Raw genomic sequence first — 57,671 nt, forward strand, 5'->3', positions numbered from 1 at the left:
AACTGCCCCATCGCAATAAATTTATCCTGTCTTTGGGTTTCAAGTTCCTGTCCCGTAAATTTAGAGAAGGCCTTGATGTTCTGTAAGATTGAATTTTTAAGATTAAGATAGGTGGTTTCCGGATCGTAATGAGCACCACCAAGCGGTTCTTCAATAATACCGTCAATGAATTTTTCTCTTAAAGCATCTTTCGGAGTCAGGTTCAATGCATTGGCAGCATCTTCTTTATGATCCCAGTTTCTCCATAGGATGGATGAGCAACTTTCCGGTGCAATTACCGTATACCATGTATTTTCTAACATATATACTTTATTTCCTACACCAATTCCTAAAGCCCCACCACTTGCTCCTTCACCAATGATGTAAGTAAAGATCGGAGTTTTAAGCTGAACCATTTCGAAAATGTTTCTTGCAATAGCTTCTCCCTGTCCTCTTTCTTCAGCCTCTAATCCCGGATAAGCTCCCGGTGTATCTACCAAAGTGATCACGGGAATATTGAATTTTTCAGCAAGCTTCATTAATCTTAAAGCTTTTCTGTATCCTTCAGGATTCGGCATTCCGAATCTTCTGTGCTGTCTTTCTTTGGTTGTTCTCCCTTTTTGAGTTCCTATAATCATTACTTTCTGACCGTCAAGAGTGGCTAAACCACCGATCATTGCCGGGTCATCAGCAAAATTTCTGTCTCCGTGAAGTTCCAGGAAGCTGCCTTTATCTACCATTCCGTTGATGTAGTCCAACGTATAAGGACGGTCTGGATGACGAGATAATTGTACTCTTTGCCAAGGGGTAAGATTTCCATAGATCTCTTTTTTCTTTTCTACAATCTTATCCTCTATCTGGCTGCATGCTAATTTTACATCAACACCACTTTCTTCTCCTACTAAAGAACATGTCTGGTATTGATCCATTAATTCTTTGATAGGAAGTTCGAAACTTAAATATTCCATTTCTTGAAGTAAATTAAATCTTTCAAATTTATGAAAAATTAATGAAAACTTATTTAAAATTATTTATAGCATTATGTATTCTCACTATACTTTCTTCTTTTCCAATGATTTCCAGAATATCCGGAACATCCGGTCCTTTAAGCTCACCCACTAAGGATAAACGGAGAGGCATCATTACTTTACCCATTCCTAATCCTTTATTCTCTGCAAAATCATGAACCGTTTGCTTCAATGCTTCTGCCTGGAAATCTGCTGTTTCCAATGTGGATGCAAGTTCACCTAAAATTGCAGCGGTTTCTTCACTCCATGCTTTTTTAGCTGCTTTTTCATCATAAGATGTTGGAGCTTCAAAGAAAAATTTCCCGTTTTCGTAAATATCTTTCGGGAAAGTAGCTCTTTCTTTCATTAAATGAATGACTCTTAAAAGCTTTTCATCGGAAGCGTTAGATAAGTCAAGATCTGAATTTTTCAGAATCTGAAGCAATTCTTCATCCGATTTCATCTGAATATACTGATGGTTGAACCATTCTGATTTCTCTTTACTAAATCTTGCGCCGGCTTTATGAACTTTATGAAGATCGAATTCTCTGGCCATTTCGTCAAGGGAAAGAATTTCTTTATCATCTGCTGGAGACCATCCCAATAGAGCAACCATATTGATGAAAGCTTCCGGAAGATATCCGTTTTCTCTGTATCCTTTGGAAACGATTCCTGTTGCAGGATCTTTGAAATCTAACGGGAATACCGGGAATCCGAATTTGTCTCCGTCTCTTTTGCTTAATTTTCCTTTGCCTTCCGGTTTCAGGATCAAAGAAAGATGAGCGAACTGTGGAGCTTCCCAGCCCATAGCTTCATATAATAATGTATGTAATCCTAAAGATGGCAGCCATTCTTCACCACGGATGACGTGGGAGATTTCCATTTCATGGTCATCAATGATATTGGCAAAATGGTAAGTCGGCATTCCGTCATTTTTAACTAGAACTTTATCATCTAAAGTATTGGTATTTACGGAAAATTTTCCACGAATGATGTCTTCAAGGTTTAAAGTCCTGTCAACAGGCATTTTAAATCTTACCACATACGGAGTTTTTTCATCCAGTAACTTCTGAACTTCTTCTTCAGAAAGGGCAAGACTATTTCTTAAACGGTTTCTGGATTTATTATCATAAGAAAAAACATCGCCTTTTGCTTCATATTCTGCACGGATGGCATCCAGTTCCTCAGGAGTATCAAATGCAAGATAAGCATAATCCGTTTTTAGGATCTGCTCTGTATATCTGTCATAGATGTCTCTTCTTTCAGATTGTCTGTAAGGAGCATATTTTCCTCCTTTTGTAGGGCTTTCATCTGGAATAATGCCGCACCATTCCAAGGCTTCTTCGATATATTCTTCAGCTCCTTCCACATACCTTGCTGTATCTGTATCTTCAATTCTCAATACAAAGTCACCACCCTGGTTTTTAGCAAAAAGATAATCATATAATGCGGTTCTTACGCCTCCCAAATGTAAAGGTCCCGTAGGACTTGGAGCAAAACGTACTCTTACTTTCTCCATTGTAAATAAAATTTTGGTGCAAATTTACTTAAAAATATCAGGTTTTTCATGATGTTTTGGCACCGTATTATTGGCTTTTTTGATCTTAATCTTTACTTTTGTGTCCATTAGAACAAACCCACACTCTGTTGGAAACAGGAAACACCACTTCGTAAGAAGATAAATATGACAGATAATAATAAGGCTTTACTGGCAGGATTGAAAAAAGATCTCAGAATATATTACGTATTGGCGTTATTTATATTCCTGCTGGTGTTTGACTATGACCAGTATTGGTATATATTCAAATCATATATAACTTTTAATTCCTGGTCGGTGTATGGTGATCTCCGTCTTCTTTTAAAAGGGACAGATTTGTATAGTGTGGGAAAAGATCCGTTCAAAGAACATTATGAGCCTCCGTATAATTATCCTTCATTTTGGAGATTCTTTTCCTATATCAAAGGTTTTGATGCTGCTCATTACAAAGTCATAGGCTCTCTGCTTGTTTTCTTTACGCAAAGTATGTTTTTATGGGCAACAGGAAGCTGGGATCCTAAAAAAGCTTTTTATTATATACTCTTATTGCTTTCACCGGTATCGCTTTTAATTTTTGAGAGGGGGAATAACGACCTGGTTATATTTTTACTCCTACTATTTCCGGTTCTGGTTTTTCCTAAAAGTAAAATAGTATATATTCTATTTTTTTTGCTTGCTTTTATGTTAAAGCTTTACCCGATAGGAGCGGGGTTGTTGCTTCTTTATCTATATAGAGAAATCAATTTCAAAAGCGTTGCCGTGTTAGCAGGAGTTGGAGCTGTTATACTGTGCTATATCGGACTGAATTACGAGGAGATTATCATGATTCGTGAAAGAACCCCGATATCTGTTTCTGAGTTTAGCTTTGGTTTTCAGGTCCCGTTAGAAAACATTATGTCTCACAACCGCAAAATGTATAAAGTAGAAGAAGTATATTGGACGGGATATATTGTGTTGTGGATTTCCATTATTTTTCTGCTGTTTAAGGTATTTAAAAATAAATGGAATCAAGCTGACCTGATGAATATTAAAAGTCAGGAGATACACCTCTTCTTAATTGGGGGCGGAGTTTTCCTATTCAGCTTTTTCCTGTCTGTCAGTTGGGAATACAGATTGTTTTTTCTGGTATTATGCGTACCTGCAATGATTAGCTGGATGAAGAGCGATCAGTTTGGAGCAAAATACCTGATTATTGTTTTACCCATCATTTTATGGAATCAGACTTTCAGAAAAGTTGCTGAATCCGTTTTTTCAGGAAACTCTAATGCCGTTTTTATTATCAACCAGCTATTGATCGCTTCTGTGGCTGTGGTTTTAATGGTTTATATTATTCTGATACTGAAAAAATCGTTGAAGCTGATCAAATAATCAGCTTATTTTGATTTGAAAAATGATTTAAGTCTTGTTAATAAATCCCTTTTTAAGATGTTTCCTGAAAGCCCATCTACTTTCCAAGTATTTTTGTGGAGGGTATAATTTTTAAAAAGCATTTCATTTTTATACAATAGGGCACTTCTTTTTTTCAGTTCCTTTTCATTAAGACTTACCGTATTATTTAAGGATGATTTTCTACGATAGTGATTCTGATGCAAGACAATTTCATTATCGATGATCTCAATCTGCATCTTCTTCAGTTTTATCCTGTGCAGGAATTCATTATCATCATAAGCCACTCCTTCCGCATAAGCCGGATCAAATCCTCCCAGATCAAACAAATCTTCTCTGGTAATGGCACAGCAAAAATGATAAGCAACCGGCCTTATAACAGAATGATTATACCAGCTATTGCTTCCGTCCTGCGTATTTTCCACATTGTTTTCCTGAATAAGCTTTTCCATTTTTTCAGGATGGCTGATGTATCCGTCGATATTATCGGTAGGTTCTTCATCCAAGGAATAGCATCCGAAACTCAGATACTTATTGTTAACAAGGTTTTCGCTTGTATATTTTAGAATGTTGCCAAAATGCAGGCATTCAGGGTTTTGTAATATGATTAAATCTCCTTTGGAAGCTTTAAAACCCACATTAAAAGGAATACATGAGTTTTTGTACCACTTGTTCTTTTTTTTCAGACGGATTATTTTTAAGAACGGAAATTCACCAACAAGATCTTCCAGTCTTTCTTCCTCATTGCTTGCATCATCTACAGCGATCAATTCAAGATCAAAATCATGATCTTTCAATTGCCGTTGAATGCTTTCAAGAGTTTTGATAAATAATGCTTTACGGTTGTAATAAGCGGTTACTATTGAGATTTTCATGAATTACAGTTATTAAAATTGGCGATAGATTTCGTTGAACTTTTTGGGTTTAAAAAGCTTATAGGTCAGCTTTCTATACCAAACATTATAATATTTTTTTTTGTATAGGTTCCTATTAAGGATCATGTAGCTGATGTTGCTGAAATCAAACCCGTGCTTCTCATATAGCGGATAATGCTTTTGATAGATAAGAAGTCTGTTCTGTGCTATTTTCTCTTCCTGTTGAGTGCTTACATTGGTAAGAGAGTTATCATGATGTCTGATTCTGTAAAAAAATAAATACTCAGGAATTCTGTATACTTTACCTCCATTTTCTATGATTGAAATCCATAGATCCCAGTCTTCAAAATACGTTAAGTTTTCGTCGAAACCATTGGCTTTGATAAAGTCTTCTTTATAGAGTAACGCGGAAATAGGAATGCAATTGGCAAAAAGAAAATCTTTGATTTCAAAATCGGGTAAAAACCATTCTGTGTTTTCTTTTTCAAAATATTGGCCTTTGGTGTAGCAAACCCTTATTTCAGGATTGGAAGTTAATACACTATATGTTTTTTCCAGGAATTCAGGAGCAATTTTATCATCACAATCCACAAACAGGATGTATTGGCCTTGTGCAATTTCAACTCCTTTATTTCTTGCCACTGATTGGCCTTTATTTTCCTGATGGTATACAATAAGATCAGGATATTTATTTGCTTTTAGGTGGTCCAGGAACTCTTCCGGCGATCCGTCATTAATTACAATAACCTCAATATTCTTGAAGGTTTGACCATATATACTGTCAAGACATTCTTCAATATAGTCTTCCCCTTTATAATACGGTACAATTACAGAAACCAAATCGCTCATAGTGTTTATATATCAGTTGAGGTTATTTAATAATCTCTTTAATCCAGCTGCTAAAACTATATTGTTGTATAATTTCTTCAGGTAACGGATGATAAGGAGTTTTTAAAAACTGCTCAATATTTTTATAATTATCATTTTCTACGACAAATATATTGTCAGAATGGTAAAAGTCATAATTTTTTACCATAATATTATCTGTAATCACTTTTTTACCATAATACATTCCTTCAAAAAAACGGATAGATAGTCCGTCATGCAGCGGGTCAACAAAGTCTAAAAGGACATCGGAGTTTTTGACCCGCTCAAGATTTTCCTTAAATGTGATCCTGTCTGAAATATATTTGATCTTAGGATTTTTTCGTTCAGGTTCCTGAAAATATTGAATAAAAATATTGAGGTCAACCGGAAAAGCGGAAACCTCTTCAATGAATTTGTCAATCTTTTCCTCACGGCTTTTCCAGTATAGCCCAACAAAATAAAGTACGGGTTTTTTTGTGTTGTATTCTTTATGATAAGGCGGAAGGTGATCGAAATAAAAATTGGTAATGGAATGTATATTGTGCTCTGACTCTACCTTTTCAAAACAAAAGAAGGTATCAAAAAGCCCAAAATAGTTTTTAATTTCCGGAAATTTTTCAATACCGTCCCACTGATAGGCGATCAGTTTTTTGGTTCTCTTTTTTAGATTCTGAACAAAAGGAATAGGGAAATTATCAGGACGAATTACTAAAATATAATCCAGTTCTCCTTCAATTTCGGAAAGATTTTTATTGAGCTCATCAAGTTGGTGTTTATTGATGAGGCTTTGTTTGTATCCCTTGTTTCGGAGAATATTTTTAATGAAAAAATTCTGAATGTTTTCAGCACCTTTATATCTGAACCGGCAAACCTTATCTGTGATCAGATAGGTCTCAAAGCCCACTTTCTCCAGATTATCTAAAAATAACCGGGGAAAATCCGAATAATCGGGCATTACTAAAAGAAACCTTTCTTTTTTCACTGTTTTACTTATTAAAAAGACTGAATATTACAATTTTATAATGTTTTCTAAGGCTGTTTACCGGATTATTGAAATATTCTTTTCTGATAGTATCCGCATCCTTTAAACTTACATTATTCAAAAACCTGAAATATTTTTTTTCAATATTTTTCAGGTCAATATTATCTTTAAATTCAGGATTCACCTCTCTGAACGTTTTTTCCATTTGTTGAAGCGCTTCAGGGGAATAATTGCCGTGATGTTTGAAATTCCCGATGATGATTTTCTTCAGATATGCAAGATAATAAGCGGTAATGCTTCGTTCAGGATATTTCAGATAATACTTTTCATAGATGGTTTTGATCACGCTCAGATAACCCAAAAGGTTTTTATCACTGTTTTTCTTTGTGATAGATTGTGCATTATCTACCGTATAATGATAAGTTACCTCGGGCATGAAGATCACATTTTTAGCATTAAACATGGTTTCAAAGAACCACAGCTCATCTTCATGATAAATTCCGCTTAAAAATTTCAAATTATTTTTTCTCAGGAATTCTGTTCTGTATAATTTATTCTGAGCAATCGGGCTTAAACCTTCCGTAATATTTTTGAGCAGAACTTCTGAATGAGCATTCTCAAACTGTTGTTGTTCTTTTGGATGTGGGAGAAAAGAAACAATTTTTTTCTCTTCCCATGCAAAAGTGGCGGTTTTTCCAATGATAATATCTTCCTTCCCGGTGTAGGCGGAAACCAGAGATTCTATAGCATGTGAAGGAAGCAGGTCATCACTATCACAAAAGTAGATGAAATCACCGGTCGCTTTTTCCAGACCAAAATTTCTCGTGTCGGAAAGACCCTTGTTTTCTTGGCTGTAAATATGGAATCGCGGATCTGTAAAGCTGTTGACGATCTCTAAAGTATTATCCGTACTTCCATCATTAATAATAATGCATTCAATGCTGGAATAGGTTTGATTTTGAATGCTTTCAAGCACCTCTTTCACATAATGAGAGGCATTGTAACACGGGACGATAATGCTTACTAAAAAATGAGAGGTATTCATAAGGTTAAATATCTTTAAGTGTAGCGCTTACTTCTTCTATGGAAAATGGCTTTAAACTGTCGATAGAATGTTGGCTTAATGTATTCCAAAGTGTTTCGTCATTGTTAAGGCGTATAATAGCTTCGGCAAAAGCATCTTTATCATTGGCAATCAGAACGTTTTTATCATTTGTTAATTGCATTCCTTCTGCTCCGATATCCGTAGTAATAACGGGTAAAAAATATTCGAAAGCCTGTCCGATCTTTCCTTTTACTCCGGCTCCAAACCTCAATGGCGCAACCATCATTTTTGAAGTCTTGAAAAGCTCTTCAATACTTTCTACAAATCCTAAAAATTTAAATTTCGGGAATTGTTTGAGATCTAGCTTATCTGCAACATTGCCAATAACGCTCACTTCCAGTCCCGGATTGGTTTTCCAGACAATAGGCATAATGTTTTCGTAGAGATATCTTACAGCATCAATATTAGGCTCGTGAATGGAACCGATGAAAATGATTCCTTTACTTTCATGGAACGGCTTCCTTTCCGAAATATCAATTTTCGGGTAGTGGATATTGGAAATCGTAATAATTTTATTGCGGTCTGCATATTGGCTCATCACTTCCTTTTCCTTATCCGAGATGGCAATGATATAGTTGAGCTGAGGTGCTACAACAGTTTCCAGATAGAAGAAATGCTTATATTTTTTCTTCAGTGAAATTCTTGAAGGCTCTATTTCAATGGCTCTTTTATATCGTAAAAAATGAATATCCACCATGTCATACATAAACTTGGTGTCAGGCAATATATTCTTCAGTTTCTTATAAAATAAATTCAGGGCAAGAGGGCCGTTAAACCACACATAATCAATAGTTTTTAATATTGGTAAAAGCTCATAAACAGTTTTATACCTGTTATTTTCCACAAATACAATCACACCATGGCTCTGATAAAACTTCACGTAGGAATCATCTTCAAAAACATGAGGAGCAAAAAGGATACAGTTATATCCCAGTTGCTTATAAATCAAAATGATTTCTTTCAATCTGTTCGATCCGGAATCTTTATCATGCGTAGGAAAATCCCTTGAAACAAATACAATTGTTTTTCGGGAAGGATCCCATAACTCTACATTCACAACATCCTGGGTTTGCAGAACTTTGAGCTTTTCTTTCCTTTTAAAATATTTCTTTATCTTTTTTAAAATTCCCATCGTTTAGTTGTTATGTAATTCGAAAACCTTGTCTGTCCAGTTGTCGAGAGTGTATTTGTGATAAATATTATCAGGAACCTTTTCATAAGGTTGCAGGAAAAAATCTTTACTGATGTTGCTTAAATCTTTATCCAGAACCAAAATATTATTGGGATTGTAGAAATCGTAGTTTTTAATTTCCTGGTTATCTGTAACGATTTTCTTTTCCATGGCCATTGCTTCAAAAACCCTGAAGCTAAGACCGGTTTGCCCGCTTCTCATAAGGTCTAGCAATGCTCTTGTGTTTTTGTACATCTCAGCAACAGTCGCAGTAGGAATTGGTTTTCTCCTTAGAACCGTGAAGTTTTTAAGACTGTTTTTTCCTGTTTTTATCTGCTCTTTCCATGCCTTTTTCCCCACAATCACAAAACCATAGGCAATGCCTTTTTCCTGTAATATTTTGGCTAAAGGTAATAATATCTTATTTCTTCCTTTATCAAAAGAAGTAATATAGTATAAGTCCATTACAGGATGTTGTTTTTCCTGTGGAATATATTCTAAATAATTATAGTTGGTCAGTCTTTCGAAGCCATGTTTTTTAATGTCCTTATCGTCGAAGGAGAAGACTTTATCAAAAAGATGGAGCTTATCTTCCACAGGAAACCGTTCAAGATTATCATAAAGATAAGTGATCATCCTATCTGTATAAGCTTTTATTTTTTCCAGCGTGGAAAGATCGAAAGTATCCGGATTTAGAACCAGAATCTGATCCTGATGTCCCATTGTTGCCAAAGAATCCAGTACATATTGCTGTCGTTTTTCTTTTTTAAGATTTTTCTTTAAAAAGACCTTGCTGAACGCATTAACCACTTTTTCCGTAAAATTGGCATGTGTTATGGCACCGATTTTAATATGATATGCATGAACACCTTTACGGCGTAAAACGTCTACAATATGTTGATCATAGCCCCAGAAGTCAAAACTGATGACACAAATTTTCATCCAAATTCTTTTTGTTCGTTCTTTAGAGATTCATATGTTTCAAAAGCACTCAAAGATTGCAAGTAAGAGAGCTGAAAGCCTTCTTTGCCGTCTAAAATTCCCAATCGCATAATATACGCTTTAAAAAATTTGTAAGCCGTTTTGAAATATTGAGTTGAAGCACTGTACTTTTTCCCTTTGGATGCCAGCTCTAGTCCTTTCAACTTTCCGTAATGGAGCATTTTTTTCTTATAAGATCCATAATCCGTCACGGAAAAATGAAGAAGCTTATGTTTTAGCTCTCCGATTGTTCCATCTACCTGTAATGTTTCGTGAACTTTTCTCTCAGCAATATATCGGGCTGTTGATTTCCTGAAAAGCCTGAAGTTCTTATCCGTCTGTGTCCCTGAAAAATGGATGGGCTTGCCGGCAAAAAAGAATTTGCGGTAAAAATAATAAGCGTCTTTTTTATCGGGTTTGTTTAATTCTTCGATGATTTCTTTTTTCAGCTGTGGAGTGATTCTTTCATCACCATCTAAAAACAATACCCAGTCATTGGTAGCATAATCCAGTGCCAGATTTCTTTGAGAAGTAAAATCCTCAAATGTGTGCTGAACTACCTTTACTTTGGGAAAAGACCGGGCTATTTCTAATGTTTTATCGGTGCTGAATGAGTCAACAATGATGATTTCATCACAAAAGTCAAAACATTCGAGTACTTCCCGAATGTTTTTTTCTTCGTTATAGGTTATGATTAAGCCGCTTACTTTCTCAGTGAGTTGAGGCATATTTACTTTTTGAAATCAGCAATGGTTTTTTCTATAATCCTTACACAGTCTATTAATTGTTCTTCGGTGATCACCAAAGGAGGTGCAAGTCTTATGATATTTCCATGAGTAGGTTTGGCAAGCAATCCGTTTTCTTTTAATTGTAAACAAAGATTCCATGCGGTAGAACTTTCGGGAGTGTCATTTATCAAAATGGCATTCAATAAACCTTTACCTCTTACTTTGGTAATAAGGTCGGTTCTTTCAATCACTTTTTCAATTTCAGTTCTGAATAGTTGACCCAATTGTTCAGCTCTTTCAGATAGATTTTCTTCAGAAACCACATCCAAAGCTGCCATGGCAACCGCACAAGCCAATGGATTTCCTCCGAATGTAGAACCGTGTTGCCCGGGTTTAATCACATGCATGATCTGATTGTTCGCTAAAACAGCAGAAACAGGATACATCCCGCCTGAAAGCGCTTTTCCTAAAATCAGAATGTCAGGTTGTACGTCTTCATGGTGACACGCAATCAGTTTTCCGGTTCTTGCAATTCCGGTCTGCACTTCATCTGCAATGAAAAGGACATTATGCTTTTTACATAATTCTGAGGCGGCTTTAAGGAAACCTTCATTTGGAACATATACTCCGGCTTCTCCTTGGATAGGCTCAACAAGAAATGCTGCAATATTCTGGGCGTCTTTTGTTAAGACGTCTTCTAAGGCGGCAAGATCATTATAAGGAATTTTGATAAATCCGGGAGTAAAAGGCCCGTAATTGTTATTGGCATCCGGGTCATTCGAGAAAGAAACAATAGTAGTCGTTCTTCCATGAAAGTTATTTTCACAAACAATGATCTTCGCTGCATTTTCTGCAATTCCTTTTACTTCATAGCTCCATTTTCTGGCTAACTTTACCGCCGTTTCCACAGCTTCCGCACCGGAATTCATGGGCAAGACTTTATCAAAACCGAAAAGAGAAGTGATTTTCTGTTCGTACTCTCCTAATTTTGAATTGTAAAACGCTCTTGATGTTAAAGCTAATTTTTGAGCCTGACTAACCAGTGCTTCTACAATTTTAGGGTGAGAATGTCCTTGGTTAACAGCGGAATAAGCAGAAAGGAAATCATAATATTTCTTGCCTTCCACATCCCATACAAAAACACCTTCTCCACGGTCAAGAACTACCGGAAGGGGATGATAATTATGTGCTCCATGCTGGTCTTCAAGGTCAATAAAATATTGTGAATTTTTTGCTGTTTCTACTGTTGACATATATTCTTAGGTTTTTCACAAAGTTAATCATTTATTTTAAAGTTAAGAAGAGGCATAACTCTGTACTATTTAATCCGCCCAATATTCTTTTGTGAGAGAATGTCCTGCTTTTTTGAATGCATTTTGCAGGGCTTCGCCCAGTTCTTCATTGTTTTTTTCACTGGACATATAGAGATAAAACAGATTGCCTTTTGTGATTTGTTCTTTTGGGTCTGCTTCTGAATTAATGACTGTAGTAACCACGGAGTTTTCTTCTGCCTCTAAAATAATCTGTATGTCTTTGCCTATTTTCCGGAGCTTATCAAGCGGTACTTCCTGCCTGATGAATTGGGTGCCGGTAACATAAGGACTTTGTATTTTGATTTCAAAGGCCAGCTTTTTCTCATTATCAATAGAAAATTCTTTAATGATGCTGATCGTATCACCGTTAAAAAGTCGTGACTTAAACTGGTTTTTTATTTCCTTTTCTAGTTCCCGGTTTAATATATTAAGTATTTTCTTTTCCTGTGCGAAATGTAAATTCCAGGTTCCAAACATTAGAAGTAATAATACAATCGGTTTCATGGCTGGGAGGTTTAGTTTTTATAAAGATATATTTCAAACGTATTTCCGGATAACTTTAGTTTATAGCATGGTTATTTTATGAAAAATTTAAATTTTCGACCATAAAGTTTTTGTGTGCAATTGTGATTGAGATAAAATAAAAACCGCCTCTGAAAGAGGCAGTTTTCATAATATGTTGATCATTTTAATGATCGTATTTTTTATCCATTACGAAGCTTTCCATGAATTTCGTAGTGTAGTTTCCTGAAAGATAATCTTCATTATCCATCAGTTGTCTATGGAAAGGAATTGTAGTTTTTACTCCTTCAATATAGAACTCTTCCAATGCACGTCTCATTTTTGCGATAGCTTCTTCACGAGTTTGAGCTGTCGTGATAAGTTTAGCAATCATTGAGTCGTAGTTAGAAGGAATGGTATATCCAGAATAAACGTGAGTATCTACTCTGATTCCGTGTCCGCCAGGAATATTCAATCCTGTGATTTTCCCCGGAGACGGTCTGAAATCATTATAAGGGTCCTCAGCGTTGATTCTACACTCGATAGAATGTAACTTCGGGTAATAATTGATGCCTGAAATTGGAGTTCCTGCGGCAAGAAGGATTTGTTCTCTGATCAGGTCATAATCTATTACCTGTTCAGTAATAGGGTGCTCTACCTGGATTCTTGTATTCATCTCCATGAAATAGAAATTTCTATGTTTGTCTACTAAGAATTCGATAGTTCCTACTCCCTCGTAACCGATAAATTCAGCTGCCTTTACAGCCGCTTCACCCATTTTTTCACGAAGCTCATCCGTCATGAATGGGGAAGGAGTTTCTTCGGTTAACTTCTGGTTTCTTCTTTGTACTGAACAGTCTCTTTCAGAAAGGTGGCAAGCTTTACCAAACTGGTCTCCTGCAACCTGGATTTCAATATGTCTTGGCTCTTCGATCAGTTTTTCCATATACATACCTCCGTTTCCGAAGGCAGCAACAGCTTCCTGAATAGCAGATTCCCAGTGGTCTTTAAGGTCTTCAGCTTTCCAAACGGCTCTCATTCCTTTTCCACCACCACCTGCAGTAGCTTTGATCATTACCGGATAACCGATTTCTTCAGCTGTTTTAGCAGCCACTTCGTAAGATTCGATCAAACCGTCAGAACCTGGTACACATGGAACACCTGCTGCTTTCATAGTAGCTTTGGCATTCGCTTTATCTCCCATTTTCTCAATTTGCTCAGGAGTAGCCCCAATAAACTTAATGTTGTTTTTCTGGCAGATTCTTGAAAAGTTGGCATTTTCAGATAAGAATCCGTAACCCGGGTGAATGGCATCAGCGTTGGTAATCTCAGCTGCAGCAATAATGTTAGGGATTTTAAGGTATGAGTCCTTGCTCATAGCCGGACCAATACATACCGCTTCATCAGCAAATCTTACGTGAAGACTGTCTTTATCAGCAGTAGAATATACCGCTACGGTTTTGATCCCCATTTCTTTGCAAGTACGAAGAATACGCATTGCAATTTCGCCACGATTGGCTATTAATATTTTTTTGAACATCTCTCCGAAATTTTAAATTTTAAATTTTGAATTTTAAATTATTTTAAACGAAAGAACTTCATCTAAAATTTATAATCTATCATTTAAAATTCCTTAAGATGGATCTACTAAGAATAAAGGTTGATCATATTCTACAGGAGTAGCATCATCTACTAAGATCTTAACGATTTTTCCGCTGATCTCAGACTCGATCTGGTTGAACAACTTCATCGCTTCGATAACACAAACTACCTTACCGGCAGAAACTTCATCCCCCACATTTACAAATACATCCTTGTCAGGAGACGGTTTTCTATAGAAAGTACCGATCATTGGAGACTTAATAGCCACATATTTGCTGTCATCAGAAACCGCTTCAACTTTTTCTGCAGCAGCAGGAGATGCAACAGGAGCAGCTTGCGCCGGAGCTGCAACTTGCTGAGGAGCAGTGTGATAAACCGCTGGTTGTGCATACGCTACCTCACTTCCGGCTAATGGAGTTTTAATAGTGATTTCGAAATCTTTTGTTTTGTATTTTACCTCTGATACTTCAGCTTTAGACACAAACTTGATAAGATTTTGTATGTCTTTAATGTCCATAAATTTGATATTTGATTTTGAGCCAAAGATACCAAAAAATAACAAAAAGTAACAAAAAACCACTCAATTTTATCAAAATTGAGTGGTTTTTGTATCAAAATAAGGTTTTTTAAAGAAAAATACCTCTTAGTTTTCTTCAGTAGTTTCAACTGTTTTTTCCAATACTACCTTACCTCTGTAGTATAGTTTTCCTTCATGCCAGTGAGCTCTGTGATAAAGGTGTAATTCACCAGTTGTTGCATCTTTAGCTAATTGAGGAACTACTGCTTTGTAGTGAGTTCTTCTCTTATCTCTTCTTGTAGACGACTGTCTTCTCTTTGGATGTGCCATTTTGTAATAACTTTTTTAATTTGATGAGCGATGAGATTCATCATCTCATCATATTAATTATTTTAATTTTTATCTTTTAACTTTTTTAATGCGTCCCATCTCGGATCGCTTTCGTGTTCCTCTTCTTCAATTTCCTCGATATCTTTCGGGCTGAATTGCTCAAGGATTTTCAAATCTTCCTCACTTACGTTAGGCGATAACTTTTTCATAGGAATGGAAAGTACCACGTTTTCATAAATCAGCTGCGCTATATTGAACGCATAGTCTCCGGTTGGAATGGTAATCACATCTTCATCGCTATCGTCATACTCTTCTCCAAACTTCACCAAAACCTTGATTTGATTTTCAATAGGATGATCGAATTCATCGTTGGTGATATCACAAACTAATTCTACCGTCCCATGTATTCCAATCTCAAATTCTAAAAAAGTAGTATGTTTATCAAGTAAAACATCCACTGTAATTTTAGGATTTGTAAATTCCTGATCAGTATCAAATAATTGAAAGAACGTTTTATCTATCTCAAATTTGAACTTATGCTTGCCGTTTTTTAATCCGGAAAAGCTTATGTCATAGTTTCTTAACTTGTCCATAAAATGAGTGTGCAAAAATATGCATTTTTTTTATAATTACAAATAAAATTTCTAACAAATTATATAAAAATTATATAAGACTTATCTAAAAGTTTTATCCTTCCATGTCTTCGGGAAGATCTTCATCTATTCCGTTGTCCGCTACCATTTTCCTTGGCTGTAGGCGATTACTCATCAGGTCATTGTATTCGCTTCTGTTTTTGAAAATTTTAATAGCCGTAAAAATAGCTTCCGTAAAACTTTGCTCATCTGCAATATTTTTTCCGGCGATATCATAGGCAACGCCATGATCGGGTGATGTTCTGATGTAAGGCATTCCTGCAGTATAGTTTACACCTTCTTCATAAGCAAGGGTTTTGAACGGAGCCAGTCCCTGATCATGATACATGGCTAAAACAGCATCAAAATTCTTGTATTTGTTCGGCTGGAAATAGCTGTCAGCCGGGAAAGGTCCGAAAGCCAGAATGCCATTGTCAGAAAGCTCTTGAATAGCAGGTCCGATAATTTCGATTTCCTCATTCCCGATAACACCTCCGTCTCCTGAATGCGGGTTAAGTCCCAAAACGGCAATTTTAGGTTTCTGGATACAGAAATCTTCAATCAATGTCTGGTTTAAAGCCCTGATCTGCTTCTTTATTTTTTCTTTAGAAATGTTTTCAGCTACTTTAGAAATAGGAATGTGATGGGTTGAAACTGCCACTTTTAATCCTTCGGAAACTAAAAACATCAAGCCTTTTTTATCGAATTTTTTTTCAAAATATCCTGTATGGCCTGCGTGCTTGAATCCCATTTTCATCATTTCGTCTTTGTTGATCGGAGCTGTAACCAAAACGTCTATATCTCCTTTCATTAAAGCTTCAGTGGCCGCCTCCAGAGAATCAATCGCCATTTTGGTAGATTCCTCCGTGGGGGTTCCCAACTCTACATTCACATTGTCTTTTACAAGATTTATCATATTCAGTTTTCCTCCCTGAGCCTGTGAAACTTCATTGATGTAATTAAAGTTCAGGTTCAGTTTGAAGATGTTTTTCTGAAAGGTAAATAATTTACCTGAGCCAAAAATTACCGGCGTGAAAAAATCTGTAATGGTTTTATCTTTCAGAGATTTCATGATGATTTCCGGACCTATTCCGTTAAAATCACCTATTGAAATTCCTACTCGTACTTTATGGTGTTTTGGGCTCATTTTGATTATCTTTGAAGATTAGAATTTTACAAATTTAGCAAAAAATAATATGTTCACAGGAATTATTGAAGCAGTAGGTGTTATTGAGAAGATAGAAGAAAAAGGAAGTAATATCGATTTTACCCTGACCTGTCCTTTTACCAATGAGTTGAAAATTGATCAAAGTCTGGCGCATAACGGGTGTTGCTTAACGGTTGTTGAAATTAAAGGAGACCAGTATGTGGTTACCGCCATCAATGAAACCCTGGAAAAAACCAACCTTGGAAAATGGGAGACGGGTACTGTGGTAAATCTTGAACGCTGTATGAAAATGGACGGACGGCTGGACGGGCATATTGTTCAGGGACACGTTGATACAACCGGTGAAGTGGTAGGCATTGAAAATAAAGACGGGAGCTATTATATTACCATTGGATATGAAGCTGGCGGAAACTTTGTTACCGTTCCGCAAGGCTCAATTACGGTGAATGGAATTAGCCTGACGGTGGCTCATAGTGAACAATTTCAGTTTTCAGTGGCCATTATTCCATATACTTGGGAATTTACGAATATGCAGCATTTGAAAACAGGAGATAAGGTAAATCTGGAATTTGATATTATTGGTAAGTATATTGCTAGGTTAATTAATAAACAGAATGTCATTTAACAAGTATAAAGGGTATAGTTTGCGAAACCGGGTGTTTTTCGGTTTCTTATTCGTGTGTCTCTTAAGTGTTGCTGCTTCCTCATTAGTTCCCTACTATGTTTTAAGAAATAATTCCTTTGAACAGAGTAAGATAGATATGCAGGTGAAGACCAATGCGGTCATAAGATTTCTGGATTACGCAGTCAGTCGTTCGCTTATCGATACCAAAGATTTACCGGATGTATTGGGGAATAAAATTTATGAAATAGCAGATATTAATCAGCATGATATCATTATCTATGACCTGAAAGGAAACTACCTGCTGTCTAATAAGGAGAGGGGTTTAATAGATCAGAAGAAAGTACCCATTAATATTGTTAATAAAATTCTTTCTACAGATGCAAGGGTGGATATAAAAGGGTATGATAAAACCAAAGATGCTACCCTCACCTCATCCTATATGATTTTGAAGAATAATGCTTTAGAGCCTATTGCCATAGTTTATATTCCATTATATCATGATGAGTCTGCCTATTTTGATGTCCTTCATAAATACGTTAAATATATACTTTTAGTAGACATTTTTCTAATCCTTTTCAGTATCTGGATAAGTTGGATAACCTCCAATAATCTGGCAAAAACGATTACAAAATTCTCGGATATGATTACAAGGATTACCTTGTTTGAAAATGAGCTTAGGCCTATCAGATATTATAAAAATGATGAATTGAATGCTCTGGCGAGAGCTTATAACAGGATGATCCTGCAAATTCAGGATCAAAAGGAAAGGTTGCGCTTCAAAGCCTCTGAAGAAGCGTGGCGGGAAATGGCCAAGCAGGTTGCCCATGAAGTCAAGAATCCTCTTACCCCCATGAAGCTTACTATTCAGAATTTCGAAAGAAAATTTGATCCGGAAGATCCTAATATAAGAGAAAGAGTAAAACAGATGAGCAAGACCATGGTGGATCAGATCGACCTTATCGCTACCGTAGCTTCTGCTTTCTCGGAATTTGCCAAGCTTCCTGAAAAAAATAATGAGGTTATTAATTTAAATGCCGAAGTGGAAGATATTCTGCGTGTTTTCAACGATGAAAGTATTTTCCTTCATGCTAATAAAAATAATATCATGGTCAATATGGACAGGATTTACCTTTCCAGGATCATTACGAATCTTGTGACCAATGCCAAACAGGCAGAGAGTGATGAAAGAAAACTGATCATCAATGTGGATGTGGAGCAGCATCAGAGGAGAGTGATGATCTCTGTTCAGGATAACGGAATTGGTATCCCTGAAAATATGTATGAAAGAATTTTCGAGCCTAACTTTACTTCTAAAAACAGTGGGATGGGACTTGGATTATCTATGGTAAGAAAAATGGTTGAAGATTACAAAGGTGAAATTTCCTTGAAATCTGAAGTGGGTAAGGGGTCTACTTTCACCATTACACTCCCTACTAATTTATAGTGAAGCCTTTCAAGTTTAAACAATTCGAAATTCAGCAGTCGAAAGACGTTTTCCGGGTGGGAACGGATGGCGTTCTCCTTGGTTCTTTGGCTGGTGTAGAAAATGCTTCAACGGTTCTGGAAATTGGAACCGGAACCGGGCTGATTTCATTAATGTTAGCTCAAAGGAATCCACATGCTGAATTCCTGGGGATTGATATTAATGAATGGGCTGTAAAGCTTACGAAAAGCAATTTTGAGAATTCCGTTTTCAATTCAAGGCTGAACAATATGCTTCAGGATTTTAAAACTTTTGAAACGACAGAAAAATTTGACCTGATTGTTTCCAATCCTCCCTATTTCGAAGAATCAGGTTCGGATAAAGATAAAGTGGCGCGGCAAACCGTTGAATTGAACTTTAAGCAGTTAATTTCAAAATCATCAGAACTGCTTTCTGAAAGAGGCATTTTATCAGTCATCATTCCTGTTGAGGTTGGAGATGATTTCATTGGAATTGCTGTGGGGCATCAGCTGTTTTTAAACCGGAGGATCAATGTCAAAGGTATTGCCGGCTCAAAAATAAAAAGACTCATTCTTGAATTTTCTGTGCATGAACAACCCGTTGAGGAATCTGAATTGATCATAGAAAAAAGTCCGAGACAATACTCGGACCAATATATTGAACTCACTAAAGAGTTTCATGTTTTTGGTAAATCATTACTCAAATAATTCTGCTGTATCCAATACGGAAACTTTTCCGTCTTCACATCTTATCGCTTCTCCGGGGAAATTCTGGATCATATGGTAGTCGTGAGTGGCCATAACTACGGCTGCTCCGTTTTCCTTGGCTACCTGTTTTAGTAATGTCATAATTTCATTGGAGGTTTCGGGATCAAGGTTCCCTGTAGGCTCATCTGCCAAAATAAGATCAGGGTGATTTAATAAAGCCCTTGCAATAGCTATACGTTGTTGTTCCCCTCCTGAAAGTTCATGAGGCATTTTATGCTTTTTGCTTTTCATGTTTACGCTTTCAAGAACTTCGTTGATGCGCTCGTCCATCTTAGGCTTGTCGCTCCATCCCGTTGCTTCAAGAACAAACTTTAAGTTTTTCTCTACCGTCCTGTCTGAAAGCAATTGGAAATCCTGGAAAACGATTCCTAATTTTCTTCTCAAATTCGGAACATCCGACATTTTAAGCTTGGCAAGATCAAATCCTACAACACTTCCATGTCCGGAAGCCAAAGGGATATGCCCGTACAAAGTCTTTAAAAGTGAACTTTTTCCGGAACCTGTTTTACCGATAAGGTAGCAGAATCGGCCTTTCTTGATGTTAAGGTTAACGTCAGAAAGAACAGTGAAGTTTTTTTGTGCGATTTTGGCGTGCTGTAAACTTATAATATTATCTCCGGAAATATGGGTGTGTGGCATAATTCAGTTTTAAAGTGCTGTTTTTAATTCAGAATTTAAAAATAGAAAAAAGAAATGTAAGGAACTAAATTTTAGTAAATTTTAACAACAAAAAATGCCTGAAAAACTTCTTTTCAAGCATGATTTGTATATGATAATTCAAGAAAATTATCTCTTAGCGCGTGATGCACTTACAGTTAATCTCTTTCTGCCTTTAGCTCTTCTCGCAGCCAAAACTCTTCTTCCATTTGGCGTAGACATTCTTTCTCTGAAACCGTGTTTGTTTCTTCTCTTTCTTTCTGATGGCTGGAATGTTCTTTTACTCATTACTATTATATTTAAATCGTAATTATCTATTTATTTTTCAGGTTGCAAAGATATGGTTTTTTTTAAAAGTTACAAATTTTAATTACTTTTTTTTAAAATTATTCGAAATGTTTTTTAATCGGCTGCTGATAAAAGCCGGCTGTAAATCATATTCTTTATATTCAAAAATTAATGGTAATGTTTATTTAAAAGCTTTATCTTTGGAGACTCAAATTTAAACAAAAATAAACACGCATGATGTTTACACCGACGGAACTTTTAGAAATTAATACACTCCTCTCTCCGGAAAGCAAAATAGTTATTCTAACGCATTATAATCCTGATGGAGATGCTATTGGTTCCAGCTTTGGGTTAAAACATTATTTAAAAGCCAAAGGGATTCATGCTGAGGTAATTGTTCCGAATGATTTTCCGAAATTTCTGAAATGGATGCCTGAATCCAGAAAAGCAATCATTGCCGAGTATAAAAGAAAAGTGGCTTTTGATCTGATCAGTGAAGCGGATGTTATTTTTTGTTTAGATTTTAATGCCCCTTCAAGGATTGGTATTGTAGGTGACTGGCTAATTAAAGCTACCGGAAAGAAAATCCTTATTGATCATCATCAGCAACCTGAGCCGTTCGATTATGTGTATTCGGATACCGTTATTCCGGCTACCTCTCAGATGATTTATCATTTTATTGAAGCCTTGGATGATGAAAAGCTGGTGAATAAAGATATTGCTGAATGCCTTTATACAGGTATTATGACGGATACCGGAGGGTTTCGTTTCCGCTCCACAAGCGCAACTACCCACAGAATTATTGCCAATTTAATTGAAAAGGGGGCGGATCCTTCCATGATCACCTCTAATACTTGGGATACGAATACGGTTTCCCGCCTTCATTTACTTTCTTTAATTTTAGGACGAATTGAAGTGGTTCATGACGGAACTGTTGCTGTTTTATCCTTAACAAGAAAAGAATTACAGCAATATGGTTTCCAGAAAGGGGATACGGAAGGTTTTGTGAATTATGGACTGAGTATTATGGGCGTAAAAATGTCCGCTTTCTTTATGGAAGATCTTTATGAAGACTTTATTAAAATTTCATTCAGAAGCAAAGATGATGTGGATGTGAACCAATTCTCCAGAAAATATTTCAATGGCGGAGGTCATATTAATGCCGCCGGAGGCAAATCCTATGAATCTTTACCGGATACCATCGAAACATTTAAGAAAAGGGTGGAAGAATTTCAGCTGTAATTATATTTTAGTATATCCCTTTTCTTCCAGTTCCTTACAGGCATATTCGTAAACTTCCCTGAACATTTCATCAAGATTTCTTTTATTGAAAAGGCTGAACTTGGTCATTTTCGGAGGATCTAGGAAAATATCGCAGGATTTTGCTTTGGAATAAACCGATTTGGCAATGGCAAGGTGAAGAATTCTGTCGAATTCCTTCATTAAACTCATATTCTTAAGCTCGTCGTAACTAATTGAGTTGACATGCGAAGCTATTAAAAGATCACATTTGTCAATAATAGGTTCAATAGGCAGATTGTCCAGAACACCTCCGTCAACATATAATTTTTCTCCGATTCTTACGGGAGGAAGTACGAAAGGGACGCTTGAAGAAGCTAAAAGCGGTTCGAAGAGTTTTCCTTCCGAAAAAAAATCAACAATTCCGTGGGTAAGCTCTGTTGCTGCTACGTAAACCGGGATTTTTAGAATGCTGAAATTATCTTCAGGAAAATGATCTCTAAACAGCTTTAAAATAAAACTGGAGCTGAAAATTCCATTTTTCGAAAGTCTCAGATAAGATCGTGAAAAGAAAGTGGTCTGCTTTACAATCTCTATCATCTCATCCGGCGTTTTTCCTAAAGAATAAAACGCTCCGATGATAGATCCTGCGCTGGTGCCTGAAATTATATGAGGCTTGAGATTATATTCTTCCAGTGCTTTCAAAACGGCGATATGGGCAATTCCCCGCATACCTCCTCCGGAAAGTGTCAAACCGATTACCGGTTTCTTTTTTTTGAAAGAAAACAGGCCCATGTATTAAAGAACTAGTTTTTTCGGCATATTGTGAAGAAGCTCGGTATTGATGATTTCTGCACAGATGCAGGGTTTTTCCCAATGCCCGTTATGTCCGCAATCCAGAACGTAAGACTTGATGTTGGTTCTGTCCGGGAGATTTTTAATAGTGTTCTCTGTTTTTACGGCATTGTCATGTTTGCCTGCTAATACTAAGATTTTAGCCTCAAGATTTTCCAATACATGTTTTTTATCCGTTCTCTCCACCATACCTTTCACACAAGCTAAAGCGCCTAAATTATTGGTTGAAAGTGCAACTTGTAAGGCTGTTTCTATTTTTCCTTCCAGGATATCTCTTTCGTTAGGATTGAATAAATTCGGAATTCCTGCCCTCGCATAATTGGAAAATGCTTCTTTGATGATCCTGTAGCTTTTGATACGTTGCTGCTTTTTCTCTTCATCATCGGGAAAATAGGTGGAAAAGAACAGGGTAAGGCTTTTAAGTGTTTCAGGGTACTTTTCGGCAAAAGCAAGGGAAGTGTAGCCACCCATTGAATGTCCCAGCAAATGTATTTTGGTAACATTCTGATCATCTAAAACTTTCTTTACTTCATCTGCCATCAGTTCCATGGTATGAACTTCTGCTAGAATATCGGATTGTCCGTGACCCGGAAGATCAATCTTTAAAAGAGAGAAGTTCTCAGAAAGATGTGGCTCCATATCGTTCCATATGGAGATGTTTTCCATGAAACCGTGAAGCAGTACCAGTATTTCTTTTCCGTTTCCTTTTCTTTCAAAGTTTAGCATGATCTCAAAATTAAATGTGGAATATGAATATGATCTGCAAATCCTGAACCATTCAGGGTATACCGGATAAAAACAGATCTCTCAAATTTAAGTAAAAAAGAGCATTTTAAAAATGCTCTTTTCTCTTATTTTGTCAGTTCGTTATAAATTTTTTGTTCCCATGGCTTGATATCGGTGACTCCATAGCGTTCTTTTTTAGCAATAGAGACATTATCCAGCATGTCTACGAAATTTTTATAGCTGGACTCATCGGTTGGCTTTATAATAATCGTGAAGTTTTCCGGCTTCGGAGCATTTTTATAAGCTTCTGCAATCAATTTTGGTACATTCATTCCGCTAAGATCAGTTTCTTTTAAATTCCCTGTGTTTAAATTCTCTGCAGAGTTTTGATGATAAAATATGCGATCATCTTTTCCAAGAATTAAAGTAATTTGATTTTTTTCGTTAATAGGTGGGGTATCGATAGGAATAGGCCCTGGATCTTTTGCAGGCAATCCCAAATCCATTACGTTGGGTTTTGTAAAATTGGTTGTGAACATGAAAAAGGTGATCAATAAAAAACCTAAGTCTACCATTGGAGTCATATCGATACGGATCAGTTTTTTTCTTTGCTTTCCGCCTTGTTTCTCTTGTGCAATAACTTCAGCCATAATAATATTTTTTAAGGTTAAACAGTATATGATTATATCTTGAATGTATACAAAGTCAATGCCTAAAATTTAAAAATGGCAATAAAAATTTAATTTTATTAAATTGTTAATATGCAAAAGCCTTACTAAAAAGAAAATTCATAAGGTTTTATAATATTTTAAGAATATGGAATTTATTTTCTGATAATTAATTTTTCAGAAAGAATATTTTTTTCTTCATTGTCAATTTGAATGATATACACTCCGTTTGCAAATGCTGAGGTTTCAATGGAAATACTTTTCTGAGAATATTTTTTGCTGAAAACTATTCTTCCTACAGTATCAAAAATAGTCACTATGCTTTGTTTCGGAAGGTGATTGATATAGACAAAATCTTTTGTCGGGTTGGGATACAATATTGGTTTTTCAGAAGCATTATTCTCCATGGTTCCTAATTCTTTAGATCCGCTTAACTTTAAAATCCAAAAATCAAATTGTCCATGGTTTCCGGTAACATCCCCGCTATTGGGATTTGTGTTTGAATATCCTGCTACAGCTAATCCACCATCCGTGGTAGAAATAATGCTATAAGCTGCCTCATTTCCACTTCCGCCATATGATTTATGCCATAATAAGTTTCCTAAAGTGTCTAATTTTACTATCCAATATTGTGTGGAAGCTAAAGGCTCAGATTCGGCAACTCCAGTATTTGAAGAGAGGTATCCTGTAGCGATATAGTTTCCGTCCGGTGTTTGCTTTACTGAATAAGCCTGATCATAAGTAAGGCTTCCCAGAGCTTTTTCCCATTGTAGATTACCTAATGCATCCAGCTTAATAATCCAGAAATCTCCTTGTCCGTTATTAAAACTTATATTTCCATTGATAGAAGTAGTAGTACCCGATACAATGTAACCGCTGTCTGAAGTTTGACTTATGGAATAAGCATTATCTTCTCCGGAACCTCCGAAACGTTTTTCCCATGTAATATTACCTGTACTTCCGAGTTTTACGATCCAAAAATCTCGTCCTGATCCGAAGGCGGTACTAGATATGTCTCCGCTGTTTGAAGAGTAGGTGTCTCCCGATACAATATAACCTCCGTCACTGGTCTGCTGAATTTCAAAAGCTCTTTCATTACTGGTTCCACCAAGAGCTTTTTGCCATTGCAAATTTCCTGAAGAGTCTAATTTTACTACCCAGTAATCGGTTGTGTTTTGACCGTGGTTTCCGGTAATGTCTCCATTGCTTGAACTCGAATATCCAGTTACAATATATCCTCCGTCGGTAGTTTGCTTCACAGAGGTTGCAATGTCTTGAGCTTGGCCACCATATGTTTTTTGCCAGACTATATTTCCGAGTGCATTTAGTTTTACAATCCAGTAATCTGAAGATCCTTTGTTCAGGGTAATGTCTCCATTAGAGGAATTGGAGAATCCTGCGACAACATATCCTCCGTCTGAGGTAGTACAGATGGAGTTTGCCTGATCGTCGCCAGATCCGCCAAGAGACTTTTGCCACTGAAAAGTTCCTAAAGCATCCATTTTCACTACCCAGAAATCATTATCTCCCTGATTTATCGTTGCATTTCCATCAGAAGATTTTGAAAATCCAGCAGTGATGTATCCTCCGTCCGGAGTTTGTACAATAGATTTTGCCGTTTCGTTATTTGATCCCCCAAAAGATTTTTGCCATTGGATAGTCGGAATCTGAGATTTTGCAACGGATGAGAGCAATAAAATTAAAAGAATAGATTTTAAATATTTCATTATTGATGTTATATGATTGTTAGTTACTTAGACACTATTCTTAAAATTATTAAAAAAAGATATTCATTGATAATTAATTTAGTAAGTGTATATGTTTTTCTAATAAGTGTAAAAAAAGCCTTACCGGAAAGGCAAGGCTTGGAAATATTTTTAAATAAAAGGATTATTTATTCTGCTTGTAATAATTCACTCCGCATTCTAAGAATTTCTTGAAATCTTCTTTAGGCATGTACCCGGAAACCGGAGTATTGATCACTTTTCCGTCTGGAGTTACAAGAACATAGTGTGGTTGGGAATTATTATTGAAATTCACCTGTTGGAACAAGCTCCATCTGTCACCGATTGTTTTCACTTTCTTTACCTGTCCGTCTCCTAAATCAATTTTAGTTTTTTGCTCTTCAGGGAGCTCTTCCTTGTCATCAACATAAAGGGAAGCCAACACCACATCATTTTGAAGGATAGGAAGGATGTCCGGCTCGCTCCAGACAAATTCCTCCATTTTCCTACAGTTTTCGCAACCGTATCCCGTGAAGTCTATAAGAATGGGTTTGTTTTCCTGTTTAGCAATAGCGATAGCTTTAAAGAAATCATGCTCAGGATGCATTCCCAAAATACCATCTTTTTCATCGTGAAAATAGCTCACATTCAATGGGGGCAGAATTCCACTTAATAATTGCAGTTTCGGTCTGTCTGAAGGAATTAATCCCTGGATCAGATAGATTACAAAACCAATTCCCAAAGCTCCCAAGATCTTTCTTGTGATAGAAATTTTCGGCTTCTTGTCATCATGCGGAAATCTTATTAATCCGAATAAATACAAAGCCAATCCAATGGCAATGATAATCCAGATCACAATGAAGAGTTCTCTTTTCAATAAGAATGTTTTAGAAACAAGATCAGCCTTTGATAAGAATTTTAAAGCTAAAGCCAGTTCCACAAAACCAAGAACCACTTTTACCGTATTCATCCATCCTCCGGATTTCGGAAGACTTTGTAAAGCTTGCGGGAATAAAGCTAATAATCCAAAAACAATAGCCCAGGCCAATCCGAATCCTGCCAACGCAAAAGTAAGCAGCATCGGTACATTGGCAGAACCTGTAACCGCACTTCCTAATAAGCTTCCTAAAATAGGACCCGTACAAGAGAAAGAAACGATGACCAACGTTAATGCCATAAAGAAAATACCGATCATTCCGCCGGCTTCCTCTGCTTTAGAAGATTTATTCGCTATAGAGCTTGGTAAGGTAATATCATAATATCCAAAGAAGCTTCCTGCGAAGAAAATGAATATGATGAAGAATACGATATTCAGCCATACACTTGTAGAAATTTCGTTGAATACATTTCCTGCAATTCCATCAATCAGATGAAAAGGAACACTCAGTAAAACAAAAATCAAAAGGATGAAGAACCCGTAAATAAGAGCGTCTCTTTTTCCCTTTGCCTTGTTTTTATTTCCTTTGGTAAAGAACGAAACCGTTAGCGGAATCATTGGGAAAACACAAGGTGTTAATAAAGCGATTAATCCTCCGATAAATCCTAAAAACAAATACGTCCAGTAGTTTTCATCAACCTTTTCAGAAGCTGTTCCGCAGTTCGTTAAAGGCTTTTTGAAATCTAAAGTTTCAATTTTCAGTTGTTTTGGATCCAATTGGGAGTTTTCTGTAACCGTTACCGTTGCATTCGCTGGAGCAACAACAGTCACTTCTGCAGATTTTACCGAATCCTTTGCCACTTCCGTTTTGGTTTCATCGGTTTCTTCCGGAGCACCTTTTGGAGTCACTTTTTGATTAAACTCTAATGTATTCGGAGCTAAACAAACCCTGTCGTCACAAGTCTGATAGGTAATTTCAGAAGTTACGTCGGCAGGTTTTGCGGGGTCTTTTAATTTGAATTTCTGTTTGAAACCGGCAGTATTGGAATAATATACAATTGTACCCCCGAAAGCTTCGGAGAATTCTTCATGTTTTTTACCAACTTCCGTGAACTTTCCGATCAGTTCTATATTTTGCCCTGAAACTTTGTATTCAGTCGGGATTCCGGTATCGGGAGGTAAATCTTTGGAGTAGATATGCCATCCGCTTTCCATAGTGGCATTCAAAACAGCTTCATACTGATTGTTGCCTAAATCGTTGATCGTGAATTTGAATTTTACAGGATTTTTTATCTGTGCATTGATTCCTGTTGCTAAAAATACCAGGATTAATAAAAACCAGTTTCTGAATTTCATTTTACTTTTCATTAAAAATTTTGAGAATATATTTCGTCTTCTCATCCTTCGCGTATCTTCTGTCCTGCCTGAAAGGGATAATTCCAAGAACATTATCGTTGCTGTCCGTCAGCAACCAGATTTTTTGCTTCGCTAAAATAGATAATTTTTCGTCCCTAAAAAACTTAGAGACCTTCTTTTTGCCTGAAAATCCCGAAGGATAAAAAATATCTCCTTCCTGCTGCTGCCTTAATTGCAGTGGGAAACGGAGTTTATCGGCATCAAAATCCCATTCAAAAGTCTTATTGATTTCTTCAATGTCTTCAATAATGTCTTTTAGGTTCATATTGATCTGGTCCCCGGTAAAATCAAAGTCCTCGATCAGAATTATTTCATCTTTGGGTTTTCTTTTTACATTTCTGTTGAAGAAAACCAGTTCATCTCTGCCGATTTTCAATTCAAAGTCATTGGAAAAAAAAGAACTCCCGTTTTCGGCTTTAAAAATTTTAGGAATCTCTTCTTCTCTGTCAAAGCCATATTTTTTTAAAATTTCGAATTGTACGAAATCACTCTCCAACTGCAACTTTTTTTTAGATAAGATAATATGACTCTGGTTAAATGTTGAAAGTTTTTTTTCTATTTCCCTGATCTGTTCCTGAACAAAATCTTTAGTCTGGTTCAGGTAAGAAATACTTTTTTTGAAATTTTCAAGAAAATGATCATTGGTTTCCAGAAGTTTTGGAACAATTTCATTTCTGATCTTATTTCTTAAATAATCATTTTTTTTGTTGGATAAGTCTTCACGATAATCAATATTGTTGATTCGTGCAAACTCATAAATTTCCTCTTTTGAAAATGGTAAAAGAGGGCGTAGAATCCTATTGTCATTAACCGGGATTCCGGATAACCCATTAATACCGGATGCTTTTGAAAGGTTTATGATGAATGTTTCAAGCTGATCGTTCAAATGATGAGCGGTAGCCAGAAATTCAAGGTTTTCTTTTTCCTGAATTTGCCTAAAAAATGCATACCGAAGTTCTCTGGCCCAAAGTTGAATAGAATTTTCCGGTTTCTGGTCTTTTTCTGAAACTTCGTACAGGTGAAATGGAATATGGTGTTTTTCACAGAAATCCTGAACTACCTTTTGGTCAAGGTCAGAATCCTCTCCACGAAGTTTATAGTTAATGTGAGCAACCTGAAACCCGAACCCCATATCTCGCATATTGTCTCTTATGCTCAGAAATAACGAAGCCAAAACCATAGAATCGGCTCCGCCACTCACGGCCAAAAGATAGGTGTGATTCTCAGGAGAATCGATAAGTTTTTTCAACTGATTTTTGAAACTTTTTCTTTCCAGCATGGAGGTGAAGAATTTCTTTTGTGCAAAGATAATCCATATAATTCAATTGAATTTCCCTAACTTTGATTCGTCTAAAACAGATTACTTATGAAGATATTTAAAATTTTAGCAGTTTCTGCAATGGTGTTGGGAATGACATCTTGTATCAGTAAAAAGCAATACGATGCTTTGAATACCAATTACAAGCAATGTATTGAAAATATTGGGGAAAGACAAAGAGAAATCCAGGATTTAAAAGCCCAGAACTCTACCCTGTCAGGAGAAAACAATCTATTAAAAAGTCAACATGATGCTCTGAAATCTTCTTTGGATGCATGTTTGGCCAACAGTGGGAAAAGTTCGGCTAATATTGATAAATTGGTAGGAGAGATCAATGCTTCCAATACTTATATCAAACAATTGATTTCCAGCAATGCTAAAAACGACAGCTTAAATTTAGCGTTATCCAACAAGCTGAAAAGATCTTTGGATAATGTGACGGATGAAGATGTTCAGGTGAAAGTTCTTAAAGGAGTTGTTATGATTTCCCTTTCAGATAAAATGCTATACAAAACAGGAGATTACAATGTTTTGCCTGCAGCACAGGATGTATTAGGCAAAGTAGCAAAAGTAATTAATGATTATGATAAATATTCGGTACTGATTGAGGGGAATACGGATAACGCGCCTTTAAACTCTGCTAATCTGCCAAGAGATAACTGGGATCTTTCTGCATTGAGAGGTACGGCGATTGCAAAAATATTACAGACTCAGTTTGGGGTAGACCCTTCAAGAATTACAGCAGGAGGACGTTCCGAGTACAATCCTAAAGCAACGAATATGAGTGTTTCCGGAAGAGCTGAAAACAGAAGAACGGAAATTATCATTATGCCTAAGCTTGATGAGTTCATGAAGCTGATGGATATTGCTCCAAAGAAATAATCTTACAGCCACTAAATAAAAATAATCCCGAAAAGCTTCGGGATTATTTTTTTCAATTAAATTAATTCTTCTTTTTTCAGTAAAGAAATAATTCTGTGAAAAAATGAATTGGATATTTCTGTTTTGTTTCCAGGGGAAGTAAGACTGTTTTTGCCTATAGGTCTTTTAATTTTCCGTTTGGTAGTTTTTTTTGCATCCATTATTAGTTGTTTGTGTTTTCAATTTGTACTGCAAATATATCACTTAATCTAGAAAAAAAACACCGTGTTTTTACGGTATTTTCAAAATACATTTTTTAGTGTTCCATTATATTTAGTTAAATTTGAATAACAAAACCAGTACAAATGAGTTTTTTTGAAGAAAAGAATCCTGAAATGGACAGGTATCTGGAAAGCCATGCTTCTTCTGAACCGGAAATCCTGAAAAAATTAAGAAGGGAAACCTTTCAGAAGACAACCCAACCGCATATGATTTCAGGATATCAGCAGGGAAGACTTTTAACAATGATCTCTCAGATACTGAAACCTGAAAATATACTGGAAATAGGCACTTTTACAGGATATGCCACACTTTGCCTTATAAAAGGACTTTCTAAAGACGGAAAAATAACCACGCTGGACGTGAATGAAGATTTGGCCTACCTTCCTCAAAAATATTTTGCTGAAAGTGAATATTCCGAACAAATTAATTTCAGATTACAGGATGCTAAAGAATTCCTGAAAGAAACTGATGAAATTTTTGATCTTGTTTTTATAGATGCAGATAAGGAAAATTATGTAGAATATTTTAAACTGATTAAACCCAGAACAAAATCAGGATCAGTGGTAATGTTTGACAATGTTCTCTGGTACGGAAAAGTTTTGGAGGAAAATCCCAAACAAAAATCAACTCAGATTATTAAAGAACTTAATGATTTGATTGCAAAGGATGATGATTTTGAAAATCTTATTTTACCTTTGCGTGACGGGGTAAATTTCCTTAGAAGGAAATAATAAAAGATTTAAAAATTAAAATATTAAGATTTTACAGTCTCTAATTTTTTAATCTTTAAATCATTCAATCTTTTAATAGATCATTAATGAATAAAGGAATTTGTATTGTTACGGTAGCACCGGTTCGTGCTGAAAATTCTGACAAGGCAGAAATTGTTACGGAAATTTTGTTTGGAGAAAGTGCAGATATTCTGGAAGTAAATAAAAACTGGACCAGGATAAAAATGCATTATGATGGTTATGAAGGATGGATGGATACGAAACAGATAAAACCTGTAACGGATGAAGAATTAGCCAACAGAAAAGTAACTCTTATCACTGAGGATTTTTCTTCCGTGATCATGAACGATGGAAAGACTTTACTTTCTATGGGTTCCGAAGTTGAATTCCCAGCCGTAGCATCAAGAAGAAGTCACGATGTTCGGGAAAGCATCGCATTAACGGCGAAAGAATTCATCAACGTTCCTTACTTATGGGGCGGGAAAAGTTTTTTTGCGGTGGATTGTTCAGGCTTTACCCAATTGGTGTATAAAATTCACAATATAAAGCTTCCCAGAGATACTTATCAGCAGGCTGAAGTAGGCGTACCTTTGAGTTTTGTCGAAGAAAGCCAGCCGGGAGACCTGGCTTTTTTTGAAAATGCTGAAGGTAAAATTATCCACGTAGGAATTATGCTTGACAATCATAGGATTATTCATGCTTCCGGAAAAGTAAGAATAGATACGTTGGACTCTACGGGAATTTTCAATAAAGAGCTGAATAAGCATACCCATAAACTAAGAGTGATCAAAAACGTGCTTTAATCATGAAGGTTTCCAGTATATTATTAGCGGTAAATATTTTTTTGCTTGTTTTCATCTGGATATTCACAGGGATAGAATATGCAGGGTTGCCTGAAATAGTACCTTCTCATTTTGCTGTAAACGGAACTGTAGACGGAGAAAGTGAAAAAAGAGCCATTTGGTTTTTACCTGCTATTGCCACCTTCATGTTTTTACTTTTTGTAGGAATTCCAAGAGATCCCAACTCTCCTTTACTGAATGTTCCGAAGAGTTATCGGAATAAAGAAAATTTAAAGATGCTTTTGTATAGTATATTGCTTCCCGTATTGCTTTTATTAGCAGATACAATTGTGGAAAGTATTTGGATTGCTCAAAGGAAACTGAAAGAAATGACGAATGCTGTCTTTGTTTTATTAAGCCTTTTATTTATTGTGATTGGGGTGAACATATTTTTTATGATTAAAAGCGGGAAACCTGAGAAATCTTAACCGATTATGATACATTCAAAAGGAAATGCTGAATATTACATTTGGGGAAATCAATGTGAGAGCTGGATCTTAAAAGACTCTGAAAATCTGTCTGTAAAGCAGGAGAAAATGCCCTCCGGAACTTCAGAAAAACTTCATTTTCATGAGTACGCAGAACAATTCTTCTATATTTTGAAAGGGGAAGCTGTATTTTATCTGAATGATGAAAAAATCTTCGTAAAAACTGGAGAAAGTATTTCAATATTGCCCGGGGCAAAACATTATATTTCCAATGAAGCATCCGGTGACCTCGAATTTCTGGTGATTTCCAGTCCGTCTACGAATAACGACAGAATTGAACTTATAAAATAGCTGAACATGTCTTTTCTATATACGCTTTTTATCAACCTCCTTATTTTCGGAATGAAAGTTTTCTCATGGTTCAATGAAAAAACAAAAAAAGGTGTCGAAGGGAGAAGACAATCTTTACATCGGGTAAAATCGGCATTTGCAAAATCAGATAAAGTGATTTGGATGCATGCAGCCAGCTTGGGAGAATATGAACAAGGACTTCCTGTTTTAGAAAGATTGAAAGAACTACTTCCTCAGCATAAAATTCTGGTAACGTTTTTTTCTCCTTCCGGATATGAAAATGTGATTAAAAAGAAACATTTGGCAGACATGATCTGCTATTTACCGTTTGATAAAAAAAGTACCATTCAGGAATTTACTTCACAATTTACTACAGAACTATTTTTTACGGTGAAATATGATTACTGGTACAATCTTCTGGATGAATTGAAGAAACAGAATGTAAAAACGTATGTTATTTCTGCCTTGTTTTATGATAGACAAGCCTTTTTTACTTCATATGGGAAATGGTTTGTAAAACAGTTGAAGAAAAACATAGACTGGTTTTTTCATCAGACGAAAGAATCTCTCTTATGGGCGAAAAGTATAGGCCTTACAAATTCATCTGTAGCAGGTGATACCAGATTTGACCGTGTAAAGCAATTAAGAGAGCGTGATAACCATGTGGATTTCATTAAAGAATTTATTGGGAATGAAAAAACGGTGGTTTTTGGAAGCTCTTGGCAGGCGGAAGAAAAGATTGCCGAAGAAGTGGTCAAAGGTAATCCGTATGTAAAGATCATTATGGCTCCCCATGACTTAAAAAGAGTTCAAAACCTGAAACAGATTCTTCCCGATGCATTGTTATATAGTGAGGTGAAGCAAAATAATATCCATGATTTTAATTCAAGAGTCTTAATTATCGATAGTATTGGTATATTATCAAAACTTTATTCTTATGCAGATATTGCTGTTGTGGGAGGTGGTTTTCATGATGCGGGGCTTCATAATATTTTAGAAGCTGCCACATTTGGTGTTCCGGTAATCTTTGGGAATCATTACAGGAAAAATCCGGAAGCAGATGAGTTGATTTCTGTGGATGGAGGAAAATCTTTTGAAAAAGAAGGTCTTGCGGCCGATTTTATATTCTTCCTTCTCAATAATCTGGAAACCCTTGAAAAGATGTCTGAAAATGCTAAAAAGTTTGTAGACGAGAAACCGGACTCTACAAAACTTATTTTGGAGAAAATACTATCTTAAATATCCCTGATTTTTGATTTCTTTCATAATCAGATCTAGATTGTCGGGAATATTTTCACATTTCAGCCAGTTAAGATCTAAGCTGTTGTTTGTACAAAGCTTCAGCAAATAATGATTATGATTTATTTTTTGATGCAATTCACTTAAAAGGTCATCAATTTCCAGCCAATAATCTTCATCCAGTTTTTTAATTAAAACTAAAGCCTTAAAAACTTTATTGATGAGGTAAATGTACAGTTTATAAACATTATCAAACCTTTGTCTGTTGAGGTCTCCGTTATTTTCTAAAACGCTGTTGATCAGTAAAATGTTAAGAGAAACTTCTCCGAATTTATCCGTGGTGATCTTTACGTGTTCCGTAATTTCAGCACTTATTTTCCGGATGATGCTCAGGAAATATTTTGAATTTCCTGTATATTTTGAAGCCAAAAGTGTTTTTTCACGGATATTTTCTTCCATTGCATCCCGTTTATCATCAGTGGTTTCCTTATCAATAAGCTCAAAATATAATTTTTTAGACAGGAGCTTATCCTTTTTCAATAACCTGAAAATAAGACGGTCTTTTTCTATAGAAGAAAAATTACTGAGTGCAGCTTTAAATTCTTTTGAATATTCCATCAATTAAAAATCTTAGAATATTTCATAAACCCGTTCATAGCCCAGTTGGCTGTATAATACAAAGATTTCAATGTAGAAAATCCCATAAAATCTTTATAAACCAGGTATTGATCTACAATGATATTCTTTTTCTTCCGTGAAACACTATTTTCGCGCATTCTGTATTTCGCAAGAGTCTGTGGTATAGGATATCCTTCCGGAATTTCTTTAAGCAGATTCAGCCACATCACATGGTCTTCACGCTTACTTTTTATAGGGAATAGAAATTTACCGACTCTTTTGGTGTCATACATCGTAGAAACCGGAGCCAGCCTGCAGGTTTTTAAAAGATTTGAAAAGGTAACAATTTTATCCGCCTGGAAATCTTTTAATACAGGCTGCAATTGCTCATTACATCTGGAATAATTGCAATAGACAAGTTCTACATGGTGGTCCTGCATATAATCTGTCATGACCTGCAAATATTCAGGGTACCAGAAATCATCAGAATCCAGGAAGGCAATATATCTGCCTTTTGCTCTTTCAAGGCTTTTATTTCTTGCATTTCCTGCACCGCCATTTTTTTCTAAAACCTGAAGCTTTATTCTCGGATCATTATATTGTCTGAGAATTTCTACCGTATTGTCTTTCGAAAGATCGTCCGTAATCAGCCATTCCCAGTTTTCATAGGTCTGGTTGAGAACAGATTGTATAGTTTCTTCTATAAATTCAGCCGAATTATAACAGGGAGTAATAATGGAAACAAGATCTTTCATTGAGTGTTTTCTACTTGGCAAAATTATAAAAATCTTTTTTCATACAAATGCCATGAGGCAACTCCTACTATTATTACGAGCAATGCACAAACTACAGCCATCATATATGGGTTATAATTGGCAAAAAGCCCTAGTGTAGTAAATGTCCTGATCATCGGAAAATGAAATATATAAATACCGTAGGTAAAATCACCATATTTTCCGAAGTTATTCAAAAATTTAAATGAATAAGCAATGTACAATATAATGATGGCGATCATAGCGGGAGAAAATAATTTTATGTCAAAAATCAAATCGATCCATACTGTGATCAGCGCAATAACAATAAGTACGTTCTTATATTTAATGAATTTCTCGAAGTTAAAATAGATGAGCATTCCCGGAATAAAATAGCACAACACTCCCGGAATTTGTTTGGACATTGAAATTTTATCCAATGATTCAAAATAATTAAGGTAAACGAGGGATAAAAAATAGATAATTATTAAGCTGAGATTTCTGAATTTATTGTTTTTACCGAAAAACAAAAATAATAATGGAACACAAAAATAATAACACATCTCTACCTTAAGTGTCCATAATGCCCCATTCACCGCCTGATTTCCGAAAACACCGGGAAGCCAGGGTGCCTTAAAATTTAAAAATAAAGAATTCCAGAATAGATATTTGTAAACCTGGGTATTACTGAAATACTCTGTGAAAGAGTAGGTACTTACTAAACTTAATAAAGTTGCACACAAAAAGATGACCAGTAAATAAGCGGGAACAATTCTGTTAATTCTCTTTTTTAAATAACTTTTCAAGTTTGATGATCTGTCGTAGCTTCTTGCAATAAGAAATCCGCTGACAATGAAAAATCCAAAAACGGCAATTTCTATCGGGCTGTTTTCAAGGATTTTAAGCTCTTTGGAAGCGCTTAAAGTTCCTAAATGCCCGAGGAAGACGATAAAAGCGAGGAGAACACGAAGGAAGTCAAAATTATTTTTCGTTATGTCTTGCATTTGTATTGTTTGTACAAAAATAGTTTTTTTAATAAAATATAAGGAGCATATGGGTGGGGAATCTTTGATAAATAAAGCGATTTTTAAGATTAAACATTTGATTATATACAGAAATATTTGTTTTTGAAATAATTTTTCACAAAAAACTATTAAATAAATCAAAAAAATTATAATTTTAGCGATTGAAAAATTTGATATATGAAGAAATTAGCATTACTATTTGCAGGTTTATCATTATTTGTAGCTACTGGATGTAATGATGATGACAATAATACTACCATTGAGTATCCAATTGTAGGAACATGGCAACCTATAAAAGAGGTTGTTACAACAGTTCCTGTAGGAGGAAGTGGTGTATCGGATGAAATTACATACACCACCTGTCAGAAAGAATCCAGATGGGTATTTGCAGAAGGCGGGACCGGAAAAAGAACGGATAAAGGGGACAGTGCAACTCCGGGACAATGTGATACAACTTTTGAGCGTAACTTTACGTATACGTATGATAAGAGTAGTAAAGCTGTCCAGATAAAATATCAGGGGATTGTAACTCCGGATAACGGAAAGGTGATGACGCTCAATGAAACGACATTGAACCTTACCATCGAAGACACTACAGATCCTAATGAATACCATTCTGTAACGTATACTTTAAAGAGGATTCCTCAATAATAAGTAGAATGTAATAAAAAATAAAGGTCTCATCTTCGGATGGGATTTTTTTGTTGAAGGGAATTAATTCAAAATTAAAGTTCCATTTCTTTTAAAATCTTTATTTTTGTAATCCCTCAATTTTTTTGGTAATAAATTAATTATAAATAAAATCTAAATATAAAGTGTTTTACGATCATCAGCAGATAGAAAAAAAGTGGCAGAAATACTGGGAAGAAAATCAGACGTATAAAACTTCCAATAACACAGATAAACCCAAATTTTATGTTCTCGATATGTTTCCGTATCCTTCAGGAGCCGGGCTTCACGTTGGGCATCCGCTGGGATATATTGCATCAGATATTTATGCGAGATATAAAAGACATCAGGGGTTTAATGTATTGCACCCGATAGGTTACGATAGCTTTGGTCTTCCTGCTGAACAGTATGCCATACAAACGGGGCAACATCCTGCTATTACTACTGAGCAAAACATTACAAGATACGAAGAGCAGTTAAGAAAAATTGGTTTCTCATTCGACTGGAGCAGAGAGGTGAGAACTTCAGATGCTTCCTATTATAAATGGACACAATGGATTTTCATTCAGTTGTTCCATTCCTGGTACAATAAAAATACAGATAAGGCAGAATCTATAGAAACCCTGATTCAACATTTTGAAGACAAAGGAACCGAAGGCATCAATGCCAATCAAAACGATGAATTAAATTTCACCGCAGAAGAATGGAACAACGCTTCTGATATAGATAAGGAAGATATCTTATTGAATTATCGTTTAGCCTACAGAGCGGAAACCACTGTAAACTGGTGCCCTGCTTTAGGAACAGTATTAGCAAACGATGAGGTAAAAGACGGAAAATCGGAGAGAGGAGGATTTCCTGTGTATCAAAAGAAAATGATGCAGTGGAGTATGAGAATCTCTGCGTATTCAGAAAGATTATTACAAGGCCTTACAACATTAGACTGGCCACAGCCATTGAAAGATTCCCAGGAATATTGGATCGGGAAATCCCAGGGAGCACAGGTAACATTCCATGTTGAGAATCATGATGAGATCATTGAAGTATTCACGACAAGACCTGATACAATCTTCGGTGCTACATTTATGGTATTGGCTCCGGAAAACCCTTTAGTGGATACCATCACTACCGAAGCTCAAAAAGCAGAAGTGGACAATTATATTGAAGAGACTTCCAAGAAAACGGAAAGAGACCGTTTGGCAGATGTGAAAACCGTTTCAGGTGCTTTCACCGGAAGTTATGCAATTAATCCGTTCAGTAATGAAAAAATGCCGATTTATATTTCAGATTACGTATTGATGGGGTATGGAACAGGAGCAGTAATGGCTGTTCCTGCTCATGATGAACGTGATCACAGATTTGCCAAGAAATTCGGATTGGAAATTAAAAAAGTAGTTGAAACTGATGAAGATGTTCAGGAAAAGTCATTTGATTCCAAAACCAGTGTTTGTATCAACTCGGATTTCCTGGATGGATTAAATTACGAAGATGCAAAAGCAAAAATCATTCAGGAAATCATCAACAGAGGAATTGGTTTCGGAACGGTGAATTATAAGCAAAGAGATGCGATCTTCTCAAGACAGCGTTATTGGGGAGAACCGGTTCCTATATATTATAAGGATGGTATGGCTTATACATTACCAGTTTCAGCTCTGCCGTTAGAACTTCCGGAAGTTGAAAAATATTTGCCGACTGAAGAAGGAGATCCGCCATTAGGAAATGCAAAAACTTTTGCATGGGATGAAGCCAACCAAAAAGTAGTGTCTACAGATTTAATTGATGAGCAAACGGTTTTCCCGCTAGAATTGTCTACTATGCCAGGTTGGGCAGGAAGCTCATGGTACTTCCTTAGGTATATGGATCCCCAGAATGACGGGGAATTCTGTGCAAAAGGTCTTTCAGATTATTGGGGACAGGTAGATTTATACATCGGTGGTAGCGAACACGCAACTGGGCACTTATTGTATTCCCGTTTCTGGAATATGTTCTTAAAGGACAGAGGTTGGATCAATCATAATGAACCTTTCCAGAAATTGATCAACCAGGGGATGATCTTAGGAATGAGTGCATTTGTTTATAGAATTGATGGTACTAATCAATATGTATCTAAAAATTTAGCAAAAGATTATCAAACCCAGCAGATCCACGTTGATGTATCCTTATTAAAAGGAACGTCGGATGAATTAGACACTGAAGCTTTCAAACAATGGAGACCGGACTACGCAGATGCCGAATTCATTTTGGAAGATGGGAAATACATCACAGGCCGTGAAGTAGAGAAAATGTCCAAGTCAAAGTACAACGTAGTAAATCCTGATGACATCTGCGAAGAATACGGTGCAGACGGATTGAGATTGTATGAAATGTTCCTGGGCCCATTAGAACAATCCAAGCCGTGGAATACACAAGGATTAAGTGGGGTGTATGGCTTCCTTAAAAAATTCTGGAACTTATATTTCAACGGAGATGTTTTTGAAGTATCTGATGAGGAGCCTACGAAAGAAGAATACAAAGTGCTGCATACCTTAATAAAGAAGGTGGTTTCGGATATTGACAACTTCTCTTTCAATACCTCAGTTTCTTCATTTATGATCGCTGTGAATGAATTGCAAAAAATAAAATGCAACAAACGCAATATTTTAGAACCTTTAGCCGTTATCATCTCTCCTTATGCTCCACACATCTGTGAAGAGCTTTGGAATCTGCTAGGTCACAACACCTCTATTGAATTTGAGAAATTCCCGGTATTGAATGAAGCTTACCTGGTAGAAGATGAAATTGAGTATCCGGTAAGTGTAAATGGTAAGACAAAATTCAAATTATCGCTTTCCGCTCAATTATCACCTAAAGAAGTTGAAGATTTAGTGCTAAGTGATGAAAAAATGCAACAGATTTTAGAGGGTAAAACCCCTAAAAAAATCATTGTCGTTCCTAAAAGAATTGTGAATATTGTAATTTAAAAAAAAATTAACATTGGTAAATTAAAAAAAATGATGGCTGAATATTTTTAAATTTTTAACGTATTTTTGAAATTTAGTGAATATTGCCAAAAAAAGAGAAAATAATTGAAATATCGGAATTGTATTAAAAATTCTTTGTCAAAAAAAACTAAAATGTTTATTTCAGACTCTTGCATTTTAATTAATTTTGCCTTTAATTTACACCTCGTAAAAAATTTAAAACAATATAATTTAGTTAAATATGGAAATGAATGTTTCAAAAAATGATGAGCAAGTAGTTGCTAGAAAGCAAGGAGGGTTAAACCCGGGATTAATTATTCCTATTTTATTAGTAATAGGGGTATGTATTTATCTATTTGTGTTAGGTAACCCTGGAAACTTTAAAGCAGATCCAAGGACAGCTAGCGCTGCTTCAGTTGCATTTGCAGATTTGGAGTCTAAAGAACTTCACCCGGAATCTTTCATGGGAATCGTATACATGGGAGGACCAATCGTACCAATCTTGATTACTTTTATGATTACGGTAATCGTTTTCTCTTTCGAGCGTTTCTTCGTTCTTAGAAAAGCTTCAGGATCTGGAAATCTTGATAACTTCGTATTAAAAATCAGAAGCCTTCTAAACCAGAACAAAGTGGATGAAGCTTTAGAAGAGTGCGACAGACAACAAGGTTCAGTAGGTAACGTAGTAAAAGAAGGTCTTACAACGTACAAAGCTTTAGCTAGTGACACTACTTTAAATAAAGAACAAAAAATGGTAGCTCTTAACAAAGCTATTGAAGAAGCTACTACTCTTGAAATGCCAATGTTAGAAAAGAACATGATGATTCTTTCTACTCTGGGTACAGTAGCTACATTAGTTGCACTATTAGGAACGGTAATCGGGATGATCAAAGCATTCTTCGCATTAGGTTCTGGAGGTGGTACTCCGGATGCTGCAGCTCTATCAATCGGTATCTCTGAAGCCTTGATCAACACAGCTTTAGGTATTGGTACTTCAGCGATCGCTATTATCCTATATAACTTCTTTACTTCTAAAATTGACGGATTAACTTATAAGATCGATGAGATCGCAATGAGCATCCAGCAGTCTTTTGCAGAATTCCACTAAGAAATCATTTTCTAGCAAGGAATTTGCATGATAAAAAAGAAGTTTAATTTAAAATTTTACAATTAATATGGCGAGAGTCAAACCAAAAAGACATGGAGTAGTAACGGATATGACGGCAATGTGTGACGTTGCCTTCCTACTACTTACGTTCTTTATCTTGACCACTCAGTTCAAAAAACCTGATGTGGAACAAATAAAACCGCCATCTTCAATATCCGAAAAAATATTGCCGGACGCTAGCTTAATGTCGGTAAATGTAACTCCCGGAGGTAAATTCTACTTCCAACCTGTAGAAAACGGAACTGAAAGAATTCAGTTATTGGAAAACATGGGGCAAAAATATGGAGTTAGCTTTACTGATGCCGAAAAAGTAGCATTTACAAAAGTTCAGGCAATTGGCGTTCCAATGACTCAGTTAAAAAGTTATTTGGATTTGCCAGAAGATGAGCAAAAAGCATTTAAAGGAGCTCCTGGGGTTCCTATGGACAGTACAAATAAACAATTGGTAGATTGGATTCAGCAGAGTTTAGCCATAAACCCTGACTATAAACTAGCTATTAAAGGTGACGTGAATACGGAATATCCAAAAGTTAAAAGTTTATTTGAAGGTTTAAGAGATATCGATTTTCTTAAATTTTGGTTGATCACATCACAAGAAGGTAAAACTGAATAATTATTAGAAATGGCAGAAGTACAAGTAAAAGAGGATGGCGGGAAAGGCGGCAAGGTCCGTTCGAAAAAGCAGAATACCCGCGTAGACATGACTCCGATGGTGGACTTAGGGTTTCTATTGATTACCTTCTTTATGTTCACCACTACATTTAGTAAACCAAACGTTATGGATCTGGGGCTTCCGGCAAAACCGAAAGAAAACCAGAAACCACCAGATACGGAAATTAAACTTTCTAACTCTATTTCTTTATTATTAGGAAGAGATAATAAAATATTCTGGCATCAGCAAGATAATACGACGCTGACAGATCAGAATCTTAATGAAACTACTTTCGACAGAGAAGGAATTAGAAAAGTAATTGAGGATGCAAAAAACAGAGCAGCTGATAAAACTAAGTTCACTGTGATTATCAAGCCAACTGATGATGCTGTATATAAAAACTTTGTTGATATTCTTGACGAGATGGCCATTACCAAAAGCGAGCAGTATGGGGTAACCGATGTGAAGCCTTGGGAAAAAGCTATTTATGAAAAGAAAGTTGGACCAGCTCCGGCAACAAAGTAATTTAACCATAAATATTAAAAGATATGGCAAATGAAAATATATACAATGATAATCTTACTTTAGATGAAATTGTATTTGAACATAGAAATAAGGAGTATGGTGCCTACGATTTAAGAAGCAGCTATCCAAGATTGCTTACTAGATCTTTCCTTATCGGTACAGCTTTTTTCGTTCTTGCAGTGGCTACACCATTCATCGTAATGAAGATCAAGCAGATGAATGCAAAAGAAGAAACCAAAGTTGAAGCGAACTTAGTAGATGTACTACAGGAAGATAAAATTATAGAACAACCGGAAGAAGCACCACCTCCACCACCTCCACCACCAAAAGAGGAGGAGAAAATCGAGGTGATTCAGAACGTGGTTCCTGAACCTAAAGTAGCTCCTAAAGTGGAAACTCCACCGCCACCGATTTCAAAGCAGCTGGAAACAACAACTGGTTTGCAGAATCAGGAAGGAGTGAAAGCTCCGGCTTATACGCCGCCACCGCCGCCACCTTCTACAGGTAATAAGGCATCAACAGCTGAAGTTAAGCCACAGATAAGTGATACCCAGATTTATGATAAGGTAGAACAAACTGCTGAATTCCCTGGAGGGATTAATTCCTTTAGAAGTAAGGTACAAGACAACTTTGATAGTTCAGCGATGAATGGTGATGAAGGTGTTGTAAAAGGTGAGGTTACTTTTGTAGTAGAGAGAGACGGAAGTATTACTGACGTTAAGGCTACGGGCTCAAATTCAGACTTTACGGCTGAAGCTATAAGAACTGTTAAATCTATCAGAAACAAATGGAGTCCAGCTAAAATTAATGGACAGGCTGTACGTTCCAGATTTAGATTACCTTTAGTAATGAATTTTGAATAATAATTATTATAAATTCAATTAAAAAAGAGAAGCATATGCTTCTCTTTTTATTTTTTTTGGTATTTTTGTTACATGATGTTCAATTGGTTATCATTAGTTACCGGATTTTTTTATATTATCCTGGGTATTGTTGTCATTACCTATAAATTCTTTTTCATAGTTCTGGAGCCTGCAGTTGCCTATCCATTAGGAATTGTACTGATTATTTATGGCGTTTTCAGAATTTTCAGGGCAATATCCAAATTAAAAAATACAAAAAATGAAGAGTAAACTATTATTGCTTTCTTTTATATGTATGCTGATAGGGTGTAAAAAGAAAGACGAGAATATTCCTACCTATAGCAAAGGAAACCTTACTATTCTTACGGATGAATCCTTCAAAAGTGTCACTCAGGCTTTAACGGAAGGGTATATGATCAATTATCCGGATACCCATATTAAAGTCGAAACTAAAAAAGAAGATCTTGGTTTTTTGGATTTATTAAATAATAAGGCCAAACTTATTGTAATGTCCAGATCTTTATCCAAAGATGAGATTAAGGCTTATGAGGAAAAAGTTGACCTGAAATATATGCCGGCCAGATTTGCTGCGGATGCTGTTGTTTTTGTAGTCCCAAAAAATTCTTCAAAAACAAAAATTACAATGGATGAAATCAAGAACGGATTAACCTCCGAAGACAAAAATTTCATTTTTGATGGAACCAATTCCAGCAATTTAAATTTTGTAGCTGAAAAGCTTCAGAGACAACCCAGAGATTTAAAATTTTCCATTATTTCAGGAAACCAAAATATCATAGAGCAGCTTGATCAGTATCCCGATAAAATTGGAGTTATCGGATTAAATACTTTTAGCAGGCCTTATGATAAAACTTCTGAGAAATTAAGAGAGTTGGTAAAAATATTACCTGTTGAAGATAGCGGTAAAGAGTATTATCCGGATGCTGACGGATTGCGTGAAATGAAATACCCTTTTACCAGGGTTCTATATTTCTTAACCAGTGAAGGAAACTTCAGCATAGCCAATGGTTTTATCCGTTATTCATGTACTCAGTTAGGACAAATGATAGTTCAAAAAGAAGGCTTACAGCCATATAATTTGTATAAAAGAGAAGTACAAATGCGTTAAAAAAATATTAAATTAAACCTTTAACCAAAACATACACAATTTTGGTCTGAAAATTGTGTGTAATTTATTCAGTTTTAGAAAAATATAAAATGAAAGATATAATGATTATGAATGTAAAGAAGATTGCTTTTGGAGCGGCAGTGGTATTTTTTACCAATTTTGCGGTTGCACAAACATTACAGGATGGGATCAACAGTGTTGATAGCGACAAGTTTGCGCAGGCAAAAAATAATTTCACACAAATGATTGCAAAAGAACCTACTGCAGAGAATTATTTTTATTTAGGAAATACATACTTAAGACAAGCAGAACCGGACTTTGCAGCTGCTACAGAGAATTTTAATAAAGGGCTTGGTGTGGACAGCAAAAGCTACCTTAATAAAATTGGATTAGCAGCAGTGAAATTAGGAAAAGGAGACAAGAGTGCTGTAGCGGAAATTCAAAAAATTGTTACAGATTCTAAGGAAAAAGATGCTGAAGTTCTTTTCAGAGCTGCCGAAGCATTAACATTATTCGAAAAGAATAATGCACCCGATCTTGCGATTCAGTTTTTGAATAAAGCAGTTGAAAAGGCTCAGAAAAAAGGCGTACCTGCTAATTATTATTATACATTAGGTGACGCTTACAGATTGAAGAAACTTCCTGGTGACGCCATGACTGCTTATGAAAAAGCATTGCCAACTGCTAAGAACAAAGCTTCTGTGTTTACAAGAATGGGAACTTTATGGATGGCTGCTCAACAATGGAAACTTGCTAAAGAAAATATAGACAAGGCCATTAGTGCAGATGCTACTTATGCGCCGGCTTACAAAGCATTGGCCGCTTATGATATCAGATATCAGCAAAACGCTAAAGCGACTCAGGATTTGATCAACTATACAAAGTATGCGGATGAAGATCCATATACACAATTGGAAATTGCCAAATTATACTTCACGAACGAAGATTATGCAAATTCTAAGCAGGTATTAGATAAAATCTTTGATAAAATCAACGATCCTATTAAGTTCAAATTAAGAGCTTATCAGTTATATGCTGATGGAAAATATGCTGAAGCTAAACAAAGTATGGATACTTTCGTTTCCCAGGCGGATAAATCAAGAGTACAGCCTGCAGATCAGGGATTACAAGGTTTGATCGCTGCAGGATTAGCTAAAGATGAAAAAGATCCGGCTAAAAAATCTGCATTAACTTCTGAAGCGCAGCAAAAAATTGCTATTGCAAAAGCAGCGAAAGATGAAACGATGAAGTGGGATATGGAGCTAGCTAATATTGCAGGAGGAGCTACACAGGGTTCTGTAGACGCAGGACCAACGACTCCTGAAATTGAGGCATTGAAAAAGAAAGTGGCTGCAAATGCCCAGGATTCTGATTCTTTATTTAAGCTAGCTACTGCTTATCAGGATGCTAAGAACTGGAATGGTGCTATTTTAACATGGCAAAAAATGATTGCTCTACTTCCTGATTGGGCTCCTGCCTATTATAGCCAAGGATACTCTTATCAGCAGGCAGGTAATAATGATGCTGCAAAAATAGCTTATGAGAAATTCATCAGTACTGTAAAACCTGCAGAGATTGAAGCGAATAAGCAAACTTTAGCTTATGCTTATTTTGCAGTGGCCTATATGAGCAAAGACTCTGATGTTGCAAAAGCAAAAGACTATGTTGCAAAATCTTTACAGTTGGATCCTGCTTATGAAGATGCGGTAAAACTGAATAAAGAAATCAATAAATAATTTATATTTTAAATTATAGATAATTAACTTCCCAATCATTAAGATTTGGGGAGTTTTTATTTTAAGTCTTATATTTGAAAATATGAAAACAGATATACTTGCATTCGGGGCCCACCCTGATGATGTGGAATTAGGATGCGGCGGAACTATAGCTAAATTAGTTTCGGAAGGAAAGAAATGTGTCATCGTAGATCTTACAAAAGGTGAGTTAGGAACCAGAGGTACTGAGGAAACCCGAAAAGAGGAAGCCGCTGATTCTGCAAAGATTTTAGGGGTCTCCGCAAGAGAGAATTTGGGAATGAAAGACGGCTTTCTGATGAACTCGGAAGAGTATCAGTTGAAAATTGTAAAAATGATCCGTAAATATCGCCCGGAAATTGTTTTAGCTAATGCTATTGATGACAGGCATCCGGATCATGCAAAAGCCGCAAAATTAGTATCGGATGCGTGCTTTTTAGCAGGCTTAAGAAAAATAGAAACAGTAGAAGGAGGTGAAAACCAGGAGGTATGGAGACCCAAGCATATTTTTCACTATATCCAATGGAAACATATTCAGCCGGAATTCGTCATTGATATATCAGAGCACCTTGATCAAAAGATTGAAGCCTGTATGGCCTTTAAAACCCAGTTTTACGACCCAGATTCCAAAGAACCCGTAACGCCAATTGCCACTAAAGATTTTTTTGAGAGCTTAACGTACAGAGCTCAGGATTTGGGAAGGCTATCGGGAGTAACTTATGCTGAGGGATTTACGACTGAGAAGCTGATAGCATTGAAAAATTTTGAAGGAATTGTTTTGTAAATTAAAATTTATTCCTATATTTGCAACCACAAAACGGTGATTGTAGCTCAGTTGGTTAGAGCGTCGGATTGTGGTTCCGAAGGTCGTGGGTTCGAGACCCATCATTCACCCAGTAATCCTGCATTTTTTATGCAGGATTTTTTGTTTTTATTACAATTATATTCATCCGTTCTTGTGATTATTATTCTGATTTCAGATGGGAAACTATGCTCATTGAGTAAATTCGGCAGGATATTTAACAAAAAAATTACAGTTTGATTGACATAAAGAGTTATTTCACTTTCTTGAGGTAGCTTATACCAAACAAAGTGGACTTATCGCATCTGGAGATTAGAAATAAAAGAAAAGATTTAGAGCTTTCATTATTGTTTCGTATCCCTATTCTTATTAAATTTAAAATATATTTATGTTATAAAATCGATGAATAACTTCAATTGTAAATACTTACTCTAAACCTGCAACAACAAACAAAAATGGAAGAATTAAACAACGAAAGAACAAACGACAAAACCCCTAAAGTAATCGGAATTGGAGGAATCTTCTTTTTTTCTGATAATCCTGAACAAACAAGAGAATGGTATGCAAAGAATTTAGGATTAGAAGTTAATCAATGGGGTTCTACTTTTGAATCCAGAAATATCAACAATCCGGATGAGATTAATTCTCTTCAATGGAGTCCTTTTAAAAACGGGAGTGAGTATTTTACACCTTCTAAAAAAGAATTTATGATCAACTATAGAGTTCAGAATATTGAAGGGCTTGTCAAACAACTTAAAGAAAACGGAGTGACTGTACTTGATGAGATTACAAGTTATGATTACGGGAAATTCGTTCATATTATGGATACAGAAGGAAACAAGATTGAATTGTGGGAAGAAGTTGTAAGCACTAAATAATAAAGATTATCAAGTTATAGACATAAAAAAAGCATCTTGAAAGATGCTTTTTTATATTTTCTGTTTTTTTAAACTTCGTCGTCTGAATCTATCGTGTAAGATCTGCTTTTAAAATCTTTATCGTGCTTTTCAGAAATTACATCTTCACCCTTTTCATTAATGATGAATTCTGTGGACTCATTAAACATCTCCTGAAAACTTTTAAAATCTTCTTTGTAAAGATAAATTTTGTGCTTCTCAAATGTAGCTTCTCCATTTTCTCCGAAATTCTTTTTACTTTCGGTAATCGTAAGATAATAATCTCCCGCTTTCGTCTCGCGCACATCAAAGAAATAAGTTCTTCTCCCTGCTTTTAACACCTTCGTGAAAATTTCATTTTCATGGCGTTCCTTGTATTCACTCATTGTTAGATATTTTTTAATCTTGTTAAGAACAAATATAAAAGTTTTCTTTTAATCACAAAATTTTTTTTATGATTTATTTAACAATTCCAAAAGAAACGGCTAAGCGGTTACAGAATTGGTAATTTCGGTAAGATTAATAATTTTATCTGCCTTCTGAGCGCTAGACTCTCTGTGTGTGATAATTATAGAAGTGGCATTATGAATTTTGGCTTCGATATTCTCAAGAATATTCTGTTCTGTTTCAGTATCCAATGCAGACAGAGAATCGTCAAAAATAATGATTTTAGGGTCTTTAATCAAGGCTCTGGCAATACAGATTCTTTGTTTTTGGCCTCCTGAAAGCATTACTCCACGTTCTCCAACCATGGTTTTGTATTGTTCTTTAAATTCTATGATATTTTTATGAACATCAGCAATGGTAGCATATTCTACTACTTTTTCATGAGAAGGATGATCTATGGCAAAGCCGATATTGTTCTCAATGGAATCAGAAAACAGATAGCTTTCCTGCGGAATATATCCTATGAAATTTCTGTAATTGTCCAGATTGTGTTGTTTGAGATTTTTACCATCAATTAAAATTTCTCCTTCGGTGGGGTCAATTAGTCGGCAAAGTAACAAAGCTATCGTTGATTTGCCGCTACCTGTTTTTCCCATAATGGCCAACGATTCTCCTGCTTTGATGGTAAAGCTTAGGTTGTCCAATGCCTTAATGCCCGTATTGGGATATACATAAGAAACGTTTCTGAACTCAATATCTCCTTTAATAGGATAGTTTTCAAAGTTTTTGTTGATGATTTCAGACTTCTTATCTAAAAATTCATTAATCCTTTGCATAGATGCTTCAGCTCTCTGATTGACAGAAGTTACCCAACCTACTAATGAGAATGGCCAGATCAGGATATTGATATACATGAAAAAATCAGCAATTTTACCCACACTTAGCTCTCCTGCAATATATTTTTGTCCGCCAATAAAAATTACGGCAACATTTAATAAACCGATAACAAATAAAATGATAGTGAAGAAATAAGCTTCGGTTTTGGCAAGATCTAAAGCCTTATTCTGGTAATCTGAAACTTTTACACCGTAGTTTTTTTTAATATATTTTTCCCTGGCGAAAAATTTCACAACCCGGATTCCTGAAAAGCTGTCCTGAACAAAAGTAGAAATTGCAGATTGGCTCTTCTGCATAATTTTCGACTTTTTGTTGATAATGGAACTTACTTTAAAAATTAAATAGGAAAGAACTGGAAGGGGTAACAATGTCCATAAGGTCATTGATACATCCGTCTTCACCATATAAATACTGGTAATTAATAATAAAATTAATAAATTGACCACATACATTACTCCAGGTCCAAGGTACATTCTTACAGCAACAACATCTTCACTTAAACGGTTCATCAGATCTCCAATTGTGGTTTGTTTATAATCCGTTAAGGATAATTCCTGGTAATGCCTGTAAATTTTATTTTTGAGTTCGTATTCAATTCTTCTTGAAGCTACAATAATAGTTTGTCTCATCATGAAGGTGAAGAATCCCGTTAAGAGTGAGCAGCCCACAATAATGGCTACATAGATCAGAACCTGCCGGTTAAATCCAAGATGTCCGCTCTTGGTAAGCTCATCTACGGATTTCCCAACAAACTGAACCTTATAGATATTGAAGAAATTACTGGCAATAATAAATAATAGCCCCCAAAACAATAATATTTTGTGCTTCCAGAAGTAAGGGTTCAGAGTTTTTAAAGCTTTCATAAACTTTTACAAAATTACAAAATTACCAACAGATTACGAATTTCATCAATTTTAATTTTTGTATCTTTGCACCCATAAAAAGCTCTTTGAATGTTAGGAAGAAGACAAATCCGTGAAAAAGTGGTAGAAACGGTGTATTCGTACTACCAGAATCCTATTAAATTTGATGTTTTAGAGAAAAACATGTTCTCTGGAATAGAGAAAATCTATCATCTTTACATTTACCAGCTCAATTTTCTGGTAGGCCTGAAAGAATTAGCAGAAAACCAGATTGAAATCGGTAAAAAGAAATTCATTAAGACTGAAGCTGATATCAATCCTAATCAAAAATTCATCAACAACCAGATTCTTATCAAGCTGGAAGAAAATCCGGAAAGGCTTTTTTTCTCAGGACAACATAAGGAATTGAAATGGGATTTGCATGATGATTTGTTGGTAAAAACTTTTCAAAGGATGACAGCCGGAAAGCGTTATCAGGATTTTATGAAGGAAGGGGAAACTTCTTTTGAAGATGATCAGAAATTCATAGGTAAATTGTTTTTAAGATATATTGCTGAAAACGATGATTTCCATGATTATGTTGAAGATAAGGAATTGTCATGGTCTAATGATATTCATATTTCCAATTCAATGGTTCAGAAAACGATCGGTTTCATGAAAGAACATGAAGAAAGCAGAACTCTGATCAAAATGATCAAAGATGAAGACGATAAAGCGTTTGCCGGCAAACTTTTAAGGGATACACTGAATAACTGGGAAAGTAATGAGCAGAAATTAGGAGAAAGGCTGGAAAACTGGGATTTGGAAAGAGTTTCTTTGATGGATAAAGTTATTTTGTCTACTGCTATATCGGAACTGGATCATTTTCCTTTCACCCCTTCAAGAGTCATTATCAATGAATATATTGAAGTAGCGAAAGTATTTGCTACAGACAGATCAAATATTTTCATTAATGGAATTTTAGATAAATATTGTAAAGATAAAAACAGAATTTAACAGAATATAACATGAAAAAGACGTTATCCATTATCGCTTTGTCTATGATTGGCTTCGGATTGGTTTCCTGCAAAAAAGAAGAAAACAAAGAAGCCGGTACAACACAGGAAACATTATCTGCTGACTCTATTCAATATGATAGAAAGGCTCATGTTCCGGAAGCTCCTGCAACTGACGCTGCAGTAACTTCTAATCAACCATTAACCACGGCAGCTTTATCTGAAAATAATTTTGATTTCGGAAAAATCAAAAAAGGAGATAAAGTGGAGCATATATATGAAATTACAAATACAGGAACTAACCCATTGGTAATTTCTGAAGTAAAGCCCGGGTGCGGATGTACAGCTCCTGATTTTACAAAAGACCCTATCTTACCTGGTAAAAAAGGAAAAATCACATTACATTTTGATTCTTCAAATTTTGACGGTAATGTTCAGAAATATGCAGATGTTTTTGTAAACGTAGAGAAATCTCCGATTAAATTAACATTTACTGCTGATATTCAACCTTAATAAAACGAATATGATAACACTTTTTTTACAAGCACAACCACAGGGTGGCGGATCCATGATGCTGATCATGATGGGAGTGATGTTTGTGGGATTTTATTTCCTGATGATAAGACCACAAATGAGAAAACAGAAGCAGGAAAAAAACTTTCAGGAGAATCTGAAAGTAGGAAGCAGAGTTGTTCTTACTTCCGGCCTTCATGGGAGAATCGCCCAGATTCAGGAAGACGGTTTTATTATTGAAACATTATCCGGAAAACTGAAATTCGAAAAAGCGGCCGTTTCAAGAGAATTCACGGATGCCCGTTTTGGAGAAAAAGCAACTAAAAATGCAGCTGAAAAACCTGCTGAGAAAAAAGAACTGGAAACTGAAAAGAAATAATTCAGTTGAAATGATAAAGCTCCGGCGCGGTGAACGAAGTTCACCGCGCCGGAGCTTTTTATAACCCCTTTCTACGACTTGTCATTCCTGAATGTAGCGAAGCGGAGATGGATAATCTTAAGGTAAAATATCTGCATCCATATATTATTAAATATCTTTGCCCAATGAATCAAAAGACAAACAAAACCGTTCTCATTTTAGGGGCTAATTCAGATGTGGCAAAGCAATGTATTATTCAATATCTTGAAAGAGGATTTTCTGTAATGGCGGCCTCCCGGAATACCGTATCATTGGAACAATTTATTGAAGAAAATCATTTGGATGCATCAAAAATTACGGTGCTGCATTTTAATGCTGAAGATTTTGATTCTCATCAGAAATTTTATGATGAACTTCCGGTCAAGCCCCATATTGTGCTATATGCAGCCGGTTTTTTAGTAGATAATGAAAAGGCTTTGAAAGACTTCAACGGAACGAAACAAATGATGTTGGTGAATTATATGGGAGCGGTTTCTATTCTGAATATCATTGCAATGGATGAAAGCAATACTAACTTAGAAAGAATCATAGGTCTCTCCTCCCTTTCCGGAGTAAGGGGCAGAAAAAGCAATTTTATCTACGGAAGTACGAAAGCTGCTTTTACTCAGTATTTAGCCGGATTAAGACAGGAATTGTCATCAAGAAAAATCATTGTTAATGCCTTAGTTATTGGGTATATCAGAACAAAAATAAACAAAGGACTACAACTTAATGAATCCTTGATTATGGAGCCGGATTATGTGGCGAAGTTCATTGTCAATGCAGGAAATTCTTTCATAATTGTTCCGAATTTTAAATGGAAAATGATTTATTATATTTTACGAATTCTGCCGGAAAGCCTGGTGGCAAAATTACCTTAACTATTTAAGATTTTGAAGCAATTCCAAAGCCTTCATCATATCAATACCTTTTCCTAAAACCGGTTTAAACAAATCGCCTTTTTCTTTAACTCTCTCCAAAGCATTGTGGATATTAAAATCCGTCGGTTTTAATCCGGGTTTTAGTTCATCCCATTCCAAAGGCATGGAAACGGAAGCTCCTTCTTTGGGTCTTAAACTGTAAACACTCGCTAAAGTCTGTCCCGTTCTGTTTTGAAGATAATCAAGGTAAATTTTACCTTCATCTCTTTTTTTTAAGTTTCTTTCTAAAGTGGTAATGTCAGGAAGCTTTTCCTGAACCTGCTGCATCAGCAGATGAGCAAAATCTTTTACCTGATCAAAATCGTACTTTCCACCCATCGGAATATAAATGTGGATTCCCGTACTTCCGGATGTTTTGCAATACCCTTTAATTTTAACGGAATCTAAAACCTCTTTCACCTGAAGTGCAGTTTCAATGACATCATCGAACGTATTTTTTTTGGACGGGTCGAGGTCCAGAACCAGGAAATCAGGATTTTCCAGATCGGGCAGGGAACTATTCCACGGGTTAAAATCAATGCAGCCTAAATTATTGAGATAGGCCATTGTTGCTTTATCATTACAGATAATATAATCAATATATTTATCATTGGATTCAGAATGAACCGGGGTTGTTTTTATCCAGTCGGGGATATTGTCGCTTGCATCTTTCTGGTAAAAACTTTGTTCCTCGATCCCGTTGGGGAAACGGTTCAATGAAAGCGGGCGATTTTTCAAATGAGGTAAAATATATTCTGCAACGGATTGATAATACTCTATTACATCCCCTTTTGTCAATTCATCTTTTGGAAAATACATTTTATCTTGGTTGGTCAGTTTTACTTTATGTTGGTTTAAGGTCACTTCTTTCTCTTTCTCAGAGGATTTTATTTTTTTTGAAGAGGATGTTTTCATTTCTTTTATTTTTGGTGGTGTATTTTGTATTTCTTCTGGTGAATTTCTAACTTCTTCGGGTTCCTTATCCTCACGGATAGCTACAAAAACCGGATGTCGGAAAATGCCGTCTTTGGTAATTTCAGAATATTTGATTTCGCAGACCAGTTCCGGTTGCACCCATGTGACAGGCATATTGGTTTTAGGAATGGTTTCGAAAGGAGATTTCTTGATGATCAGTTTTTCAAGCCGTTGATACATTTCTGCTAATGTAGTGCTGTTAAATCCCGTTCCGGTATGCCCGCAATACGTTAATTCTCCGCCAATATATTTCCCTAAAATCAAAGCACCGAAGTTTTTTCTGGAACCTCTTGGTTCTGTAAAGCCACAAATAATGGCTTCATCCGTATCGGAAAACTTTATTTTAAGCCAGTCGGTAGTTCTGTGGTTCTCTATATAAAGGCTGTCTGCTTTTTTAGCGATCATTCCTTCCAGCTTCATTTTTTTCATCTGTTCAAAAAATTCGATCCCTTTTTCCGGGATATGATCACAGTATTTAATAATATCTGTTTCTACGAGCGCTTCTTTTAAGAGTTCTTTCCTTTGCAGGAGCGGAAGATTTTCGGTAGAATGACCGTTGAGCCAGAGCAGGTCAAAAACCTGGTAAACCAATGCCAAATCCGGATTATCGCCAATTTGCTGTAGAAGTTGAAAGCTGGGCTTCCCCTGATCGTCATAAGCTACGATTTCTCCGTCAATGATCATTTTATGTTTTTGTGATTCGAAATCACGGGATACTTTTTGAAATTTGGATAAGAAAGAAATTCCGTTCCGGGAATAGAAGAGTGGGCTGTCATTACTAAGATCGGCAATAGCCCTATAGCCATCCCATTTTATTTCAAAGACCCAATCCTTTTTGTCGAATGCTTTGTCGAAAGATTTCGCAAGCATGGGCCTAATGAAGTCTTTGAGCTTTTTTTCATCCGTTAAAGAATTAAAGCGTTGAAATTTTTTAGAAGAAGTTATGACTTCTTTTTGCTTGTTTTCAGGCTTTTTTTTTCCTCTAAAAATTTCGTTACCAAAGATTTGGGAGAGGTATTTTCTTCGACATCATACGGACTTTCCGCAAATTCATCCTTATGCTTGATGAGTAACCATGCATTGTCTTCTGAATTTTTCATTTTTACCAGTGCAAATTCACCTTTCAGCTTTTTACCGTGTAAGATGAATTTTAATGAACCGGCATGCAATTCTTTAAGCAATTCTTTTTCATCGGAAAGGCTGGAACTTTCTTCCAGTGGTTCGTAGGTTCCGCTGTCCCATATTTCCACTTGGCCGGCTCCGTAATTTCCTTCCGGAATATTTCCTTCAAAATCTTTATAATCATAAGGATGATCTTCAACCATCATCGCCAGGCGTTTATCTTTAGGGTCTAAAGACGGGCCTTTAGGAACTGCCCAACTTTTCAGAACACCTTCCATTTCCAGACGGAAATCATAGTGAAGACGTGATGCCGCATGCCGTTGAATTACAAAAATAAGTTTGTCTTTACTTTTTTTTGTTTTTCCTTTGGGTTCAGCAGTTTCATCGAACTTACGCTTTTTCTGATAATCTTTAAGGGCCATTAGGATGCTGTTTTAGATTTAGAACTTTGTAAACTGGCTTTTAGCTGTGCCATCAAATCAATCACTTTACCACCTTTTGCTGGTTCTGCTTTTCTCGCTTTTACACCTTTTCCTTTTGCTTTCTGTTTGATGATCTTCAACAATTCATCAGAATAGGTGTCTTTATACATTGTGGGATCAAAATCCTGGGAAAGCTGTTCAATCAGGCTTACCGCCATTTTTAATTCGGCAGGTTTAGGGGCTTTTTTAGCCGGGATTTTTAAATCTGAATAATCTCTTATCTCCTGATCAAATCTTAAACGGTTTAAGAGTAATATTTCATCGTTATAAGGGCGGATCATTCCGATGGCCTCACTCTCACGCAGAACAAATGTTCCTATACCGACCATTTTAGTTTCCTGTAGAGCTTTTAATAAAAGCCTGTATGCGTTTTCGCCATTTTTCTGAGGCTCAAGAAAGTATGGGTTTTCAAAATAAATACTGTCTACTTCTACTTCTTTCACAAACTGATCAATAGAAAGTATTTTGGTTTTTTCGGGGCTTGCTGCTTCATAATCCTCATCTTCCAGAACAATGTACTTGTCTTCCATAAGGTAAGCTTTTACAATGTTATCCCATTTTACCTCCTTACCTGTTTTTTCGTTAACCCGTTTGAATTTGATATTAGAAAAATCGGATTTATCCAACATATCCAAATCCAATTTACTGGTTTCTGTGGCAGAATAAATTTTGACAGGTATATTGACTAAACCAAAGCCAATGGCGCCATTCCAAATTGCTTTCATTGTCTTACGTTTTGTGTAAGAGCGTGCAATTAACGTACCATTGAAAATTTATGCAATATAAGAATTAGAGGAAAAAAATAAATTGATTTAGCTGTATCTATTCATATATAGAGCTTGCTTTTAAGATATCGGAAAAAACTTTCCAATCAATTTTTTCTAAATCAATATGTTGATTCGTATTGAGATAATAGCTATGTATATCTTCAACATAGCGCGACATTGCCTCTAAGTAATCTTCAATAGTTTTGTTTTCCCATTGATCTTTATTTTCAATAAAATCAGTTCTGAGCGTTTCTATGAATTGAATGAAATCTTGTTTTATCATGAGAAAATAAAAAAGCGGAGAAAATTCCCCGCTTCTAATTTATGCTTTTAAATTCAATTGTAATTCCAGTTCATCCAGTTGTTCATCTGCAATAGAAGCAGGGGCATCAATCATCACATCACGTCCGGAATTGTTCTTAGGGAAAGCAATATAATCCCTGATTACTTCGTTTCCGTCAAGAATAGCCACCAAACGGTCGAATCCGAATGCCAAACCACCGTGAGGAGGTGCTCCGTATTTGAAGGCATTCATTAGGAATCCGAACTGAGCTTCTGCTTCTTCTTTTGAGAAACCTAACAGGTCAAACATTTTAGACTGAAGGTCTTTATCAAAAATTCTGATAGAACCACCGCCGATTTCATTTCCGTTCAAAACCATATCATAAGCATTGGCTCTTGCTTTTCCAGGTTCGGTTTCTAGCAAGTGAATATCTTCCGGTTTCGGAGAGGTGAAAGGGTGGTGCATGGCGTGGTAACGTCCGCTTTCTTCATCAAATTCCAATAATGGGAAGTCAACAACCCAAAGTGGTGCGAACTCGTTTCCTTTTCTTAACCCTAAACGGTTTCCAAGCTCCATTCTTAATGCTGAAAGTTGAGTTCTTACTTTATTTTCGTTTCCGGAAAGAATCAACATTAGATCTCCTTCTTTAGCTCCAAATTTTTCAATGATTTTTGCTAAGTCTTCCTCACTGTAGAATTTATTTACGGAAGAAGTCTTCACTCCGTCATTCTGGAATTTTACCCAGACCATTCCTGAAGCTCCGATCTGTGGACGCTTTACCCAATCTACAAGCTCGTCGATTTGCTTTCTGGTGTATTCTGCACACCCTTCAACATTAATTCCGACAACCAGTTCCGCATCATCAAATATTTTGAATTCTTTTCCTTTTACTAAGTCATTCAATTCAACGAATTCCATTCCGAAACGGATATCCGGTTTATCGTTTCCGTATTTTCTCATCGCATCTGCGAAAGTCATTCTTGGGAAAGCTCCGAATTCCTGTCCTGTAATATCTTTCAACAATGTTTTTGTCATTCCTTCGAAAACATTCATCACGTCTTCCTGTTCTACGAAAGCCATTTCACAGTCGATTTGTGTAAATTCCGGCTGTCTGTCGGCTCTTAAGTCCTCATCACGGAAACATTTTACGATCTGGAAATATTTATCCATTCCGCCTACCATCAAAAGCTGCTTGAAAGTCTGCGGAGATTGGGGCAATGCGTAGAATTGTCCCGGATTCA

The 57,671-nt window shown here is 36.0% G+C and carries 61 protein-coding genes and 1 tRNA gene (2 of these 62 cut by a window edge); 27 read left to right on the top strand and 35 right to left on the bottom strand.

Going from position 1 to position 57,671, the window contains the following annotated elements; genetic code table 11:
• Positions 1-947: the 5' portion of an acetyl-CoA carboxylase carboxyltransferase subunit alpha gene (locus tag BCF58_RS00250; RefSeq protein ID WP_121459810.1), read on the bottom strand. Its footprint begins 10 nt before the window's first position; the window shows 947 of its 957 coding nt (coding positions 1-947); the start codon lies at positions 945-947; its stop codon lies off the left edge, out of view.
• A gap of 49 nt (positions 948-996) precedes the next feature.
• Positions 997-2,505, bottom strand: a complete 1,509-nt coding sequence (gene gltX / locus BCF58_RS00255; RefSeq protein WP_121459811.1) for a glutamate--tRNA ligase — start codon at positions 2,503-2,505, stop codon at positions 997-999.
• A 165-nt stretch (positions 2,506-2,670) separates the two neighbouring features.
• Here gltX and BCF58_RS00260 point away from each other — a divergent pair, with 165 nt between their 5' ends.
• Positions 2,671-3,891 (top strand): hypothetical protein, encoded by a 1,221-nt coding sequence (locus tag BCF58_RS00260; RefSeq protein WP_121459812.1) that lies wholly within the window; start codon positions 2,671-2,673, stop codon positions 3,889-3,891.
• Positions 3,892-3,896: 5 nt separating this feature from the next.
• Here BCF58_RS00260 and BCF58_RS00265 read toward each other — a convergent pair whose 3' ends face one another.
• From BCF58_RS00265 to pdxA, 14 genes are all read right to left on the bottom strand, one after another.
• Positions 3,897-4,784, bottom strand: coding sequence for a glycosyltransferase family 2 protein (locus BCF58_RS00265; protein ID WP_121459813.1), 888 nt, complete (start codon positions 4,782-4,784; stop codon positions 3,897-3,899).
• A 12-nt stretch (positions 4,785-4,796) separates the two neighbouring features.
• On the bottom strand, positions 4,797-5,633 hold the full coding sequence (locus BCF58_RS00270; RefSeq protein ID WP_121459814.1) for a glycosyltransferase family 2 protein: 837 nt from the start codon (positions 5,631-5,633) through the stop codon (positions 4,797-4,799).
• Between the two features lie 22 nt (positions 5,634-5,655).
• Positions 5,656-6,633: a hypothetical protein gene (locus BCF58_RS00275; RefSeq protein ID WP_121459815.1), complete on the bottom strand. Its 978-nt coding sequence runs from the start codon at positions 6,631-6,633 to the stop codon at positions 5,656-5,658.
• Positions 6,634-6,637: 4 nt separating this feature from the next.
• On the bottom strand, positions 6,638-7,678 hold the full coding sequence (locus BCF58_RS00280) for a glycosyltransferase family 2 protein (RefSeq protein WP_121459816.1): 1,041 nt from the start codon (positions 7,676-7,678) through the stop codon (positions 6,638-6,640).
• A gap of 4 nt (positions 7,679-7,682) precedes the next feature.
• Entirely contained in the window at positions 7,683-8,870 is a 1,188-nt protein-coding gene (locus BCF58_RS00285) for a glycosyltransferase family 4 protein (RefSeq protein WP_121459817.1), read from the bottom strand.
• 3 nt (positions 8,871-8,873) lie between these two features.
• Positions 8,874-9,851: a glycosyltransferase family protein gene (locus BCF58_RS00290; protein ID WP_121459818.1), complete on the bottom strand. Its 978-nt coding sequence runs from the start codon at positions 9,849-9,851 to the stop codon at positions 8,874-8,876.
• Positions 9,848-10,618: a glycosyltransferase family 2 protein gene (locus tag BCF58_RS00295; RefSeq protein WP_121459819.1), complete on the bottom strand. Its 771-nt coding sequence runs from the start codon at positions 10,616-10,618 to the stop codon at positions 9,848-9,850. The genes BCF58_RS00290 and BCF58_RS00295 overlap by 4 nt, the downstream gene beginning before the upstream one ends.
• A gap of 2 nt (positions 10,619-10,620) precedes the next feature.
• Positions 10,621-11,871 carry an ornithine--oxo-acid transaminase gene (gene rocD / locus BCF58_RS00300; RefSeq protein ID WP_121459820.1) on the bottom strand — a complete coding sequence of 417 codons (1,251 nt, stop codon included), beginning with the start codon at positions 11,869-11,871 and terminating at the stop codon, positions 10,621-10,623.
• Positions 11,872-11,940: 69 nt separating this feature from the next.
• Positions 11,941-12,435: a hypothetical protein gene (locus tag BCF58_RS00305; RefSeq protein ID WP_121459821.1), complete on the bottom strand. Its 495-nt coding sequence runs from the start codon at positions 12,433-12,435 to the stop codon at positions 11,941-11,943.
• Positions 12,436-12,619: 184 nt separating this feature from the next.
• A complete protein-coding gene (gene accC, locus BCF58_RS00310) occupies positions 12,620-13,972 on the bottom strand; it encodes an acetyl-CoA carboxylase biotin carboxylase subunit (RefSeq protein ID WP_121459822.1) in 1,353 nt (450 codons plus the stop codon).
• Positions 13,973-14,065: 93 nt separating this feature from the next.
• Complete coding sequence (accB, locus tag BCF58_RS00315; RefSeq protein ID WP_121459823.1) at positions 14,066-14,551, bottom strand: acetyl-CoA carboxylase biotin carboxyl carrier protein; 486 nt, start codon at positions 14,549-14,551, stop codon at positions 14,066-14,068.
• A 126-nt stretch (positions 14,552-14,677) separates the two neighbouring features.
• Entirely contained in the window at positions 14,678-14,881 is a 204-nt protein-coding gene (gene rpmF / locus BCF58_RS00320; RefSeq protein WP_034681046.1) for a 50S ribosomal protein L32, read from the bottom strand.
• 62 nt (positions 14,882-14,943) lie between these two features.
• Positions 14,944-15,474: a YceD family protein gene (locus tag BCF58_RS00325; protein ID WP_121459824.1), complete on the bottom strand. Its 531-nt coding sequence runs from the start codon at positions 15,472-15,474 to the stop codon at positions 14,944-14,946.
• Between the two features lie 94 nt (positions 15,475-15,568).
• A complete protein-coding gene (pdxA, locus tag BCF58_RS00330) occupies positions 15,569-16,660 on the bottom strand; it encodes a 4-hydroxythreonine-4-phosphate dehydrogenase PdxA (RefSeq protein WP_121459825.1) in 1,092 nt (363 codons plus the stop codon).
• A gap of 49 nt (positions 16,661-16,709) precedes the next feature.
• On the opposite strand from pdxA, the gene BCF58_RS00335 reads away from it, so the two are divergent.
• From BCF58_RS00335 to BCF58_RS00345, 3 genes are read left to right on the top strand one after another with little or no spacing between them, the layout of a single operon-like run.
• Positions 16,710-17,306, top strand: a complete 597-nt coding sequence (locus tag BCF58_RS00335; protein ID WP_121459826.1) for a riboflavin synthase — start codon at positions 16,710-16,712, stop codon at positions 17,304-17,306.
• Positions 17,296-18,750, top strand: coding sequence for a sensor histidine kinase (locus BCF58_RS00340; RefSeq protein WP_121459827.1), 1,455 nt, complete (start codon positions 17,296-17,298; stop codon positions 18,748-18,750). Before BCF58_RS00335 ends, BCF58_RS00340 begins: the two co-directional genes overlap by 11 nt.
• The gene (locus BCF58_RS00345; RefSeq protein ID WP_121459828.1) at positions 18,750-19,457 is read left to right on the top strand and encodes a tRNA1(Val) (adenine(37)-N6)-methyltransferase; all 708 of its coding nucleotides are present in this window, start codon (positions 18,750-18,752) and stop codon (positions 19,455-19,457) included. The genes BCF58_RS00340 and BCF58_RS00345 overlap by 1 nt, the downstream gene beginning before the upstream one ends.
• Here BCF58_RS00345 and BCF58_RS00350 read toward each other — a convergent pair.
• Positions 19,446-20,156 carry a cell division ATP-binding protein FtsE gene (locus BCF58_RS00350; protein ID WP_121459829.1) on the bottom strand — a complete coding sequence of 237 codons (711 nt, stop codon included), beginning with the start codon at positions 20,154-20,156 and terminating at the stop codon, positions 19,446-19,448. The two genes, BCF58_RS00345 and BCF58_RS00350, sit on opposite strands and share 12 nt — an antisense overlap.
• Positions 20,157-20,303: 147 nt before the next feature.
• Positions 20,304-20,462 carry a 50S ribosomal protein L34 gene (rpmH, locus tag BCF58_RS00355; protein WP_076443849.1) on the bottom strand — a complete coding sequence of 53 codons (159 nt, stop codon included), beginning with the start codon at positions 20,460-20,462 and terminating at the stop codon, positions 20,304-20,306.
• Between the two features lie 237 nt (positions 20,463-20,699).
• Between rpmH and BCF58_RS00360 the strand changes: the two genes are divergently transcribed.
• Positions 20,700-21,704: a DHH family phosphoesterase gene (locus tag BCF58_RS00360; protein WP_121459830.1), complete on the top strand. Its 1,005-nt coding sequence runs from the start codon at positions 20,700-20,702 to the stop codon at positions 21,702-21,704.
• Here BCF58_RS00360 and BCF58_RS00365 read toward each other — a convergent pair whose 3' ends face one another.
• The 6 genes from BCF58_RS00365 to tilS form a co-directional block, all read right to left on the bottom strand.
• Entirely contained in the window at positions 21,705-22,496 is a 792-nt protein-coding gene (locus BCF58_RS00365; protein WP_121459831.1) for a patatin-like phospholipase family protein, read from the bottom strand.
• Positions 22,497-22,499: 3 nt separating this feature from the next.
• Positions 22,500-23,282, bottom strand: coding sequence for an alpha/beta fold hydrolase (locus BCF58_RS00370; RefSeq protein WP_121459832.1), 783 nt, complete (start codon positions 23,280-23,282; stop codon positions 22,500-22,502).
• Between the two features lie 125 nt (positions 23,283-23,407).
• The gene (locus tag BCF58_RS00375) at positions 23,408-23,932 is read right to left on the bottom strand and encodes a biopolymer transporter ExbD (RefSeq protein WP_121459833.1); all 525 of its coding nucleotides are present in this window, start codon (positions 23,930-23,932) and stop codon (positions 23,408-23,410) included.
• A 173-nt stretch (positions 23,933-24,105) separates the two neighbouring features.
• Entirely contained in the window at positions 24,106-25,677 is a 1,572-nt protein-coding gene (locus BCF58_RS00380) for a T9SS type A sorting domain-containing protein (RefSeq protein WP_121459834.1), read from the bottom strand.
• A gap of 163 nt (positions 25,678-25,840) precedes the next feature.
• Positions 25,841-27,907 carry a protein-disulfide reductase DsbD family protein gene (locus tag BCF58_RS00385; protein ID WP_121460999.1) on the bottom strand — a complete coding sequence of 689 codons (2,067 nt, stop codon included), beginning with the start codon at positions 27,905-27,907 and terminating at the stop codon, positions 25,841-25,843.
• Position 27,908: 1 nt separating this feature from the next.
• Entirely contained in the window at positions 27,909-29,246 is a 1,338-nt protein-coding gene (gene tilS, locus BCF58_RS00390) for a tRNA lysidine(34) synthetase TilS (protein WP_121459835.1), read from the bottom strand.
• Positions 29,247-29,333: 87 nt separating this feature from the next.
• Here tilS and BCF58_RS00395 point away from each other — a divergent pair, with 87 nt between their 5' ends.
• Complete coding sequence (locus BCF58_RS00395; RefSeq protein ID WP_121459836.1) at positions 29,334-30,167, top strand: OmpA family protein; 834 nt, start codon at positions 29,334-29,336, stop codon at positions 30,165-30,167.
• Between the two features lie 56 nt (positions 30,168-30,223).
• Here BCF58_RS00395 and BCF58_RS17305 read toward each other — a convergent pair whose 3' ends face one another.
• The gene (locus tag BCF58_RS17305; RefSeq protein ID WP_170148954.1) at positions 30,224-30,367 is read right to left on the bottom strand and encodes a hypothetical protein; all 144 of its coding nucleotides are present in this window, start codon (positions 30,365-30,367) and stop codon (positions 30,224-30,226) included.
• A gap of 144 nt (positions 30,368-30,511) precedes the next feature.
• On the opposite strand from BCF58_RS17305, the gene BCF58_RS00400 reads away from it, so the two are divergent.
• From BCF58_RS00400 to BCF58_RS00420, 5 genes are all read left to right on the top strand, one after another.
• Positions 30,512-31,159, top strand: coding sequence for an O-methyltransferase (locus BCF58_RS00400; protein ID WP_121459837.1), 648 nt, complete (start codon positions 30,512-30,514; stop codon positions 31,157-31,159).
• Positions 31,160-31,245: 86 nt separating this feature from the next.
• Positions 31,246-31,962 (top strand): C40 family peptidase, encoded by a 717-nt coding sequence (locus BCF58_RS00405; protein ID WP_121459838.1) that lies wholly within the window; start codon positions 31,246-31,248, stop codon positions 31,960-31,962.
• Between the two features lie 2 nt (positions 31,963-31,964).
• On the top strand, positions 31,965-32,429 hold the full coding sequence (locus BCF58_RS00410; RefSeq protein ID WP_121459839.1) for a DUF1648 domain-containing protein: 465 nt from the start codon (positions 31,965-31,967) through the stop codon (positions 32,427-32,429).
• A gap of 6 nt (positions 32,430-32,435) precedes the next feature.
• Positions 32,436-32,780, top strand: a complete 345-nt coding sequence (locus BCF58_RS00415) for a cupin domain-containing protein (RefSeq protein ID WP_121459840.1) — start codon at positions 32,436-32,438, stop codon at positions 32,778-32,780.
• Between the two features lie 6 nt (positions 32,781-32,786).
• Complete coding sequence (locus tag BCF58_RS00420) at positions 32,787-34,019, top strand: 3-deoxy-D-manno-octulosonic acid transferase (RefSeq protein ID WP_121459841.1); 1,233 nt, start codon at positions 32,787-32,789, stop codon at positions 34,017-34,019.
• Here BCF58_RS00420 and BCF58_RS00425 read toward each other — a convergent pair.
• Genes BCF58_RS00425 through BCF58_RS00435 form a run of 3 tightly spaced genes read right to left on the bottom strand, consistent with a single transcriptional unit; the run spans position 34,011 to position 36,393 of the window.
• Entirely contained in the window at positions 34,011-34,637 is a 627-nt protein-coding gene (locus tag BCF58_RS00425; protein WP_121459842.1) for a deoxyuridine 5'-triphosphate nucleotidohydrolase, read from the bottom strand. The genes BCF58_RS00420 and BCF58_RS00425 overlap by 9 nt on opposite strands.
• Positions 34,637-35,392: a glycosyltransferase family 2 protein gene (locus BCF58_RS00430; RefSeq protein ID WP_121459843.1), complete on the bottom strand. Its 756-nt coding sequence runs from the start codon at positions 35,390-35,392 to the stop codon at positions 34,637-34,639. Before BCF58_RS00430 ends, BCF58_RS00425 begins: the two co-directional genes overlap by 1 nt.
• A 23-nt stretch (positions 35,393-35,415) precedes the next feature.
• Positions 35,416-36,393 (bottom strand): acyltransferase family protein, encoded by a 978-nt coding sequence (locus tag BCF58_RS00435; protein ID WP_121459844.1) that lies wholly within the window; start codon positions 36,391-36,393, stop codon positions 35,416-35,418.
• Positions 36,394-36,591: 198 nt separating this feature from the next.
• Between BCF58_RS00435 and BCF58_RS00440 the strand changes: the two genes are divergently transcribed.
• The 12 genes from BCF58_RS00440 (at position 36,592) to BCF58_RS00495 (ending at position 47,811) form a co-directional block, all read left to right on the top strand.
• On the top strand, positions 36,592-37,065 hold the full coding sequence (locus BCF58_RS00440) for a lipocalin-like domain-containing protein (RefSeq protein WP_121459845.1): 474 nt from the start codon (positions 36,592-36,594) through the stop codon (positions 37,063-37,065).
• A 164-nt stretch (positions 37,066-37,229) separates the two neighbouring features.
• Positions 37,230-40,043: a leucine--tRNA ligase gene (gene leuS, locus BCF58_RS00445; protein ID WP_121459846.1), complete on the top strand. Its 2,814-nt coding sequence runs from the start codon at positions 37,230-37,232 to the stop codon at positions 40,041-40,043.
• Positions 40,044-40,284: 241 nt separating this feature from the next.
• Positions 40,285-41,151 carry a MotA/TolQ/ExbB proton channel family protein gene (locus BCF58_RS00450; protein WP_121459847.1) on the top strand — a complete coding sequence of 289 codons (867 nt, stop codon included), beginning with the start codon at positions 40,285-40,287 and terminating at the stop codon, positions 41,149-41,151.
• 67 nt (positions 41,152-41,218) lie between these two features.
• Complete coding sequence (locus BCF58_RS00455; RefSeq protein WP_121459848.1) at positions 41,219-41,824, top strand: ExbD/TolR family protein; 606 nt, start codon at positions 41,219-41,221, stop codon at positions 41,822-41,824.
• A gap of 9 nt (positions 41,825-41,833) precedes the next feature.
• On the top strand, positions 41,834-42,388 hold the full coding sequence (locus BCF58_RS00460) for an ExbD/TolR family protein (protein ID WP_121459849.1): 555 nt from the start codon (positions 41,834-41,836) through the stop codon (positions 42,386-42,388).
• Between the two features lie 23 nt (positions 42,389-42,411).
• Entirely contained in the window at positions 42,412-43,251 is an 840-nt protein-coding gene (locus tag BCF58_RS00465) for an energy transducer TonB (RefSeq protein ID WP_121459850.1), read from the top strand.
• Between the two features lie 72 nt (positions 43,252-43,323).
• The gene (locus tag BCF58_RS00470) at positions 43,324-43,521 is read left to right on the top strand and encodes a C4-dicarboxylate ABC transporter (RefSeq protein WP_394337655.1); all 198 of its coding nucleotides are present in this window, start codon (positions 43,324-43,326) and stop codon (positions 43,519-43,521) included.
• Positions 43,511-44,377 (top strand): PstS family phosphate ABC transporter substrate-binding protein, encoded by an 867-nt coding sequence (locus BCF58_RS00475; protein WP_121459852.1) that lies wholly within the window; start codon positions 43,511-43,513, stop codon positions 44,375-44,377. The genes BCF58_RS00470 and BCF58_RS00475 overlap by 11 nt, the downstream gene beginning before the upstream one ends.
• Positions 44,378-44,466: 89 nt before the next feature.
• On the top strand, positions 44,467-46,113 hold the full coding sequence (locus tag BCF58_RS00480) for a tetratricopeptide repeat protein (RefSeq protein ID WP_121459853.1): 1,647 nt from the start codon (positions 44,467-44,469) through the stop codon (positions 46,111-46,113).
• Positions 46,114-46,195: 82 nt separating this feature from the next.
• Complete coding sequence (gene bshB1, locus BCF58_RS00485; RefSeq protein ID WP_121459854.1) at positions 46,196-46,915, top strand: bacillithiol biosynthesis deacetylase BshB1; 720 nt, start codon at positions 46,196-46,198, stop codon at positions 46,913-46,915.
• A gap of 35 nt (positions 46,916-46,950) precedes the next feature.
• Positions 46,951-47,026 (top strand) — tRNA-His (locus BCF58_RS00490).
• Positions 47,027-47,388: 362 nt separating this feature from the next.
• Positions 47,389-47,811: a VOC family protein gene (locus BCF58_RS00495; RefSeq protein ID WP_121459855.1), complete on the top strand. Its 423-nt coding sequence runs from the start codon at positions 47,389-47,391 to the stop codon at positions 47,809-47,811.
• Positions 47,812-47,879: 68 nt separating this feature from the next.
• Here BCF58_RS00495 and BCF58_RS00500 read toward each other — a convergent pair whose 3' ends face one another.
• Positions 47,880-48,215: a DUF3276 family protein gene (locus BCF58_RS00500; protein ID WP_121459856.1), complete on the bottom strand. Its 336-nt coding sequence runs from the start codon at positions 48,213-48,215 to the stop codon at positions 47,880-47,882.
• A gap of 99 nt (positions 48,216-48,314) precedes the next feature.
• Complete coding sequence (locus BCF58_RS00505) at positions 48,315-49,976, bottom strand: ABC transporter ATP-binding protein (RefSeq protein WP_121459857.1); 1,662 nt, start codon at positions 49,974-49,976, stop codon at positions 48,315-48,317.
• Positions 49,977-50,066: 90 nt separating this feature from the next.
• Here BCF58_RS00505 and BCF58_RS00510 point away from each other — a divergent pair, with 90 nt between their 5' ends.
• Genes BCF58_RS00510 through BCF58_RS00525 form a run of 4 tightly spaced genes read left to right on the top strand, consistent with a single transcriptional unit; the run spans position 50,067 to position 52,762 of the window.
• The gene (locus BCF58_RS00510) at positions 50,067-50,972 is read left to right on the top strand and encodes a transcription antitermination protein NusB (protein WP_121459858.1); all 906 of its coding nucleotides are present in this window, start codon (positions 50,067-50,069) and stop codon (positions 50,970-50,972) included.
• Between the two features lie 11 nt (positions 50,973-50,983).
• Positions 50,984-51,484 (top strand): DUF1573 domain-containing protein, encoded by a 501-nt coding sequence (locus BCF58_RS00515; protein WP_121459859.1) that lies wholly within the window; start codon positions 50,984-50,986, stop codon positions 51,482-51,484.
• 10 nt (positions 51,485-51,494) lie between these two features.
• On the top strand, positions 51,495-51,863 hold the full coding sequence (gene yajC, locus BCF58_RS00520; protein WP_121459860.1) for a preprotein translocase subunit YajC: 369 nt from the start codon (positions 51,495-51,497) through the stop codon (positions 51,861-51,863).
• Positions 51,864-51,892: 29 nt separating this feature from the next.
• Positions 51,893-52,762, top strand: coding sequence for an SDR family NAD(P)-dependent oxidoreductase (locus BCF58_RS00525; RefSeq protein ID WP_228434696.1), 870 nt, complete (start codon positions 51,893-51,895; stop codon positions 52,760-52,762).
• Here BCF58_RS00525 and ligD read toward each other — a convergent pair whose 3' ends face one another.
• The 5 genes from ligD to aspS form a co-directional block, all read right to left on the bottom strand.
• Positions 52,763-54,646: a DNA ligase D gene (ligD, locus tag BCF58_RS00530; protein ID WP_121459862.1), complete on the bottom strand. Its 1,884-nt coding sequence runs from the start codon at positions 54,644-54,646 to the stop codon at positions 52,763-52,765. It abuts the gene before it with no gap.
• A gap of 71 nt (positions 54,647-54,717) precedes the next feature.
• A complete protein-coding gene (locus tag BCF58_RS00535; RefSeq protein WP_121459863.1) occupies positions 54,718-55,320 on the bottom strand; it encodes a DNA polymerase ligase N-terminal domain-containing protein in 603 nt (200 codons plus the stop codon).
• Positions 55,320-56,105: a non-homologous end joining protein Ku gene (gene ku, locus BCF58_RS00540; RefSeq protein ID WP_121459864.1), complete on the bottom strand. Its 786-nt coding sequence runs from the start codon at positions 56,103-56,105 to the stop codon at positions 55,320-55,322. Before ku ends, BCF58_RS00535 begins: the two co-directional genes overlap by 1 nt.
• Before the next feature lie 97 nt (positions 56,106-56,202).
• Complete coding sequence (locus BCF58_RS00545; protein ID WP_121459865.1) at positions 56,203-56,430, bottom strand: DUF7660 family protein; 228 nt, start codon at positions 56,428-56,430, stop codon at positions 56,203-56,205.
• A gap of 39 nt (positions 56,431-56,469) precedes the next feature.
• On the bottom strand, positions 56,470-57,671 hold the 3' portion of the coding sequence (gene aspS, locus BCF58_RS00550; RefSeq protein ID WP_121459866.1) for an aspartate--tRNA ligase. Its footprint extends 553 nt past the window's final position; the window shows 1,202 of its 1,755 coding nt (coding positions 554-1,755); its start codon lies beyond the right edge, outside the window; the stop codon is at positions 56,470-56,472.

This window comes from Chryseobacterium defluvii, assembly GCF_003634775.1.
GTDB classification, from domain to species: Bacteria; Bacteroidota; Bacteroidia; order Flavobacteriales; family Weeksellaceae; genus Chryseobacterium; species Chryseobacterium defluvii.

Coding starts and splice junctions, on each gene's coding strand:
- gltX (WP_121459811.1), bottom strand. CDS start 2,505: ATGGAGAAAGTAAGAGTACGTTTTGCTCCAAGTCCTACGGGACCTTTA.
- BCF58_RS00260 (WP_121459812.1), top strand. CDS start 2,671: ATGACAGATAATAATAAGGCTTTACTGGCAGGATTGAAAAAAGATCTC.
- BCF58_RS00265 (WP_121459813.1), bottom strand. CDS start 4,784: ATGAAAATCTCAATAGTAACCGCTTATTACAACCGTAAAGCATTATTT.
- BCF58_RS00270 (WP_121459814.1), bottom strand. CDS start 5,633: ATGAGCGATTTGGTTTCTGTAATTGTACCGTATTATAAAGGGGAAGAC.
- BCF58_RS00280 (WP_121459816.1), bottom strand. CDS start 7,678: ATGAATACCTCTCATTTTTTAGTAAGCATTATCGTCCCGTGTTACAAT.
- BCF58_RS00285 (WP_121459817.1), bottom strand. CDS start 8,870: ATGGGAATTTTAAAAAAGATAAAGAAATATTTTAAAAGGAAAGAAAAG.
- BCF58_RS00290 (WP_121459818.1), bottom strand. CDS start 9,851: ATGAAAATTTGTGTCATCAGTTTTGACTTCTGGGGCTATGATCAACAT.
- BCF58_RS00295 (WP_121459819.1), bottom strand. CDS start 10,618: ATGCCTCAACTCACTGAGAAAGTAAGCGGCTTAATCATAACCTATAAC.
- rocD (WP_121459820.1), bottom strand. CDS start 11,871: ATGTCAACAGTAGAAACAGCAAAAAATTCACAATATTTTATTGACCTT.
- BCF58_RS00305 (WP_121459821.1), bottom strand. CDS start 12,435: ATGAAACCGATTGTATTATTACTTCTAATGTTTGGAACCTGGAATTTA.
- accC (WP_121459822.1), bottom strand. CDS start 13,972: ATGTTCAAAAAAATATTAATAGCCAATCGTGGCGAAATTGCAATGCGT.
- accB (WP_121459823.1), bottom strand. CDS start 14,551: ATGGACATTAAAGACATACAAAATCTTATCAAGTTTGTGTCTAAAGCT.
- rpmF (WP_034681046.1), bottom strand. CDS start 14,881: ATGGCACATCCAAAGAGAAGACAGTCGTCTACAAGAAGAGATAAGAGA.
- BCF58_RS00325 (WP_121459824.1), bottom strand. CDS start 15,474: ATGGACAAGTTAAGAAACTATGACATAAGCTTTTCCGGATTAAAAAAC.
- pdxA (WP_121459825.1), bottom strand. CDS start 16,660: ATGAGCCCAAAACACCATAAAGTACGAGTAGGAATTTCAATAGGTGAT.
- BCF58_RS00335 (WP_121459826.1), top strand. CDS start 16,710: ATGTTCACAGGAATTATTGAAGCAGTAGGTGTTATTGAGAAGATAGAA.
- BCF58_RS00340 (WP_121459827.1), top strand. CDS start 17,296: ATGTCATTTAACAAGTATAAAGGGTATAGTTTGCGAAACCGGGTGTTT.
- BCF58_RS00350 (WP_121459829.1), bottom strand. CDS start 20,156: ATGCCACACACCCATATTTCCGGAGATAATATTATAAGTTTACAGCAC.
- rpmH (WP_076443849.1), bottom strand. CDS start 20,462: ATGAGTAAAAGAACATTCCAGCCATCAGAAAGAAAGAGAAGAAACAAA.
- BCF58_RS00360 (WP_121459830.1), top strand. CDS start 20,700: ATGTTTACACCGACGGAACTTTTAGAAATTAATACACTCCTCTCTCCG.
- BCF58_RS00365 (WP_121459831.1), bottom strand. CDS start 22,496: ATGGGCCTGTTTTCTTTCAAAAAAAAGAAACCGGTAATCGGTTTGACA.
- BCF58_RS00370 (WP_121459832.1), bottom strand. CDS start 23,282: ATGCTAAACTTTGAAAGAAAAGGAAACGGAAAAGAAATACTGGTACTG.
- BCF58_RS00375 (WP_121459833.1), bottom strand. CDS start 23,932: ATGGCTGAAGTTATTGCACAAGAGAAACAAGGCGGAAAGCAAAGAAAA.
- BCF58_RS00380 (WP_121459834.1), bottom strand. CDS start 25,677: ATGAAATATTTAAAATCTATTCTTTTAATTTTATTGCTCTCATCCGTT.
- BCF58_RS00385 (WP_121460999.1), bottom strand. CDS start 27,907: ATGAAATTCAGAAACTGGTTTTTATTAATCCTGGTATTTTTAGCAACA.
- tilS (WP_121459835.1), bottom strand. CDS start 29,246: ATGCTGGAAAGAAAAAGTTTCAAAAATCAGTTGAAAAAACTTATCGAT.
- BCF58_RS00395 (WP_121459836.1), top strand. CDS start 29,334: ATGAAGATATTTAAAATTTTAGCAGTTTCTGCAATGGTGTTGGGAATG.
- BCF58_RS17305 (WP_170148954.1), bottom strand. CDS start 30,367: ATGGATGCAAAAAAAACTACCAAACGGAAAATTAAAAGACCTATAGGC.
- BCF58_RS00400 (WP_121459837.1), top strand. CDS start 30,512: ATGAGTTTTTTTGAAGAAAAGAATCCTGAAATGGACAGGTATCTGGAA.
- BCF58_RS00405 (WP_121459838.1), top strand. CDS start 31,246: ATGAATAAAGGAATTTGTATTGTTACGGTAGCACCGGTTCGTGCTGAA.
- BCF58_RS00410 (WP_121459839.1), top strand. CDS start 31,965: ATGAAGGTTTCCAGTATATTATTAGCGGTAAATATTTTTTTGCTTGTT.
- BCF58_RS00415 (WP_121459840.1), top strand. CDS start 32,436: ATGATACATTCAAAAGGAAATGCTGAATATTACATTTGGGGAAATCAA.
- BCF58_RS00420 (WP_121459841.1), top strand. CDS start 32,787: ATGTCTTTTCTATATACGCTTTTTATCAACCTCCTTATTTTCGGAATG.
- BCF58_RS00425 (WP_121459842.1), bottom strand. CDS start 34,637: ATGGAATATTCAAAAGAATTTAAAGCTGCACTCAGTAATTTTTCTTCT.
- BCF58_RS00430 (WP_121459843.1), bottom strand. CDS start 35,392: ATGAAAGATCTTGTTTCCATTATTACTCCCTGTTATAATTCGGCTGAA.
- BCF58_RS00435 (WP_121459844.1), bottom strand. CDS start 36,393: ATGCAAGACATAACGAAAAATAATTTTGACTTCCTTCGTGTTCTCCTC.
- BCF58_RS00440 (WP_121459845.1), top strand. CDS start 36,592: ATGAAGAAATTAGCATTACTATTTGCAGGTTTATCATTATTTGTAGCT.
- BCF58_RS00450 (WP_121459847.1), top strand. CDS start 40,285: ATGGAAATGAATGTTTCAAAAAATGATGAGCAAGTAGTTGCTAGAAAG.
- BCF58_RS00455 (WP_121459848.1), top strand. CDS start 41,219: ATGGCGAGAGTCAAACCAAAAAGACATGGAGTAGTAACGGATATGACG.
- BCF58_RS00460 (WP_121459849.1), top strand. CDS start 41,834: ATGGCAGAAGTACAAGTAAAAGAGGATGGCGGGAAAGGCGGCAAGGTC.
- BCF58_RS00465 (WP_121459850.1), top strand. CDS start 42,412: ATGGCAAATGAAAATATATACAATGATAATCTTACTTTAGATGAAATT.
- BCF58_RS00470 (WP_394337655.1), top strand. CDS start 43,324: ATGATGTTCAATTGGTTATCATTAGTTACCGGATTTTTTTATATTATC.
- BCF58_RS00475 (WP_121459852.1), top strand. CDS start 43,511: ATGAAGAGTAAACTATTATTGCTTTCTTTTATATGTATGCTGATAGGG.
- BCF58_RS00480 (WP_121459853.1), top strand. CDS start 44,467: ATGAAAGATATAATGATTATGAATGTAAAGAAGATTGCTTTTGGAGCG.
- bshB1 (WP_121459854.1), top strand. CDS start 46,196: ATGAAAACAGATATACTTGCATTCGGGGCCCACCCTGATGATGTGGAA.
- BCF58_RS00495 (WP_121459855.1), top strand. CDS start 47,389: ATGGAAGAATTAAACAACGAAAGAACAAACGACAAAACCCCTAAAGTA.
- BCF58_RS00500 (WP_121459856.1), bottom strand. CDS start 48,215: ATGAGTGAATACAAGGAACGCCATGAAAATGAAATTTTCACGAAGGTG.
- BCF58_RS00505 (WP_121459857.1), bottom strand. CDS start 49,976: ATGAAAGCTTTAAAAACTCTGAACCCTTACTTCTGGAAGCACAAAATA.
- BCF58_RS00510 (WP_121459858.1), top strand. CDS start 50,067: ATGTTAGGAAGAAGACAAATCCGTGAAAAAGTGGTAGAAACGGTGTAT.
- BCF58_RS00515 (WP_121459859.1), top strand. CDS start 50,984: ATGAAAAAGACGTTATCCATTATCGCTTTGTCTATGATTGGCTTCGGA.
- yajC (WP_121459860.1), top strand. CDS start 51,495: ATGATAACACTTTTTTTACAAGCACAACCACAGGGTGGCGGATCCATG.
- ligD (WP_121459862.1), bottom strand. CDS start 54,646: ATGCTTGCGAAATCTTTCGACAAAGCATTCGACAAAAAGGATTGGGTC.
- BCF58_RS00535 (WP_121459863.1), bottom strand. CDS start 55,320: ATGGCCCTTAAAGATTATCAGAAAAAGCGTAAGTTCGATGAAACTGCT.
- ku (WP_121459864.1), bottom strand. CDS start 56,105: ATGAAAGCAATTTGGAATGGCGCCATTGGCTTTGGTTTAGTCAATATA.
- BCF58_RS00545 (WP_121459865.1), bottom strand. CDS start 56,430: ATGATAAAACAAGATTTCATTCAATTCATAGAAACGCTCAGAACTGAT.